This is a genomic window from Micromonospora sp. ATCC 39149, from assembly GCF_000158815.1.
Taxonomy (GTDB): domain Bacteria; phylum Actinomycetota; class Actinomycetes; order Mycobacteriales; family Micromonosporaceae; genus Micromonospora.
Genome location: NZ_GG657738.1, coordinates 5,872,478 through 5,930,148 on the forward strand (window position 1 = coordinate 5,872,478; position 57,671 = coordinate 5,930,148).

Below are 57,671 nucleotides of genomic sequence, written 5' to 3' on the forward strand. Positions count from 1 at the left end.
CTGCCCCGCGCCGACCAGGTGCTCGCGGTGAGCTTGGACAACTCCGCCGGCATGCTGCTGCTCGGCGTCCTGCTGGTCGTCGCGGCGCGCCGTGCGGCCGGGCCCCCCGCGCTGGCAGGGACGGCCCGCGCGGGGGCGGCGGGGCTGCTCGGCGGGGTGCTCGGCGCGCTCGCCGGCGCGGCCACCGCGCGTGCCCTGGCCGGGCCCGGGGCCGGCACCCCGACGACATTCGCGGCCCTCGTGCAGGGCATGCTGTCCTCAGCCGTGGTCGGCGTCGTGTTCCTCGCCGTCGCGTACCTGACCGACCGGCGGGACGTGCGGCCGCTGCTCGCCGCCGTGCGCCGCCGGCTGGCCGGGGCGGGTCGGCGGCGCGGGCGGGCCGGGAAGCCTCGGCAGCAGGACGTGGTCGGTCCGGAACGGGGCGACGGGAAGGAGACGGTGTCCGGGTGAGCGCGACGACGGGCGGCCGGCCGGGGGTGGCAGTGGACCGGAGGTGGCCGTGGTGACGGGCGCGACACCGGCCGCCGGACGGCACGGCACCGTGGTGCTCCTGCTCGCCTCCAGCACCGGCGGCGTCGGTCAGCACGTCCGTTCCGTCGCCCGGGGCCTCGCCGCGGCGGGCGCGACCGTGCTGGTTTGCGGGCCCGCCGCCACCGAGGAGCAGTTCGACTTCACCGGGGCGGGTGCCCGTTTCCAGCCGGTCGAGATCCCGGCCAGCCCCACCCCCGCCGACGCCCGGGCGGTCGCCGCGCTGCGCCGCGCGCTGGCCGCCGAACCGGTCGCCGTCGTGCACGCGCACGGGCTGCGCGCCGGGCTCGTCGCCGTCCTCGCCCGGCCGGCCGCCCCACTTGTGGTCACCTGGCACAACGCGGTGCTCGCCCGGGGGTTGCGCGGCGCGCTGTCCCGGGTGGCCGAACGGGTCGTCGCCCGGGGTGTCCGGGTCGCCCTCGGCGCCAGCGCCGACCTCGTCGAGCGGGCCGCCGCGCTCGGTGCCGCCGAGGCCCGGCTCGCCCCGGTCGCCGCGCCGGCGCTGCCCGCGCCTCGCCGCCGCCGGGCCGCCGTCCGCGCCGAGTTCGGGGTCGCCGCCGGCCAGCCGCTGATCCTCTCCGTCGGCCGGCTGCACCCCCAGAAGCGGTACGACGTGCTGGTCGACGCCGCCGCCCGGTGGCGTGGCCGTACCCCTCCGCCGGTCGTGGTGATCGCCGGCAGCGGGCCGGCGTACCTTCCCCTCGCCGCGCGGATCTCCGCCGCCCGTGCCCCGGTCACTCTGCTCGGGCACCGCACCGATGTGGCCGACCTGCTCGCCGGGGCGGACCTGGCCGTGGTGACCAGCGACTGGGAGGCCCGCCAGCTGTTCGCGCAGGAGGCGCTGCGGGCCGGCGTACCGCTGGTGGCGACCGCCGTCGGCGGCCTGCCGGAGCTGGTCGGCGACGCCGCCGTGCTGGTGCCCGCAGGCGACGTGGACGCGGTCGACGCGGCCGTGCGCGAGCTGCTCGACGACCCCAACCGGCGGGCCGCGCTGGGCCGCTCCGGCGCCGCGCGGGCGGCGACCTGGCCCACCGAGGCGGACACCGTCGCCGAGCTGGCCGCCCTCTACGCGGCGCTGGCCGGCGATGCCCCCGGCCCGGCGGCCCCGGGCGCCGACGCCCCGTCGACGGGACGCCGGTGATGCTGCGCGGACTGAAGCCGGTGCTGCTGCCAGACTGCCGCCGGTTGTGCGGACCCTGCTGGTCGTGGGGCTCGGGGTGACCGCTCTCGCCGCCCCGGGCCCGCCACCGACGCGCCCCCGGCGCAACCGCCGACTTCGTGGTGGCTTCGCCCGGGGGTGGCCGGCCTGCGCTGGGACGACGTCGACCCGCAGACCACCCCGACGCTGTGGCGGATGGCCCAGCAGGGCTCGATCGGCTCCCTGTCGGTGCGCTCCGCGCACCGGCCCACCTGCCCCGTCGACGGCTGGCTGACCCTGCCTTGCCGGCAACTTCGCCGCCTGGAACGGCAGCCGGGTCGGCGGCGGGTGCCCGCCGGCGGGGGTGACCGTCGAGCAGCCCGACGGCATCGGCGCGAACCTTCCCGACCAGGAGGGCGTCGTGCTGCACAACCAGCAGCGCTTGCCCTGGGGCGCGGTGCCCGGCTCGTTGGCGGAGTCGGTGCGCTGCTCGGTCGCCGTCGGTCCCGGCGCGGCGGTGGCCGCCGCCCGCCCGTTCGGCCGGGTCGACCGGTACGCCTCGGCGCTGCCCGACGACCCGGCTCCGCTGCTCGGCTCCTGCGTGCTGAGCATCGTCGACCTCGGCACCGTTCACCGGTGCCGACCGGGCGGCACGGGCCGAGCAGGCCCGTCGGGCCGACGCCGACCTGGCCCGGGTCCTCGCCGCCCGGCCGCCGCGCTCCCTGGTGCTGGTGGCCGGGATCGCCGACACCGGCCTGCCGTCCCGGCTGCACGTCGCCGTCGCCGACGGCCCGGGCTGGGAACGGGGCTGGCTCACCTCGCCGACCACCGGCCGGGAGGGCTACCTGCAACTGTTTATAAAATCGCGCCGACCGCGCTCGCCGCGCTCGGCCGGCCGATGCCCGAACGGCTGTTCCTCGGCCGGCCCGCCGTCTCCGTCGGCGGTCGCCCGGCGGATCTGCCCACCGCGATCGCCGCGCCGGCCGACGCCGACCGGGAGGCCGCCGCCCAGCGCCGGGTCGCCGGCTGGTTCTTCGCCCTGCTCGCCGGCGCGCAGGTGCTGCTCGCCGTGGCGGTGCTGCCGCTGCTGCGCCGTGCCCGCCGACACGCCGGGCCGGTCGGCCCGGCCCCGGTGCCCCGGCGGGTGGTGGCGATGGTCGAGTTGCTGCTGGTCGCCGCCGCCCTCGCGATCCCGGCGGCCCTGCTCGCCGACGTGGTGCCCTGGTGGCGCGGCGACCACGCCGGCTGGTGGTTCGCGGCGGTGACCGTCCTGCTGGTGGTAGGCGCGACCGCCGCCGTCCGATTCGCTCCCGGGCACGACTCGACGCTCGGGCCGCTCGGCGCGGTCGCCGGCCTGGCCACCCTCGTGGTTGCCGCGGACGTGCTCACCGGGGCCCGGTTGCAGCTCAACGGCGTGGCCGGCTACTCGGCCCTGGAGGGCGGCCGGTTCTCCGGGTTGGGCACCGTCGGGCTCGGCGTGTTCGTCGCCGGGTCGCTGCTGTGCGCCGGCTGGCTGGCCCAGCGGGCGCCACGCCGGTGGCGGCCCATGGTGGTGGTCGCCGCCGGAGGGGCCGCCGTGGTGGTGGTCGGCAGCCCGTACCTCGGCGCGGACTCGATCGGCGCGATCGCGCTGACCGCCGGGGTGAGCGTGGCCGCCGCGATCAGCACCGGCGGCTGGCTGACGGTCAGCCGGCTGCTCTGGGCGGCAATGGCGGGGCTGGCGGTCACGATCGGCTTCGCGGTGGTCGACCTGCGCCGGCCGGCCACCGAGCGGGGCAGCCTCGGCCGGTTCCTGGCCGCCCTCGGCGACGGCACCGGCGGGCTGACCGTGCACCGGTCCAGCACGGCCAACTTCGAAACCCTGATCAACAGCCCGCTCACGGTGCTGGCCCTGGCCGGTGCCCTGCTGGTCTGGTTCGCGCTGCTCCAGCCGTGGGGCGGGCTGATGCGGCTGTTCGGCATCTACCCGGCGATGCGGGCCGCGATGGCCGGCACGGCGGTGGCCGCCGGCATCGGCGGGGTGCTCGGCGGCTCCGCGCTCGACGTCGCCGGTGCCGCCGGTGCGCTGGTGGTGCCGATGGCGGCGCTCGCCGCGCTGCGGGTGCTCGACCACTCCGCCGACCGGACCCAGCCGGGCGACGGCGGTCCCGCCAACGGCCGGCTCGGTCTCGGCGGTGTCGGCCCGGCGGGCGGCCCGGCCGCGCCGGAGGGGGCACCCGACCGGGCCGCCCGCACATCGACCGGGGTCGCGACGGCCTGACCCGGTACCCCGCCCCGGCCCGGCGACCTCGGGTGCGGCCTGCGGACCCGGCCCGGAGAGGTGTTACCGTGGAGTCCCGTGGATCGCGTGATCACTTTGCTGATCGGCACGGCGGTCTGCACGACCGCGACGGACAACACGGGAGCAAGCGTTGGCCCCTTCAGCACGGACGACCAGGCACATTTTCGTCACCGGGGGCGTCGCCTCCTCGTTGGGTAAGGGCCTCACCGCCTCCAGCCTCGGCAACCTGCTCTCGGCCCGGGGGCTGCGCGTGGTGATGCAGAAGCTGGACCCGTACCTCAACGTCGACCCGGGGACGATGAACCCGTTCCAGCACGGTGAGGTCTTCATTACCGAGGACGGCGCCGAGACAGACCTCGACGTCGGGCACTACGAGCGTTTCCTCGACCGGGACCTGTCCGGCAAGGCGAACGTCACCACCGGCCAGATCTACTCGGACGTGATCGCCAAGGAGCGGCGCGGCGAGTACCTGGGCGACACGGTCCAGGTGATCCCGCACATCACCAACGAGATCAAGGCCCGCATCCTCGGCATGGCCGACCCGGACGTCGAGGGCCAGGTCCCGGACGTGGTGATCACCGAGGTCGGCGGCACCGTCGGCGACATCGAGTCGCTGCCGTTCCTGGAGGCGATCCGCCAGGTCCGCCACGACCTCGGCCGGGACAACTGCTTCTACCTGCACGTCTCGCTGGTGCCGTACCTGGCCCCGTCGGGCGAGCTGAAGACCAAGCCCACCCAGCACTCCGTGGCGCAGCTACGCAGCATCGGCATCCAGCCCGACGCGTTGGTGCTGCGCTGCGACCGGGAGATCCCGGAGAAGGTCAAAATCAAGCTCTCGCTCTACTGCGACGTGGACACCGAGGCGGTCGTCGCCGCCCCGGACGCGCCGAGCATCTACGACATCCCGAAGGTGCTGCACCGCGAGGGACTCGACGCGTACGTGGTGCGCCGCCTCGGCCTGTCCTTCCGCGACGTGGACTGGGCGAGCTGGGATGACCTGCTCGACCGGGTGCACCAGCCCCGGCACACCGTCACCGTGGCGGTGGTTGGCAAGTACGTCGAGGCTGCCCGACGCGTACCTGTCGGTCAGCGAGGCGATCCGGGCCGCCGGGTTCGGCCACCGGTCCCGGGTGCAGCTGCGCTGGTTGCCCAGCGACGACTGCGTCACCCCGGCCGGCGCGGCGGCGGCCCTGGCCGGCGTGGACGGCATCGTCATCCCCGGCGGCTTCGGCGTACGCGGCATCGAGGGCAAGATCGGCACCGCCCGGTACGCCCGGGAGAACGGCGTCCCGCTGCTCGGCCTCTGCCTCGGCCTGCAGTGCATGACCATCGAGGTGGCCCGGCACCTGGCCGGCCTGGACGGGGCGAACTCCCTGGAGTTCGACGAGGAGGCCACGCACCCGGTCATCGCCACCATGGCCGACCAGGAGGACATCGTCGCCGGCAAGGGTGACCTGGGCGGCACCATGCGGCTGGGCGCGTACCCGGCGCGGCTGGCCGAGGGGTCGATCGTGGCCGAGGCGTACGGCGTCACCGAGGTCAGCGAGCGGCACCGGCACCGGTACGAGGTGAACAACGCCTACCGCGAGCAGCTCACCAAGGCGGGGCTGCACATCTCGGGCACCTCCCCGGACGGCCGGCTGGTCGAGTTTGTCGAGCTGGACCGCGGCCTGCACCCGTTCTTCGTGGCCACCCAGGCGCACCCCGAGCTGAAGAGCCGCCCGACCCGGCCGCATCCGCTGTTCGCGGCGTTCGTGAAGGCCGCCGTGGCGTACTCCGAGGCCGACCAGCTCCCGGTCGACCTGGACTCCGTCGGCGTGCCGGCGGAGGCGTCGCGCCGGGCCGACCGCAACGGTGGCGCTGCCGCCGGGCGCAAGACGGCGGCGGCGTCGTGAGGGCGGTCGCGCACCGCTACGAGGTGACCGAGCGGCGGGAACTCTACGCCGGGTCGATCTTCTCCGTGGTCACCGACGAGGTCACCATGCCCGGCGGTGCCACCGCCACCCGCGACTACGTCCGGCACGTCGGCGCGGTCGCCGTCGTGGCCCTCGACGACGCCGGCCAGGTGGTGCTCATCCGGCAGTACCGGCACCCGGTGGGCCGGCACCTGTGGGAACTGCCCGCCGGCCTGATGGACGTCTCCGGTGAGGACCTGGTCGCCGCAGCGGCCAGGGAACTGGCCGAGGAGGCCGACCTCACCGCCGGCACCATCGACGTGCTGGTCGACCTGCACAGCTCGCCCGGCTTCTCCGACGAGATCGTCCGGGTGTTCCTGGCCCGGGACCTCGCCGACGTGCCCGCCGGTCAGCGCCACGAGCGCAGCGAGGAGGAGGCCGACCTCCAGGTCGTGCGGCTCGACCTCGACACGGCGGTGCGGATGGTGCTGTCCGGTGAGATCACCAACGCCTCCGCCGTCGCCGGGCTGCTCGCCGCCGCCCGGGCCCGGGACGTCGGCTGGTCGGCGCTGCGCCGCCAGGACGCGCCGCTGTCCCGCTGAGCTGCTACGGCTGGTGCCCCGGCGCGGGCCCGCGTGCACCGGCAGGCTAGGCGACGACGAGGGGCCGTGCGGCGAACCGCACGGCCCCTGACGGATAAGGCCGGAAATTAGTCGCGCAGCGGGCGGCCCTGCCCGTCGACGCCGCCGTTGACCAGGATCAGGATGCCGTCGATGACGCCCCAGATGCCGCCGAGGCCGCAGGTCACCACGGTCACCACGAGTTGGAGCACGCCGGTCTTGGTATCGCCCATGTAGAACCGCCCGACGCCGAAGCCGCCGAGGAGGATGCCGAGAACACCCGCGACGACCTTGCTCTTGTCGGAGACGCCCTGCGGGTACTGCTGGTGAGGAGTGGTCATGGGGCGACACCATAGTGATCGACTCGCGCCTTGTCCGCAGCGGCACCCCACCGGTGGGACGATGGGAGGCGAATACTGTCGGAACGGCTGATCCACTCTCCGCCGCTGGCCCGGTCCACGCCTGACACATCGTCAGCGCCGCCGGGCACCGGATGGCACTGTGTCGGCGCCGCGAAACGGGCGGCCCGCCTAGACTGCCGCCGGCGGGACCGGTGGACGGCGGCGGCAATGGGGCCTTCGCGCACCGGGCGGTCGGGGCGCGACGGCCCCGGAGAGAGGTGTCTGCATCGTGAAGGTCGGAATCCCTCGCGAGGTCAAGAACCACGAGTACCGCGTGGCGATCACGCCCGCAGGCGTCAACGAGTTCACCCGCAGCGGCCACCACGTCTTCGTCGAGTCCGGCGCGGGCGTCGGGTCGAGCATCACCGACGAGGAGTTCGCCGCGGCCGGCGCGAAGATCCTGGCCACCGCCGACGAGGTGTGGGACACCGCCGAGCTGGTGCTCAAGGTCAAGGAGCCGGTCGCCGAGGAGTACCACCGCATGCGCACCGGGCAGGTGCTCTTCACCTACCTGCACCTGGCCGCGTCCAAGGCGTGCACCGACGCGCTGGTCGAACGGGGCGTCACCGGCATCGCGTACGAGACGGTGGAGCTGCCCGACCGGTCGCTGCCGCTGCTCGCCCCGATGTCCGAGGTGGCCGGCCGGCTCGCCCCGCAGGTCGGCGCGTACCACCTGCAGCGCTCCGGCGGCGGGCGCGGCGTCCTGATGGGCGGCGTCTCCGGCGTGTACGCGGCGAAGACCGTGGTCATCGGCGCGGGCGTGTCCGGCATGAACGCCGCCGCGATCGCGCTCGGCCTGCAGGCCGAGGTGCTGCTGCTGGACAAGAACGTGGCCCGGCTGCGCCAGGCCGACGCCATCTACCGGGGCCACCTGCAGACGGTCGCCTCCAACGCGTACGAGATCGAGCGGGCCGTGCTCGACGCGGACCTGGTCATCGGCGCGGTCCTCGTCCCCGGCGCGAAGGCCCCGACCCTGATCTCCAACGAGCTGGTGTCCCGGATGAAGCCGGGCAGCGTACTCGTCGACATCTCCATCGACCAGGGTGGCTGCTTCGAGGACTCCCGGCCCACCACCCACGCCGAGCCGACGTACCGGGTGCACGACTCGATCTTCTACTGCGTGGCGAACATGCCCGGCGCGGTGCCGCACACCAGCACGTACGCCCTGACCAACGTGACCCTGCCGTACGCCCTGGAGCTGGCCAACCAGGGCTGGCGCGAGGCGCTGCGCCGCGACCCGGCCCTGGCGCTGGGCCTGAACACCCACGACGGGCAGGTCGTCTACGGGCCGGTCGCCGAGGCGCACGGCATGCCGACCCTGCCGCTGGCCGAGGTGCTGGCCTGACCGAGCAGCGGCGCACCGGGGCACCGGACGGGGCCGGCGCGCAACCCGCGCCGGCCCTGCGCCGCGCCGTGCGCGGCTACCTCGACCACCTCACCGTCGAGCGTGGCCTGTCCGCGAACACCCTCGCCTCGTACCGCCGGGACTTGGAGCGCTACCTCGCCACCCTCACCGACGCCGGCATCGGCGACCTGGCCTCGGTCGCAGCCGGCGTCGTCGAGGCGCACCTGGCCCGGCTGCGCGCCGGCGACGACGGCCACCCGCCCCTGGCGGTCTCCTCCGCCGCCCGGGCGGCGTCGGCCGTGCGCGGGCTGCACCGCTTCGCCCTGCGCGAGGGGCTGGCAGGGGCCGACCCGAGCCGCGACGTCCGCCCGCCCGCCCCGCCGCGCCGGCTGCCCCGGGCGCTCGCCGTCGACCAGGTGGTGCGGCTGCTGGAGACCGCCGGCCCGGTGACTGCCGCCGGCGACGGCGCGCCGCTCGCGCTGCGTGACCGGGCGCTGCTGGAGTTCCTGTACGGCACCGGCGCGCGGATCTCCGAGGCCGTCGGCGCGGCGATCGACGACCTCGACGGCCTCGACACCGGCGAGGCGACGGTGCTGCTGCGCGGCAAGGGCGGCCGGTCGCGCCTCGTGCCCGTCGGCGGGTACGCCGCCGAGGCCCTGCGGGCCTGGCTGGTGCGCGGCCGGCCCGCCCTGGTGGCCGCCGGCCGGGGCACCCCGGCGGTGTTCGTCAACGTGCGCGGGGGCACGCTGACCAGGCAGGGGGCCTGGACCATCCTGCGGCGGGCCGCCGAGCGGGCCGGGCTGCCGGTGGACGGTGCGAACGCGGTCTCCCCACACACCCTGCGCCACTCGTTCGCCACCCACCTGCTCGACGGCGGCGCCGACGTGCGGGTGGTGCAGGAGCTGCTCGGCCACGCCTCGGTGACCACGACCCAGGTGTACACGTTGGTCACCGTGGAGCGGCTGCGCGAGGTGTACGCCACCGCCCACCCCCGCGCCCGCGGCTGACCGTGCGTGACGAGCTGCCCCGTCGTCCCGCCGGTGCCGGCCGGTCCGGGCCGACACGCCGTACCGGTGCCGAACGCCCTGCTGGCCGGTGGCGTACAGTCGGCATGGCGCGGACCTTGCGGGGCGACAGGACCGGGGTGCGCAGCGGCGCCGCGAGGGACGTCGGACGGCTCCGACGCCGGGTGGTCGTCGGGAGGGGGCAACGAGGACATGGCTGGCAACGGTGACCGTGCCGAGACCTGGACGTCGGAGCTCCGCGAGCAGCAGGCCACGCTCGGCGCGGACCTCGGGCCGGCGGACCCGGCGGCCTACACGATGCGCAAGCCGATTCCCGAGCCGATGCCCACCGACCGGCACGGGCCGGCCCGGATCATCGCGATGGCCAACCAGAAGGGCGGCGTCGGCAAGACCACCACCACGATCAACCTGGGCGCGGCGCTCGCCGAGTACGGGCGCAAGGTGCTGCTGGTCGACTTCGACCCGCAGGGCGCCCTCTCCGTGGGCCTCGGCGTCAACCCGCACAACCTCGACCTGTCGGTCTACAACCTGCTCATGCAGGACGATGTCACCGCCGAGGACGTCCTGATCAAGACGGACGTGGCGGGGCTGCACCTGCTGCCGGCCAACATCGACCTCTCCGCCGCCGAGATACAGCTCGTCAACGAGGTTGCCCGCGAGATGGCCCTGGCCCGGGTGCTCAGGTCGATCCGCAAGGAGTACGACTACATCCTCATCGACTGCCAGCCCTCCCTCGGCCTGCTGGCGATCAACGCGCTGACCGTCGCGCACGGCGTGCTCATTCCCCTGGAGTGCGAGTTCTTCAGCCTGCGGGGCGTGGCCCTGCTGCTGGACACGATCGACAAGGTGCGCGAGCGGCTCAACTTCGACCTGGAGCTCGAGGGCATCCTCGCCACCATGTACGACAGCCGCACCACCCACTGCCGTCAGGTGCTCCAGCGGGTGGTCGAGGCGTTCGGCGACAAGGTCTACCAGACGGTGATCACCAAGACGGTGAAGTTTCCCGAGTCCACCGTCGCCGGCGCGCCCATCACCACCCTCGACCCGGCCTCGTCCGGCGCCCGCAACTACCGGCAGCTCGCCCGCGAGGTGATCGCCGCGCAGGCGGAGCGGTAGGCCGAGTGCCCCGTCGCCAGCGCGTACGTCCCTGCCCGGGGCCGTACCTTGCCGTCGCGGTGCCCGGGGCGTGGACTACGGTCGTGCGGTGACCGCGCCGCCCCTCGACCCGCCCGCCGCGCCCGCGCCCGGCGTGGCCGGTGACGGTCGGGGTGGGGCGGCCGGCGACGGCGCGGGCGGGGAGTCCACCGGATTCACCGTCCGGCTGGACAACTTCACCGGCCCGTTCGACCTGCTGTTGCAGCTCATCAGCAAGCACAAGCTGGACGTCACCGAGGTGGCCCTGCACCGGGTCACCGACGAGTTCATCGCCTACCTGCGGGCCATGGGCGACCAGTGGGACCTGGACGAGACCAGCGAGTTTCTGCTGGTCGCCGCCACCCTGCTCGACCTGAAGGCGGCCCGGCTGCTGCCTGCCGCCGAGGTCGAGGACGAGGAGGACCTGGCGCTGCTGGAGGCGCGGGACCTGCTGTTCGCCCGGCTGTTGCAGTACAAGGCGTTCAAGGAGGCCGCAGCGCACATCGCCGAGTTGGAGGCGGTCGGCGGCCGGCGTTACCCCCGGGCGGTCACCCTGGAGGCCCGGTACGCCGAGGCGCTGCCCGACCTGGTGCTCGGCATCGGCCCCGAGCGGCTGCTCAAGCTGGCGATCAGGGCGATGACGCCGAAGCCGGTGCCCGAGGTCTCCATCGCGCACGTGCACCTGGTCCGGGTCAGCGTCCGCGAGCACGCCGCGATCATCGCCGAGCGGCTGCGCCGGGCCGGCATCGCCACGTTCTCCCTGCTCTGCGCCGACTGCGAGGCCACCCTGGAGGTGGTGGCCCGGTTCCTCGCGCTGCTGGAGCTGTACCGGGAGGGTCTCGTGTCCTTCCTGCAGGAGCAGGCCCTGGAGGAGCTGACCGTCCGCTGGACCGGCCCCGCCGACGGCGGCACCGACCTGCACGTCGATGAGTACGCCGGCTCCGCGCCCGAGCCGGGCACCGCGGGACCAGGCTCGGGCCCTGGCGCGTCGGGCGAGGCGGGCCGGGGCGAGCCGGGCGGCGGTGGTGAGCTCGACCGGAGTGAGCCGGGGGCCGGTGGTGAGGCGGGCCGGGACGGGGTGGGCGGCATGGGTGAGCGGCGCAGGGACGGCGTGGACGCGGACGGTGCCGGTGGCACCGGCGAGACGGCCGGCACCGGCGTGGACGGCGAGGAGCAACGCGATGAGTGACGAGGAGCGCCGGGACTCCCTGGCCGACCAGGCTGCCGCCTGGGTGCCGCCCTGGGACCGCCCCCGCCCCCCGACCCGACCGGCATCCCCGGACTCTCCCGACTCTCCGGAGAATCTTGGAAGCGAGGGGCCCCCGGCGGGGCCGGATCCTTCCAAGATTTCTTCGCCGGGGGCGGCGGCGAAGCCGGGGGAGAGGGCTGAGGGGGCGGAGTCGGATACGGCGGGTGACTCGGGTAGGGCGGACGTACCGAAAAGGTCGACGGGAGGCCGGCGGCGGCCCGCGCCCGCGCCCGAGCCGGCGCCCGTGCTCGACGACGCGGAACTGCGCGGGGCCCTGGAGGCCATCCTGCTGGTGGTGGACGAACCCGTCAGCGAGCTGACCCTCGCCCAGGTCCTCGAACAGTCCCCCGAGCGGATCGGCCCGCTGCTCGACGACATCGCGGCCGGATACACTGCTGGCGGGCACGGCTTCGAACTGCGCCGGGCCGCCGGCGGCTGGCGGCTCTACACCCGCCCCGAGTACGCCACGTACGTCGAGCGCTTCGTCCTGGACGGCCAGTCGGTCCGGCTGACCCAGGCGGCGTTGGAGACCCTCGCCGTGGTGGCGTACCGGCAGCCGGTGACCCGGTCGCGCATCTCGGCCATCCGGGGTGTCAACTGCGACGGGGTGCTCCGTACGCTGGTCTCCCGCGGGCTGGTCGAAGAGTGCGGCGCAGAACCGGACAGCGGCGCCTTCCTCTACCGGACCACCACGATGTTCCTGGAGAAGTTGGGGCTGAACTCGGTCGACGAGTTGCCCCCGCTCGCCCCGTTCCTCCCCGACGACGTAGAAGAGCTTGCCGATGCGACGCGATGACCGTGCCCCCAAGACCGACGCGCCCGTCTTCGAGGGGGCCGAACGCCTCCAGAAGGTGTTGGCCGCCGCCGGCGTGGGATCCCGACGCGCCTGCGAGGACCTGATCTTCCGCCGCCGGGTGACCGTGAACGGAAAGGTGGCCCAGCTCGGCGACAAGGCCGACCCGACCCGCGACGTCATCCTCGTCGACGGCGAGCGGCTCCAGGCCGACACCCGACTGGTGTACCTGGCCCTGAACAAGCCGCGCGGGGTCGTCTCCACCATGGCGGACGAGAAGGGACGCGCCGCCCTGTCGGACTTCATCGGCAACCGGGTGGAACAGCGGGTCTACCACGTCGGGCGGCTCGACGCCGACAGTGAGGGCCTGCTGCTGCTCACCAACGACGGCGACCTCGCCCACCGGCTCACCCACCCGTCGTACGGGGTGCCGAAGACGTACCTGTGCGAGGTGGCCGGGCCGATCCCGCGCAACCTCGGCAAGCGGCTGGCCGCCGGCATCGAGCTGGAGGACGGCCCGGTCACGGTCGACTCCTTCAAGGTGGTGGACACCCTGGGCAAGACCGCCCAGGTGGAGCTGACCCTGCACGAGGGGCGCAAGCACATCGTCCGACGCCTGCTGGGCGAGGTGGGGCACCCGGTGTTCCGCCTGGTGCGGACCTCGATCGGGCCGATCCGCCTCGGTGACCTGCGCGCCGGACGGACCCGGCGGCTCACCAACGCCGAGGTCGCCGCCCTGTTCAAGGCGGTCGGTGACTGACCCCGTGGGGCGGGGTACCACAACGGGTAGGCTTTCGTGACGCCCCGGATGGGGCGTGCGGTGGCGTAGGTCGCCACCGACGGCGTCGCGCGCGGCCCTAGACGGGCCGCGGGGCATGATCGACGACGACGACAACCGCTCGCGACGGGCCGCCGGGCCCCGCGAGGCACGGGCTGAGGAGGAACACGGTGGAGGAAAACGTACGGGCCGGGCACTGCGTGGTCGCTGTGGACGGGCCGTCCGGTTCGGGCAAGTCCACCGTCTCCCGGCGGCTCGCCGTGGGCCTCGGCGCCCGCTATCTGGACACCGGGGCGATGTATCGGGCGATCACCTGGGCGGTGCTGCGCTCCGGGGTCGACCTCACCGACGCCGAGTCGGTGGGCAAGGTCGCCGCCGAGGTCGACCTGCGCATCGGCACCGACCCCCAGGGGTACGGCGTGACCGCCGACGGCGTGAGCGTCGACTCCGAGATCAGGGGCCCCGAGGTCACCGGCGCGGTTTCCGCCGTGGCCGCCGTACCGTCGGTGCGGGCGCTGCTGGTGGCCCGGCAGCGTGAGTTGATCGCGAAGGCCGGCCGGATCGTGGTCGAGGGCCGGGACATCGGTTCGGTCGTCGCCCCCGACGCGGACCTGAAGGTCTACCTGACCGCCTCCGAGGCCGCACGCGCCCAGCGGCGCAGCGCGGAGGACGCCACGGACGTGGCCGCCACCGCCGCCGACCTGGCCCGCCGCGACCGGCTCGACTCGACGCGCAAGGCCGACCCGTTGCAGCAGGCCACCGACGCGGTGGTGCTGGACACCACGGAACTGGGCATCGACGAGGTCGTCGACCGGCTGCGCGCACTGCTGACCGATAGGGGAGTGGCGTGACCGACGAGGGCTGGGTGGAGCTGCGCGAGCCGGCCGTCGACACCGAGGAGCCGACCGGGCCGATGCCCGTGGTGGCCGTCGTCGGCCGTCCCAACGTCGGCAAGTCCACCCTGGTGAACCGCATCATCGGCCGCCGGCAGGCGGTCGTCGAGGACATCCCCGGGGTGACCCGGGACCGGGTCCCGTACGACGCGCAGTGGTCCGGCCGGGCGTTCACGGTCGTCGACACGGGCGGCTGGGAGCCGGACGCGAAGGACCGGGCGGCGGCGATCGCCGCACAGGCCGAGATCGCCGTCGCCACCGCCGACGTGGTGCTTTTCGTGGTCGACGCCATGGTCGGCTCCACGGACGTGGACGAGGCCGCCGTGAAGATGCTGCGGCGCAGCGCCAAACCGGTCATTTTGGTGGCGAACAAGGCCGACAACGCCACGATCGAGATGGAGTCGACCTCACTGTGGTCGCTCGGCCTCGGCGAGCCGTACCCGGTGTCGGCGCTGCACGGCCGGGGCTCCGGCGACCTGCTCGACAAGATCCTCCAGGCGCTGCCGGAGGCACCGGCGATCGTGGAGAACCGCCCCCGCGGCCCGCGCCGGGTAGCCCTCGTCGGCCGGCCCAACGTCGGCAAGTCCAGCCTGCTCAACCGGTTCTCCGGCGAGGAACGGGCGGTCGTCGACTCGGTCGCCGGCACCACCGTCGACCCGGTGGACAGCCTCGTGGAGATCGGCGGGGAAACCTGGCAGCTGGTGGACACCGCCGGGCTGCGCAAGCGGGTCGGCAAGGCCAGCGGCACCGAGTACTACGCCAGCCTGCGCACGGCCTCGGCGATCGAGGCCGCCGAGGTGGCCGTGGTGCTGCTCGACTCCAGCGAACCGATCAGCGAGCAGGACCAACGGATCCTGTCCATGGTCACCGAGGCCGGCCGGGCCCTGGTCATCGCCTTCAACAAGTGGGACCTGGTCGACGGCGACCGCCGGTACTACCTGGACAAGGAGATCGAGCGGGAGCTGCGCCGCATTCCGTGGGCGCTGCGGATCAACCTGTCGGCCAAGACCGGCCGAGCGGTCGACAAGCTCGCCCCGTCGCTGCGCAAGGCCCTGGCGAGCTGGGAGACCCGGGTGCCGACGGCGCAGCTCAACTCCTGGCTGACCGCCCTGGTGCAGGCCACCCCGCACCCGGTGCGGGGCGGCCGGGCGCCGAAGATCCTCTTTGCCACCCAGGCGGGGGTGGCCCCGCCGCGGTTCGTGCTCTTCACCACCGCGCCGCTGGACGCCGGCTACCAGCGCTTCGTGGAGCGCAAGCTCCGCGAGGAGTTCGGCTTCGAGGGCAGCCCGGTGGAGATTTCGGTACGCCCGCGCAAGAAGCTCGGCCCGGGCGGCCGGGGCAAGGCGCACGGCTGATTCCGCTTCCACCCCTGCCCCCGCACGCCTCGCCCGCCCTCGTGTCCTGACCCGCTCGAGTGTCCGGTTCTGTTCCGAGTGCCCGTCCTGTTGCCGCAGGGCGGGCACTCGGTCCTGCCTAGCCGCCCCGGCGGCGAGGCCGCGCCGGCCGCGGCGGCTTCGAGAGTCGCCATCATGCCCTGGAACCCGAGACTCCCGACTGACTGGCCTGACGGCGGGTTCGGCGGGCGGCGCCCATCAGCTCACGCTTTCACCTATCCTCCTAGGACGGCCTGGCGGGTGTGGGGGAGGCGGCTGGGCGGGCCCGGGCCGATGCGTGCACGAGGAAGATCGTGCGCTAAGCTGTAGCGGCTGTCGCAGGCGGAGAACGCCTCGCGGGAGCATCGGGACGTGGCGCAGCTTGGTAGCGCACTTGACTGGGGGTCAAGGGGTCGTCGGTTCGAATCCGGCCGTCCCGACGCAGGTCAGAGGGCTGATTCGTATATCGGGTCGGCCCTTTCCGGCGTTCTGGGGACCACGCTGGTCAAGTGGGCCACCCGTTGGCGCTCCTTGACCGCTGGTCAAGCTGTGGCGTGCGGCAGGCTCTACGGCCAGCCCTGTTGCCTGCGGAATTGTTCTCTTCGCTCATCAAGGCGGCCCAAAAGCGTGCCGCGCCGGCCCGGCCCCGGCCTGCTGGCGACCTCCGGCCGGCATTGGCCGGGCCGGCCGGCCACGCTTGGGTGTCACAGGATCGGAAGACCTCGGGGCTCCGCCCCGAACCCCGGCCCCTCCTCAAAGATGCCGCCGCATCACCTCATCGGGCACCACAAGGGCTACCAGCCTCCCCGTCCTGGGAGGCTGGACGGTCTGCGGCTGCCCGACGAGGAGATCCGCTAGCGGTCCACGTCACGTATCAACGGTTAGCGTTCCGTCGAGAAGCCTGGTATGCGCGGGAGCTATCCGCTGCCCCGAGGGGAAGGGATCGAGGCCTCGACCCAGCGATTCCTTCCCGTTACCTCCGCAACTACGCGCCCCACCTCTGCGTCCGTCCTGGCCACTAGGCCCGCGACCAGGTTAAAGAACTCCCGGACATGGCGTTTCGCAACAATGTCGCCCGGCACGTATCTATGCGCGATCATGTTTCGCTGGTCAATAAAGCGGTCCAATTCACTACGCGCCCAGTCGGCACCCTGTGGGAGCGACCACGAATCTGATATGCGAACGATGCCGATGGATTCGAGAAACAGGGTGTCAACGTTCTTCGACTTCGGCGTGGCAAAGGAGTAGTTTCGCTTTTGACCCAACAGGGCTAACCGATCCGTCAGGTACTGTCGCCATCCCTCGCCGGCCAGGCTCCACGGCGCGAACTCCTCGTCTAGTCGCCGAAGCTCCTTTGCAACAGACTTTAACAAGGGCCTCGGCAATGACTCCCACGAAGGCGCGTGCTGCACGAGAAGGTGCAGTCCCTCTTCTGCGACGTCTTCACAGTAGGCTTCCCACAGTGCGGCGACGAGCACAAGCACCGCCTTGTTGGCGACGTGCAGTTTCTTGTAAATCGCCTTAACGTTTACCTTTTTGGCCTCTTGATGTAGCGAGTAGAAGTCGCGAATGTCATTGGCGTTTGATACAAAATTCAGGCATGCCTTGCTTGTCGGAGTGCGAATGATCTTCGTAGTCGGCACCGCTGCAAGTTCGGGTAACTGGCTGTCCACCGTGGCCATCGCTCCAGCCTGGTCTTCCTGTCTCGACAGCGCAAGCTTATTGTGCGCCAAGCGGTGTGGCGGCTGCCGGAGATGTCGAGAGGCGTTTCCGCTGCTAGACCCCCGCTTGCCCAGGTCGACGGGGCGGGCGACTTGATCTCGTAATGCGTAGGTCGCGGTGCCATCGACGCGCCAGGAGCCGGCACCTCGGGCAGTCACGAGGAGGCACGAACGGTCACACGCGTGCTGGCTTGACGTGGGCCACCAGGCCGTTGACGGCCGTGATCTTCGTCCTTCCGAATTGAAGGTGTCCGTACGCTGCTTGGTGTGGCAGAGGACGAGGTGGTCTTGCGGCTCAACCGCGACGAGGCGCTGGTTCTGTTCGAGTGGCTGTATCGCACCGACGAGACCACCAACGACTTCGCTGACCTGGTCGAGGATCAGGCAGAGCAACGGGCGCTGTGGAATCTCACCTGCCTACTGGAACGGGAGCTGGTCGAGCCGTTCTCGCCGCAGTACGCCGAGTTGGTTGAGCAGGCGCGAGCCCGGTTGCGGGATGAGGGCTCATGACCGTGCCGCGTGCCCGTCGGGACGGGAGCCGAGAGTCAAGTCAGCCCGTGGACGTGGCCGCCAGCGTGGTGACGCAAGTCAAGCCAGGTCACTGCCGAGCGACCTCCGCCCGTGTCGACACTTCCTAAACCGTGGGCTGGCGGCCACCATCCGTGTCAGCGTCCCGGGGACCACGTGGGGACCACACGGCCTGCGCGATGGTGCGCGGCACGACGTTGAGCGAACAGTCTGATCTTGGGGATAGCGTGCGTGACGTGCGTGGACGTGTGACGAAGCGTCCTGGGGGTCAAGGGGTCGTCGGTTCGAATCCGGCCGTCCCGACAGCGAAATGGTTTCCGCAGGTCAACGACTTGCGGAAGCCCTATTTTCATTGCTTGGCATGGATGCCTGGTCTAGCACGCCGCTGTTGGACCTCTTGACTCGGGCAGGTTGTCATGCCACTACTGGATCTTCAGAAGCTCACCGCCGGACTGTCCCGGACCTGGGCCGGGTTCCTTCGAGACTGGGACCGGTCGCTGCGGACCGGGAACTACCCGGCGACCACTCGCTACAACTACCTGCTCGCCGCCGCGCAACTTGGCCGCTATCTGGGGGAGCACTCGCCGGACCCGGATGCCGAGGACGCGGCCGACGACCCGTGCGTGGTGACTCGGGCGCACGTGGAGGCGTTCCAGGCCTGGATGATCGACACCCGGTCCGCGTCGACCGCCTTGAACAAGCACAAGGGGCTGCAGCAGTTCTTCAAGTGGCTGCTGGTCGACGAGCAGGCCATCGACCGCTCGCCGATGGAGCGGGTGCGGCAGCCGAAGACACTCCGAAAGCTGATCCCGGTTATGCGCGACGAGGACACCGGCAAGCTCCTCGACGCGTGTAGGGGCAAGGGCTTCGCCAATATGCGCGACGAGGCGCTGATTCGGCTGTACTGCAACACCGGCGCCCGGTTGTCCGAGGTGGGCAACCTCCTTGTGGCCGATGTCGACCTGAACACCGAGTCGGTGCACTTTCACGGCAAGGGTGCCAAGGACCGGCGGGTACGTTTCGGGCCGAAGACCGCCCGGGCGCTGAGCCGCTATCTCCGGGCCCGGGACAAGCACAAGGGCGCCGCACTGCCTCAGCTGTGGTTGGCCGAGCGCGGCGGGGCCCCGTTGACTCCGAATGGCATCAAGATCCTCCTCAAGCGGCTGGGTAAGGCGGCCGGTGTGCCGGATGTGCACGCGCACCGGTGGCGCCACAACTTTGCCCATGAGTGGAAGCGCGCCGGGGGAGACACTGGCGATCTCATGCTGCTGCTCGGCTGGGCCTCCGATGACATGCCCCGAACATGGTGGGCGGCTGTGGAGCCCTACCCGCAGTAACCTGCGCCAGCCCGCCGAGGTCGACCTGCGACTCGCACAGCACCATCATCGCGGCATGAGCGAGCACGTGATCAAGCGGTGTTGTGGCACGCCCTGGTCAGGTCCACGTACGGGTCGACCGGGCGCAGCAACGGAGTGAGTGCGTCGGCGCAGTCGTCCGGGTCCTCGCGCGGCACACCGGCTGAAGCGACGCGCGACCATCGCTGACCGTACGGGTTGGTGGTGCTGCTCGGACCGTCACGCGTGTGGCTGTGCCAGAAACCGGCCAGGAACCAGGGCGGCGTTATACCCGTCCGGGCTGGCTACGCGGCCCGCGACTCCAGATGGCCGCTGCTCGGGCCGGCTGAGCGTGGGCGGCACTGCTCGCCAGTAATGCTCCCGCGTTCCGGCTCGGTCGCCCACCATCCACCGAATGTAGCGATCAAGAGCGCTGGCCCCGCCGCCCATGGCCTCGGCAGCGGGTCTCAGCCGGCGGAAGGCTTCAGGCCATGGTGGGCTTCGCCGCGGCAAGCGCCTCGCGTACGACCTGGGCGCTGGCCGGCGTACCAGGAAGCACCCCGTAAGCGCCGTAGGGAATCACATAGACCGGGGTGTCCCGCTGAGTGCGCCAATTCTCGGCAAGCGGGCCGGCGTCCACGGTGTCGAAGCCGAGGCTGTCGAAAAGCTCGGTGACTGCCTGCTTGGCGGCCGCGTCGTCACCGGCGATCGGCAGCGCAGACCGGTCCGCGCTGCCAGCCGGTCGCGCCAGGGACCGCAGGTGTTCGAACCAAATGTTGTTGAAACCCTTCACCACGCGGGCTTCCGGGAGATGCTTCTGCAGCAGCTCACCCGTGGTGGTGGAGCCGTCCTCGATCGCGTCGAAGACGCCGTCGCGCTCCGGGTAGTAGTTGTTGGTGTCGATGACCACCTTGCCCGCGAGGGGCTGCGCAGGGACGTCCTGGTACGCCCGCAGCGGCACGGTCACTACCACGATGTCGCCGGCCACGGCCGCCTCCGCGGGGGTCGCGGCGCGCGCCTTCGGCCCCAGCTCGGACACCAGGTCCTGGAGGGTCTGCGGGCCACGCGAGTTGCTCAGCACCACGTCGTGACCAGCGGCGACCGCCAGCCGCGCTACCGTGCTTCCGATGTTGCCACTGCCGATGAGTCCGATCGTCGTCATGACAGCGCGAACCTCGATGACCCTCAACCGATTCCGGCCGGCGGCACACCGTGACGGGCGGCACACCTCGACCGACATCCACCGACCGTGCCTGCCGCGCCGGGGTCAGCACGCGATCACAGCGGCAGATCCGGATGGGTTCGAGGGCGGGTGCGTAAAGGTCAGCGTAGTGGCCTCAGCGGGTGGCCGTGATGGATCGAGACTGTCAGTCGTCGCTCTTATGATCATGGCCATGTCGACTGCGTTCACCACCTTGTGGACCCATGACGTCTGCCGGGAGCTACGCCGGCACCGAGTCGGCGAGCGGCCCTCGGTGGCGTTCAGCGGGGTGCACCAGTCTCTTCCCAGTTGGACCAGCGTCGGTGTCGGCGACGATGTCTTCGCGCTGCATGTCAACCGATGCGTGGTCTACCTGGTGAGCCGCCTGCGCGTCGTCGACAAGCAGCGGCGCGACTGTTGCGGCGCCGCTGCAACAACATGGCGTGACCCGTCCTATCCGGGTCACGACGCCTGGGCGATGCTCGGCGCCAATGGATGTGGGGCGAGCCCGGTACACGTCGAAGCGACACCGATCCGCTTCGGTTGATCCTTGGCAAGCCGGCGTCGGTCGTCGACGCGGATGCTGTCGCATACGATTCCGTCCTGGGGATCTCGATGAGTGAGCTGAGATCACACAAGCCCGACTACTTCTGGTACTGCCATGAACACGACCATTTTTCGCAAGTGGTCGTGGTTGAAGCGAAAGGTACGACGTCTGGCGTCCGTCGGACGGTCGCGCAGTTGGCGCGAGGGGTGGAGCAGGTGCTCGTCCCGAGTCAGATTCCGGGCGTACCGATGCGCAGAATCGTGGTGGGCGCGGGCTTCAGGGGGCGCCGTATCTGGGCCTACGCGGTGGAGGTCGGCGAGCCGGACATCAGCACACGTCAGGATGCCGTGGCTGTCATTCGGGAGAGGGAGAAGGCGGTGCCCGCACGGGGGCGTCGCCAGTTCGACAAGGACGACGCGGCCTACTTCGCTACGGTGGATGCGGCAGTTGCCGCCCGCGAGGTTTTGATCGAGGATCAGGTGCGGCTCCACAACTTTGCCGGGCAGCCGGTAACGAGGAATACCACCCGCGCCGACTCCCAGGCGGCCAGGGCGAGAATCAGGACTCTGGAACCGGTGTACGCGCAGGGCGCGACGTTCAGGTGCGAGAGCACCCGGATCCCATTGAGCCAGCAGATGCTCCATGTGCGTACGGGCGTCGCCGACGAACTGATAATACCGCTCGAGGAACTCGCTGGCCGTGACCTGACTGCGCGCCGTTCGTCCTACCGCCGTGGACGTGACGGACATGGCTACTGGCTCGTACCCGCCGAGACCGCCGATGGCCGGGAGCTTGAGGCGGTTACCTCACCCGATGGATGCATGCTGTCTGTGTCGGTTGAATGACTCCGCCCGCACCGCGGTCACCGGCAGTTCATGGCTGGACTCGGCGGCGACGGTGACCCGGATCACTGCCGTGGTGACCCCGAAAAGGGGGCTTGGCTGGCGTCCGGGTGCGGCCGGCGACGCAGTGGCCAGGGGGCGGACGACGGGAGCCGGCAGGGCATCGCCCCCGTTCACCCCCCGAAAACCCTCGCTGAAGGTTGACAATCAGTGAGAAGAAGCGCCTAGTGCTTGGCTGTGTCTGTGCAGCTCAACGCCTACGTCGGCAACCGACGACAAGTTGGATTCGGCTACGTTCCGTAACAATGCGTTTTGGCAAGCGATGACAAGTGTGGGGGAGGCTCGACAAGAGGTTCTCGTGGGTTCGAGTCGTCTCGGTCCGCTGAGGTGTCCGGTCAGATGCCTGCGAGGGTGAGGAGTCGATCCATTTCGGGCACTGGCAGCGTTGGTGCTGCGGCGGTGGCGTGCGCTACCCATTCGTTTGGATCTGCGAGCAGGGTGCGACGTACGTGGACTGGTAGGTTCGGGTGCCCGGCGACTGCATGGCGAACTACGATCTCGGGGTCGGTGGCCAGACGTTCGGCCAGTTCGACGGGCAGGTCCTCATCTCGGGGTGCCAGGCACCGCATCCGTGGGTCCGGGTCGGTGGCCAGCCGGCGCAGGGTTTGCGGCGGGAACGTGAAGTCGTCGGCGGGGCGCCAGTTCGTCTTCTTGTCCGGCTGGAACTCACGGTCGATGCGCTCGGCTGTGGCCGGGTCGACCAGGTGCGGGGCGTGGGTGGCCATGGTCGTGCGTACGCCGCTGTCGTCGTCGTTGAGTAGCCGGATGACCGCGTCGGCGGGCAGCGTCCGGCTGCGTGCCGCGGAGCGGCGGAAGCAGATGTATGGCGAGGACAGGTGTGGCAGCGGGTCTGCGGTGACCCAGTCGAGCCGCAGGCACCGCAACTCGGCGAGGGCCATGTGGTCTTCGACCTGCTGCAGAAGGGCATCGTCGTCGAGTTCGTCGTCGAGCAGGTCGGTCAGTGGGCGCTCGCCCTGCTGAATGTCCTCGAAGATCCGGTGGCGTGCCGGTTCGGGTGTGTCCCGGCGGCCGAAGATGCCGACGCGTACGTTCGCGCTGGGATCGTCGGTGAGCTGGTCGCGTACTGGTGGGGGTAGCTGTGGGTGTTCGGCGAGTTGGCGGCGGACCTGGTGGTCGGGGTCGCCGGCCAGCCGTGCGGCCAGTTCCGGGGTCAGGATCGCGTGGCGTACCGCTCCGGCGCGGGTGACCGGGTCGGCAAGCAGTCCCGTCACGAGGTCGGGGGGCGGCACCGGATGCGGCGACCTCGCGTAGTAGGTCGTGCATGCGGCGGCGCGTACCTCGCCGACGGGGTCGGTGAGCAGGATCCGCCGGACCGTCTCGGGTGCTTGCGTCCACCACCGTGCGAGCGTGGTCCGGACCTGCGGGTCAGGGTCGCCGGCGAGCTGGGCCAGCAGATCGGCCGGTACGTCGTCGCGTTCGGCAAGGTAACTGCGCACCCGTGTATCCGGATCGTCGATGAGTCGCTCGTAGAGATCGCGGGGTGCGTCACGGGCGCGGGCGGCCAGGGCAGCCCGGATGGCGGGGTCGTTGTGCGCGGCCAATCGCATCCGGACGGTGTTCGGCAACCGAGGGTTGAGTGCGAGCGAGTGCAGCAGCCAGTGATGACCCGAGGTGAGGATCTCCTCGATCAGGTCCAGGGTCAGGTCGGCGCGCGTGGCGACGTAACCGGAGCCACGCCGGTATCCCACCAAGCGGCAGACCATGCTGGCGGGCAGCGCGGGGTTCTCGGCAAGGCCGTCCAGCACCTTCGACAGGTGGACCGGAGTCGGCGCGTCATCAGCCACCGGCCGCCCCTCCCCGAATCCGTTGCGCCTCAGCAGTCTTGCATCTTCATCGCACGCGGTACTGCCCCGGATCGGTGGGCCTCCCCGGGAGCGGAGTAGACCCCGCTTCATCAAAGCGGGAACTCAACGTCGAGTGCAGGTGCAGGCTGCCGCATGGCCTGGCCTTGCAGGTGACCGGGCGTCTGGTGGTGCCCGTCCGGAGGTCGGCCCAGCCGCGCCGCTGCGTCTGTCGCTGGTCTGTGACCGCCGACGGGATGCCGTCCTCGCCGGGCGCCAGCCTCCTGCTCGACTGCGTTGAGTGCAAAGAGTTGCGTTCATCTTAAACAAGTGCGCAGAATGTAAGGCATGACTCAATGGGACATCTTCACGGACGTGGCCGCGATCCTGTACCCGATCCCGCGACCCGAACCTGGCGAGGAAGACTTCGATGGCTTCCTCGCCGCGCGCGACCAAGCTGCCGAAGACCAGCAGCACGCCGTCGAGAACCTGCGGGCCGCGTGGGAGGAAGGCGACCAGGATCCGTTGATCGGGGCGCTGGCCACCGCTCGACGCGCGAAGGAGGAGGCGGAGCAGCGGATCCGCGGTTTGCTCGCCTATGGCCGCGAGTTCGTCCAACCCCGCCCCTACACGTTGGGCGACCTGGCCGCAGCCGCCGGCATGTCCATCTCCGGCGTGCGCACCGCCTACGGCCATCGCGACGTCGCCCAGGTGGCCGATGCCACCGGCGCCAAGCCCCGCGAGTGGCGAGCCCCCCACCCCGACGACCGAAGTGCAACGGCATGAGCGCAGCGGCCTGGACCTGCCCGATCCGCTGGCGGTGCCTCTACGCCATCATCGAAGGCGTTCGCTACGAGGTGGACCCGAGCCCCGACGACACCGCGATCAGCCTGCTGTTTCGAGCCTGGTGCGCCGGCTGCGGTGTCGAGTTCACCCACCCGTTTCGCATCAGTGCCGCGCGTGAGCGGGCGGCCTGATCAAGTCGCTTCTTGGCGTCGACCCTTCGCTGGCCAGACGGGCAAGCCGATCTCGCGCGCAGCCGGCGACGCCCCGAAGCCGCGAGGTCAGCTGACCTGCTGGCCATCGTCGTCGAGAACCTTCCCCGCATCCGAAGTGCGCGGGGCTCGAGCCGCCCCCGATCGATTTCGGCGGGACGCACGTCCTTGTCCTCGACCTGGCCTCCGATTCGCGGAAGCTGCCACCGGTGCCCGTGGTGCTGCACGCGAGTTCCGCATCGGCACCTGGACCACCTCGTCGCCTGGCACGAGTTGGTCCGGCAGGTGCCACGGTAATCTGCTACTGGTGCCTCCTCGGGGGTCACCCGCCTGCACCACCTGATCGTCGCCGGAGAGATGGCCACCAAGTCATGGTCCGATCAATGGGTCTCTCCTGCTATGACCATGTTCCAGGCGTCTGACATCAGCCATGACAGCGACCGGGGCACGCAGCCGTGCCCACCAGCGCATTGCGGAGTGACACCATACAACTGGTAGTGGTGCCACTCCGCCCGTACTACCCTCCTTGATTGCAGCCGTTATGCGCCATCGCTATGCCGTCCGACGCGCCCCCTCGGCCCCGATCAAAGGCTTTCCCAGCTCTGAATTGAGAAGCCACGAGCCGACAGCGGTCCCGCCTATTCCGGGGTGCCAACCAGGGGAGGAACATGTCTACGAATCGCCATCTCTTGAATGTACGACCTTCGACAATTGCCCCATGAAGGAACCCAACCTCTCCGACATGTCGCTCGGCATGGTCTCAACCTTCACGCCTGCAGCGACGTGCTCACCAAGCGCATAGAGAGCTTCCCACAGCCACTCGGCGGTCACTAGATCAAGGCGGACGACTACCACCCCATCGCCCAGCTCGACAGATGTCCCGAAACGATCTTCTTCCATCACTTATCCTTGGGTATTCCGTGTCACGATAATCGAGATCTTCGCAAATTCATCTTCGTGTCTAACGCCGGGAATCCCAGCAAGCCATCTAGCCTCCCCCGGGGGCGAGTTGCGCGGAGACAACGGCTGGACCGGCGTGTAGAACTCGACACCCCGCCTACCCTGCGGCAGGGCACCCCGATATGCCTGGACCATAGGACGGTCCTGGTAAGAGATGCGCGCAACCCTCCCCCACAACTCACCGCTCTCTGTCATTTGAGCAGCCACCTCGGCAGTCTGGGTAGGAGACTCCAGCCGATGGAACGGCCCGTAGAGACGATCACCGGCGGCACTCTCGATAAAATCTTCGCCGCAGTTGTGGACCAAGACCGGCGTGGTGCCGGCCATCACATAGTACGTGTGGACGTCGGCGACTGTAAGGTCGCGCATGATCTCTGCGCCGAGGAAGTTGTGGACCTTTGCCACCGTCGCCGGGGCGCCCGACGGCGCCTTCAACTCTTCGGTTGCCTGGAGGTCGGCCGCATTTACCCACGCGTTGCGGCTTGCGCTCCAAAACGGATGATGCTGTGTCGTCTTTAGTGGGGCGATCGAACCATCGTCGGTCTGGATGGAGAGATCGGTAAGTGACTCGTCCTGATTAATGTGAAGCGCTTCTACGGTCTGGGAACTCGTGACGCCGGTCATGGGGTCATGCGCTAGAACTTCGTCGCCCACGGCAACTTCAGCGATAGGGCGGGTGGTGCCGTCGGCCATGAGTACGGGTGTGGCAGGGGCGAAGCTGTGCTTGGCGCAGCCGGACTTCGCTGCAGGTGCACCACCGCCACCATTGTTGGAAGGCTTCCCCTTGGTCGTTGGCCCTGGTTCCTTCGTCGGCGGCTTTGGCGGTTTCGGGGCGGGGGATTGATTGGCTGCGGACCGGGCATCTGCCTTGATGGCTGCCATCTCGCGGGCGTCGGCCGCATGATCGATCTTGGGTGCAGCTCCAGTCGGCGCCTTTCCGACAGCCGACTTTGCTCTGTCGGCGATCCAGCCGACGGTGGCCTTGCACCAGGCTTTGATCTTGCATGCCCAGTCCAGGACGGGAACAGTGGAGACTCCTGCCACTACCGCTTCGGTGTAGTTGCCTTCCTTGACGTAGATGGCCGCATTGACCCCGTCGCAGACCATTCCGACAGGCAAGAACAGTCCGCACGCCTCCAGGCTTTCATGCGTTTTTTGGCGACCGGTCTTCCTCGCAGGCCCTACCCCGTCGTTGCCGGAACCACCGCCTTCGACATCTTCTTGACATGCATATCCACCCAACCCATGGTCGCATAGGCCCGTGGGCGTATCGATCCCACCGTACTCGGGGATGATTTCGCCGCTGGGGTCGCTGTAGGTGATGGGGTTGTTGGCGGCGTAGGTGTAGGCGGGGAGTTGGCGGGGGTTGCCGGGGTCGTTGATGGGGTCGACGGAGATGAACCGGCCGATGGTCGGGTCGTACTCGCGTGCGCCCAGGTGTGTCAGGCCCGTGGGGTCCTTGAAGCCGCCGAGGAATCCCTGTTGGTTGGGCCAGGTTGGCTGTGGTCCACGGGGTGTGCCGTAAGGGGTTTGTCTGCGTTGGGTGATGGTCTGGTTGGTGTCGGTGGCGACGCTGAGCTGGGCGGTTCCTTGGTAGTCGCTGGCGAGCCAGGTGAGGCCGGTGACGGTGCGTTGGGCGATGGTCTCGCCGTTGAAGGTGTAGTAGCGGGTGGCGTCGACCTGTCCGGTGCTGTTGTTTCGCCGGACCTCTTGGCCGTCGAGGAACAGGGTGCTGCTGGTGGGGTCGGTGGCGATGAGTCGGTTGCCGGAGGCGTCGTAGATGTAGGAGTTGGTGCCTGCGCTGTCGGTCAGTGTGGCCAGATGGCCTTCGGCATCCCAGGTCATCGTTTGTTGACCGGAGGGGCCGGGGCGGCTGGTCATGTTGCCGGCGTTGTCGTAGGAGTACGAGCCGGTGGTGGTGCCGGTGTTGTCCGTTCGGCTCCAGCCCAGCAGGGCGTGGGGCTGAGCGGTTTGCGGGCTCGGGTAGTTGTAGGTGGTGGTGATGGTTCCGGTCGGGGTGGCCCGCTCGGTCTGGGTCAGCCTGTTCCCGATGCGGCCCTTCGGGTCGGTGGGCGCGCCGAACGACCACTGCTGCCAGTAGGGTGCCGGCCCTCCGAGTTCCTGGTCGTTCTGGGGTGGTGTGGCGCAGTCATGGGACTCGGGTGTCCACGCTTGGGTGAGTCGGCGTTGGTGGTCGTAGGTGAAGCACTGGGTGTCGCGGGTGGCGCTGCCGGGGTTGTCGTCGATCTTCTTGAGATTGCCGCTGGGGTCGTAGGAGTACTCGACGTTGGCGATCAGACCCGGGGAGGTTGAGCGTGAGACCGAGCTGCTCTTGGCCCGGCCGGTGGCTTCGTCGTAGTAGGTGGCGGACTGGAGGAACTTGGCGCCTGTTAGGGCGGTGGCGCGGGTGATGGTGTTGAGTTCGAACAGGCTGGTGTAGCCGGATTGGATGGCGTAGTAGCTGGCGTCGCCGTAGTCGGTGGCCAGCTGGTTGGGCATGCCGTAGGTCGTGTCGTACTTGTGGGTGAGGATCTCTTGGCTTAGCCCGCCGGCTGCGGGGAGCGTGAGGTTGTTGAGCGCGCCGCTGGCCTTGAACGTGGCCTTGTTGGTGAAGCTGCAGGTCGTGGCTCCTATGCCGCAGAAGCTTGCCTGCGAGGCTGGGAGGGTGAGTTTGGTCTGCGTCGGCCGGTAGAGCTTGTCGACGGTGACGGTCTCGTCGCGGTACTCGTCGGTGCCGATGAACCGGGAGGCCGACTTGACGACGCCCTTGACCGGCGAGTCGTAGGTGTATCCGATGCGTTTCTGGCCGGTGAGGCTGCCCTCGCGGAGGGTTTCGAGCCGGCCGACCTGGTCGTAGGTGTAGTAGAGGTCCGGCGTGTCGGGCCGGGAGTCGGTGGTCTTTTCCAGGTCACCGTACGTGTTGTACGTCATGGTGGAGGTGCCCTGGTCGGGGTCGTTGACCGAGACCGGGCGGCCCTGAATGTCGTAGGTGTAGGACCAGGTGTTGCCCGAGGCGTCCGCGACGGTGCTCAGCTGGCCGGTGGGGTGGTAGGTGTAGCTGGTTTCGTCGTAGGTGCCGGTCGCCGTGTGGCTGTGGTACTGCCAGAGCTTCTCGACGCGGCCCTGGACGTCGGTCCAGGTGGTGATGGCCGCCTCGCCCTGCGCGGGTTCGGTGGTGGTGTGGTCTCCGTGGTAGGTAATCGAGGTGCGGGACTTCTCAACCTGGAGCCCGTTCTGGCCGGCGAGCAGGAGAGAGTGCAGCGGTCGTCCCGCGACGTCGAAGAGGGTCTGGGTCTGACTGGGGATCTCGTAGTCGTTGCCGAGGCGGATCTCGGTGAGGTCGACCGGACTGCTGTTCCAGTAGGCCGAGTTCGCCTTGTAGATGCGGCCAGCGGCGTCGTAGAAGGTGTCGGTGAGGATCCTTCCGGCGCCGTACGCCGGTTCCTGGGTCTGCCTGCCGCGTCCGAGGCCATCGAGCAGGACGTGGGAAGTGTCGTATCCGCCGTTGGCGTTGAGGGACTCGGTCGTGATCGTGGATGGCTGGGTCTTATGTAGTTGGTAGCTGTAGCGGGTCGATGGCGCGGAGGGGTTCGCGGTGCGATCGCGGTCCGGCAGCCAGACGGCGGTGTTGCGACCCATCGCGTCGTAGGTGTATTCGGTGATCCGCAGGTTGGGGTCGGTCGCCTTGAGGGGGAGCCCGAGGACCGGGTCGAGGTCGACGATGTCGCTCCACAACAGCGGGTTCTTTGTCTCCACCTTGGTGACCGGACCGTCGACGAGCGGGGTGTAGGTGGTGGTGGTCGTCTGCCCCGCGACGTCGGTGGACTCTGTCACGCGACCGCGGGCGTCGTAGGCGGCCGTGGATTTCTGCTGGTAGGTGCGGGTGCCGCCGCTGAAGCCGGTGATGGCTTCGATCTTGGTCAGCAGTCCCTTCGTCGGGGTGGTGTTGTAGGTGAGCGAGTCGAAGCTGAACTTCGTGTCGGCGGTGATCTGGCTTGCGGTGGTCGGCGTGGTGGCGCAGGTGCCGATCCAGCCGTGGGTGCGCTTGACCGGGGTCAGGAGCCAGTTCGCGCCGGTGGTGTTGCGGGCGTACTCGGTCTGTACGCAGGCCTCGTCGCCGGTCTTGTCGTCGTCGCCGTTGTCCTGAACGGTCGTTGGCATGCCGTAGTCGCCGTAGGTGGTCGTCGTGCTGGCCCGGCGGACACCAGTGTCGGTGGTGGCCCGGCTGCGGACGGTGGTGACCCGGCTGTAGCGGGCCTCGGCGATCGGGGTGCCCGCGCGGGTCGCGGTGGCGGCCGATCGCCACATGTCGTTGACGGTGGCGGCCAGCACGCTGCTACCGAGCCAGCTGATCTGTTCCCGTGGGGTGCCGGCGTAGTGGTCGTAGTCGTTGACGGCTCCGCCTTCGAGGCCTTCGACGGTGCTGGTGCGGGTGCCGCCGCCGGCGAGTTTGTCGCCGTACATGCCCCGGTAGTAGAGGGTTTCGGTCTTGACGCGGTTGGTGCCCTCACCGACGTAGGTGGTGACCTTCGGGTAGCCGCGCCACTGGGACCAGCTCTTGCGGTTGTCCGGGGCGAGGCCGTTGTCCTCGTCGTAGTGCCACAGCGGCTGGTTGCCCGGGTTGCCGTACTCGTAGCTGGTGCGCAGCGGTCGGGCCCCGCCGGTGGGGTCGATCTGCTGGACCTCGCGGACGACGTACTTGTGGAAGTAGTCGGTGATGGGGTCGGTGTAGGCCGGTGGGGTCCATCGGACCGGGTAGCAGAGCAGGGTGTTGCTGTCCAGGGCGCTGGCTGACGGCATGGTGCCGCCCTTGGCGCACTGGCGGTCGCTGTAGGTGACAAAGAGCTGGCCACCGGTCTCGAGCGTGATCAGGTTGACCCGGCGCCAGTTCATGGCCAGCGCCCAGTCCGAGCCGGTGGCGTCGACCCGGTTCTGCATCTGGATGCCCTCGAAGGTCACCTCGGGGGCGACGACCGCCTTGGTGTCATCGTTCGGCGTGGTGATCAGCGCGGGGTCGTTCAGGCCGCGGTGGGTGATGCCTTCCAGCCACAGGCCGGCGCGGGTGCCGTCACCGGGGTCGGGGAACGACTGGCGCAGCGTCCAGGAGTCGGCGGGCTGTACTCGACAGGGCGGTCTTGCACACGGAGATGGTGATCACTGTCGTCCGCTTGACCGACCAGAAGGTGGGTGAGCCGTTCTGGCAGGGGTTCGTGGTGGCGGTGCACTCCTGGTCCCAGGGGGTGTCCGGCCAGGTGGTGTCGTTCTTGGTCGTGCAGTTGGCCAGGCAGCGGTCGGCGTAGGTGAAGGCCACCCGCATCGGGGCGTTCTGGACGTACGGGGATGCCGCGGCGTACTCGGTGTTGTCGCGGTTGTCCGTGCCGTAGTCGATGCGGGTGAGGTAGCCCGCCCGGTCGTATGCGACGGGCGCCGAGGATGCCTTGTTCTTGGCGTAGTGGTTGGTCTCCTTGCTCCACCACAGGGACATGGTGTTGCCGTGGACGTCCTGGATGTAGTCCAGGTTCCAGCGCCACGCCTGCCGTTTGCCGCCGCACTCGGACGCGGCGAAGGTGCTCTGGTGGCACGGCTCGCCGGGGTTGTTGCCGTACACCGGGACGGTCAGCACGGAGTTGGTCGTCGGGCGCGAGGTGCTCCAGCCCGGCAGTTGGTGGCGACCGAACCAGTACTGGGTGCCGTTGGCGGTGGTGACCTTCCAGTACTCGTTGTCATTGTCGCCGTTGTTGTAGACCGGGGAGGTCAGCAGCTCGATCTTGGAGCCGTCCTCGCGGCGGGGATGCCACTTGCCGTCGCTGCCCTTGAGTAGTTCGACCGACGACCCACCGAGGGACATGACGGCGTTGTCGGGCCCCCAGCACAGGTCTCCGGTCTTGACGGTGTTGTTCGCGCCAGAGCTGTCCATGTCGTCGGCGCATGCCTTGTACTGCCGCTCGATGAATCCCGGCGAGTAGTCGAAGCCCTCACCGATCATTCCCGGCTGGTTGTTCGTCGCCGCCTGCCTGCCGTCGACCGCCTGCGAGGAGTACGACAGGGCGAGGCTCGGGGCGGGGCCGCCCGGGCCGGGCGGGGTCCTCATCGGGTAGGACCAGTTGAAGCCACCAGTGGAGCCACCATGGCTCCACGAGGACGACGGCGCGAGGCTCGACGCGGTGAAGCTGCCAGCACCACCGGACGGGCCCGCCGCCAACGCGATCAGCGTCCCGCTCGTCGCGGTGGACGGGACCATCCCGTAGCGCTTCGCATCCGCTCTCGACATCGCGGGGCGGATCGGCCCTGCCGGCACCGACGCCGACACGGTGCGGTCGCGCACCGCGTTGCGGGACTCAAGCGGCGTCACGAGGCAGTCCTTGGCTTCCGGTGAGGTCAGCGCGCACTCGGGCACCCGCACGAGCCGCACCCGCGATGACCAGTCGGCGCCGAACGCGCTGGCAAACGTCGAGTAGTCGACCGTCACCTCGACCTGGCCGTCCGACTGCCCGCCGTCGGTACGTCCCACCCGGATGAGCAGGCCGCCACGCAAGCCGGCTCTCTCCGCAGTGGCCTGTGGTAGCACCTGGACCCGTACCTTGCCCGGAACTGCCGTCGCCGGACGGCGTGCCGAGTCGGAGCCTGGGGGTGCGATCGCCACCGGAAGCGATCCGGCGCGGACCGGCTTCGAGGTGGCCGCCCGCGCGTCCTTCGTAGGCAGGGTCACTTCGGCGGTTCCCGCCACCGGCCACACCGGCGAGGGGCGTTGGATCTTGTTGGCGGCGGCCTCAGCATCCGGCGCCGGCTTCGCGGTCTTGACCGGGTGAACGGGCACCGACTCGTAGCGCTGCGGCTTGAGCAGCTCGGCGGTGGCCTCTGGTCGCGCCTGCGCCGGGACCTGTCCACCGAGGGTCGCCAACGCCATGGCGAGCACGATCACCGCAGCGGTCAGCGGACGTCGGGGCAACAGTGGGGGAATGTGTGGTCGGTGCCGGGCCGGGTGTATCGGGCGGCGGGGTCTGACGGTGGCCATGGTGTCCTTTCGCCTGAGGGCTGCGCGCCGTGCTGGCATCCACGGCGGTGGGTGGGGGCCGGCAGCCGGGGCGCGCCTCGTCTGCTCCTGCCGGCCGAAGCCGCATGGGCAGTCGTTGTTCGCTGGGCTTCGCCGGAGAGGTGGGGACAGTGCGACTGGCCTTCCACTGATGAGGCCGGGGCCAGCCGGGTAGGACGTGTCGTGGCGACCCTGCCGCCCGGCCGTAGCGGTGCACATGGCAGCGATACGGCCGGGCAGCAGGTGGCCACATGTTCAGGCCAGGCGGCTCAGCCTTCGTTCATGTCGGTGAGGATGTCGCCCTCGGACAGCAGCCCCTGCCAGGCACGGACCCGGTCGACAGTGCCGCCGTTGACAAAGTAGGAGCTCTTCGCCTTGCCGACGTGGAACACCGACGAGCTGTTCCAGGTGACGGTGTTGGCGCGGCTGCCCTGCAGAACGCCGTTGACGTACAACCTGAGTTCCCGGGCAGAAGCGTCGTACCGGGCCGCGACATGCGTCCACGTGTCCAGCTGCGCTGGGTTGACGGAGACGATGTACTGCCAGGTCGCGGTGCCGGTGTCCACTGACGGGATGGTGATGCACCACTTGTCGGTGGGATCGTCGTACATCAGGTAGAAGGCGGCGCGTGTGGCGCCGTCCTGCGCCAGGACCGCCTGGTGATCTGCCGTGGTGACCTTGACCCACGCGGCGACGGTGAACGACTGGTCGGTGCGCAGGACGGACGCTGCGGTGTCTGCGGAGCCGGGGCTGCCGTTGACCAGCAGGCCGGTCGAGCCGTTGTGTCCGCCTTCCATGGCCCAGTCAGCGGCGGGGGCATCGGCCAGGGTCAGCGGGCGCTGGTATCCCGATGCGTCGCCCTCCTGACGGGGCGCTTCGGTGTCGACGTCCTCCATGTCCCAGGCTCCGACCTTGACAGCCGCGACCAGCGGCGCCAGGTCGAGTTCCGGGTCGATGACACGGTCCCACACCGACACCTCGCTGATCGCGCCGTTCCAGTGCGCCACATCGGTGCCGCTCCAGCGTTCACGGCCGATGGTGATCGTGCCGCCGGCGTTGAAGGTCCGGGGAACCGTACCGGTGCTGACCTTCGTGCCGTTGACGTAGAGCAGCAGTTTGCCGCCGGCTGCGTCATACACGCCGGCCACGTGGGTCCACACGCCCGTGACCGCCACCGGCCCGAAGATGTTCGTGAAGGCGGTGCCCCCGAGGTTCTCCTCCATGACCCCGAACGTCCAGCGGTTGTCGCCCCACTTGCGGAGCATGAACGAGTCGGTCGCGCTCGCGGGAGACCCCGCGATCTCCATCAGCCCATCGGCGTCGGGGCGCACCCAGGCGGCGACCGAGTAGCTTCGGGACGTGTCCAGGCCGACGTTGGCGCTCGCGTAGTCGTTCACGCCGTCGAACTTGACCGCCCAGTCCTTGCCGCGGGACTTGTGCGTGCCAGCGATCCGTGAGTCGGTCCAGGTGGGCCCGTTGGTCAGGGTCGCGGTGGCCCCGCCGACCTCGGCCGGTGGGGCCAGAGAGGTCCCTGCTCCCTCGTCCATCGCCCAATGCGCCTTCGGCAGGGAAGCGATGTTGACGAGGAAGTTGTAGTCCAGTGCGCCACTGGGGTTCCCGGCCTGGTCGCGACTCACGACGGTCAGCACGTTGTTGCCGATGAGCTCCGGGGTGATCCACACAGTCGCTGAGCCGCCAAGGGTAGGTGCCTTGACGATGGACTCGGCGCCACCATTGAGTCGGTACACGTAGTCGTAGACGCCCATGGCCCCGTTGGGCGAGAACGTGAACCGCCCCGAGTATCCGATCCCGCCCTGGGCGTCCACGTTCGTGCCCAAGGGCGGGGACGCCGGGTACAGGCCGTCGGCGGTCGTTACGGCCGGGACAGCCTCCGGTGACGATGTATCGATATCGAGCTCACACCACGGTGACGCGTTCGAAGTGCCGCCGAGGGTGTCCTTGGTCTGCACCTGCCACCGGTAGCGGTCCCCGTTCGCGGTGCTCACGGTGAACTGCACCTCGGCCTTGGCCCCGGGCGCGACGCCGGAATCGGTCTTCGGCCAGCCCGTCGCCGCCGCCCACGTACTGGTCGTCGCGTTCCACTTCTGCACGGTGAAGACGCCCGAGAGGCTACCGCCGTTGCTGCCGTCGGGATCGGTAAGCGTGGCCTTCAACCAGGGCGCAGAGGAGTTGATCACGGGACGTGAGGCACCCGTGACGCAGGCCTTCGCAGGGGCGGTGTATCCAGTGTGAGTGCTCATCTGCCCGGCGGTCGGTGTGGTGGGGCTGGTGTTGTACTCCACCGTCAGCTTCGTCATCGCCGGGTCGAACTTCTTCCACCAGTTACTGGTGGTCTCCAAAGTGCCATCGGACTTGCGGGTGGACAACGCCAGGGTGTAGTTGTCCTGGCCGATCGCCGCGGCCACGTCGTTCTTCAGGTTGGTGCTGGTGAACTCCATGGGCAGGTCCGGCTGCGGGTCATTGGGGCAGCTCGGCGCGGCGGGGGCCTTGTGCGCGTGTCCCGACCGTTCCTCCAACCACAACGCCAGGTTCGGCCCGTCCCACATCTGCTTACCAGAGGTGGCGAGATCGGCCGACCGCCACAGGTTGACCGGGGTGTTGGCGCAATCCCACGAATGAGTCATCTCGGTCAGGAACTTCACCGACCGGATCGCCTTGCCGGACAGGCTCGTCAGGTTGAACCGGAAGAAGGACCGGAAGGTCCCCGCGCCGGTCGGCTCCTTGCCCACCCGGGCGACGCCGTCGTCCCGCGTCAGGTTCTCCGATCCCGTGTAGCCCCACTTCGCCTTGTTGATGGTCGTCCAAGGATCGATGACGACCGGGTACACGGTGTCTGGCCCCCGAAGCAGGTCCAGGTCCGGCCGGATCACCAAATCCGTACCCTCGATGCTGGTGGGCAACTCGGCCTGTTCAGCCAGATCCGGGGCAGCGCGAACGACATCGCGCTGCTGTTGCGCCGCAGCGGCCTTCGCGGCCTGCGTCGTCGCCCCACCGTTCGTGGACGAGTCCCACATCAATGCGTTGCCGCTCGACAGGACTGCTACGCCAGCGCCGTCGACCACCTCGAACCCGCCGCCGCTGCGGTCGCGTGGGGTCAACCCGGGCGTGTTCAACGGCATGCGAAGCTCCTGGAGCTGAGAATTGGCCGCTGCCTCAGCCGACTTCACCACCACGGCCCAGGTGAACCCGTCCGCCAGTGCCCGCACCCGAAGGTCAACCTCTGGCCATACCGATTCGTATACGGCCGTGTCGCCCTCCAGCCGAGGAGCGGGCAACTGGCCAGGCCAGCCGAGGCTCACCTCGCTGCTGTCGCCAATCGGTAGCCGCACTGCCGGAGTGGCACCACCAGTCGAGAAGGCAACTCTCGCCAGCGTCGCCACGGGGGCGACCCCACGGTCAGTCGTCATCCGCAGGGTCGTGTCGATCTGCCGCCACGCACCGTCAGTCCCGCGGGTCCAGCGAGGAGTCGCGTAGGACTCCAGCAGCAGCGAACCTTCCGGAGTCGCCAAGACCCGCGACAACTCTGACCTCAAGTCCGTTACCTCCACGGGCGAGCCAGAACGCTCGGCCGCCGCCAACGCCACCGCCTCGGCTGATGGGGCCTCCGCTGCCTCCGCCGATGCCGGCGTCGCCGGGGCCTGAACACTCACCGCCGCACTGCCAGCGACAACGGCGGCTGTCAGCCCCCACGCCGTTCTGCGGACACGCGTCATCGACCAACGACGTCGCACGTCGCCTCCCCCGAGATTGAAGTCGACTGAAGCTAAGGCCCGGCACTCTTCGCGTCAATACCCCTACAGGGTGTGACGGTGCGTAACGCGAGCCACGTTCATATGTGGCATGTGGTCTGGATTCTGCTGCCCCTGAGTGATCGTCTGGCAAGGGGTCCCGGTGCTGCGAAGGACGAGGAGGGCGAGAGCGACTCGTGGGCTGCCCGGCCAAGATCGGCGGGCCCTGGCTGTCTCGGCCGGCCAGGGCATCACGCGGCCAAGTCCCGTTCACCGGCGTAGTTCTCTAGTGGATCGACCCGGTGCCGCACCAACGTGAGGCGGAGGGCTTGCGATACTCTGCGCCGACAACTGCTTCGGAAAGCGGCGCACATGATGGGAAGACCGTCGATCGACGGCGCACGTCACACTACGGCGCTCGGCATCCTCGTCATGGTGGCCTTGCTGGGCACGGTTGGATGTTCGCGCTCTGCGGACACCGTCGAGTCGCGGACCTCCACCCCGCCCTCGCCCAGCCTCAGTCCTGCGGCGATGCGACTCGACAAGCCGGAGAAGCTGCTCGGACGGTGGAACGAATCAGTCGATCGACGACTGATCGGGCTGGCCGAGAAGAACATGGGCTACTTCAAGGGTTTCGTCCAGGGAGAGCCGACCAGCGCAGTAGGCACCGCCTATGTGGCGGTGAAAGAGCACTACTCACCCGAACTCGGGGTCTATCGCGATGACAATCGGTTCATCCTCCTCAGTGGGGTGTCCGGAACCGCCACCGCTCCAGACGCGGTGTTGGATGCGGTGTTCGCCGGACTGACGGCTGTCGACGATGTAGAGCCCGTCCCGTCCGGTCCACTCGGAGGGAAGGCCCGGTGCGGTACGGGTCAGAGCAAGGATCTCCGCGTCGATGTCTGCGTCTGGGCTTCCGCGCAGACTCTCGGCATGATCCACTTTGGTGGCCTCACCCAAGCCGACGACCCGGGCGAGAAGTTCAGGCAGATCCGTTCGCAGACTGAGCACCCAGCAAGATAAAGCGGACCGGAGGCTTCCGAACGACGAGGACGTTGATACGTGACGCCGATTGCTAATTAGTCGGCAACGTCAAGTGGCTCTTCACGGTTGGCGGTGTAGTTGCGGCCTGAAGCCGCCGGTTTCGAGCAGGGATCTGGCGATGTAGTTGGTCAGGTTGCGAAACCCGAGGGCGGAGCCGCGCAGGTGCTCGAGCCGTCCGTTAATCGCTTCGGTCGGGCCGTTGGACGTGCCGGGCCGGTCGAAGTACGCCAAGACGTCGGTCGCACGCTTCTTCAGCGTCCGGCCGAGCGTGACGATCACACAAACCATGATCAATATGAACTAGACGCCCTCTTACTGGGCGTTTTGATCTTGTCTGTGTACGATTGGCGGCATTCGGCCCGCCGAATGACAGGCCAGCAGAGCAGCCGACTCATGGCTATCGGCACTATTTGCCCTGACTGATACCGCATCGATATGCCAGCTTCGTTCCGCAGATCGTGTCTGGTTCAGAAAAGCCCTCGTATCGTCGGACTCCAGGTGCGATCCACCACGTCCGTTCCACAGTAGACCTTCGACATGGTTGAGCAACCCGCCTACCCTTCCGACCTGTCCGACGCCCGCTGGGCGCTGATCGCACCACGCCTTGCCGCCTGGCGCCAGGCCCGCACCGACGCCGGCGTCGGCGGACGCACCGCCAGCCACGACCTGCGGGAGATCTTCAACGCGATCCTCTACGTCAACCGCACCGGCATCGCCTGGCGCTACCTGCCCCACGACTTGCCACCCTGGCAGACCGTCTACGGCTACTTCACCGCCTGGACCGCCGACGGCATCTTCACCCAGCTCAACTACCAGCTCACCGGCCTGGCCCGCACCAAAGCCGGACGCGCCGCACAGCCATCGGCCGCCGTGATCGACACCCAGAGCGTGAAGACCTCCACCAACGCACCACTGCCCACCCAGGGTATCGACGCCGGCAAGAAGATCGTCGGACGCAAACGCGGCATCGTCACCGACACCCTCGGCCTGCTCCTCGCCGTCGTCGTCACCGCCGCCAGTACCAGTGACAACACCATCGGCATCGACCTGCTCAACCAGGCCAAGACCACCCACCCGGCCCTGGCCAAGACCTGGGTCGACGCCGGCTTCAAGAACAAGGTCATCGAACACGGCGCCACCCTCGGCATCGACGTCGAAGTCGTCACCAAAGACCCACAGATCAGAGGATTCTCCGTGGTCAAACGCCGATGGGTCATCGAACGCACCCTCGGCTGGATCATGCTCCACCGCCGCCTGGCCCGCGATTACGAAGCCCTACCCGACAACTCCGCCAGCATGATCCGCATCGCGATGATCGACAACCTCACCAGACGCGTCGCCGACGAAACCACCCCAACCTGGCGAGACATCTGAAGGCAACATCACTCGCAAAATACGTGAATCAGACGCCCTCTTAGAGTTCCTAACAAAGTCGTACGACGTGTCGGTACGTGATGATGCAGGTGGTGAGGCTGAGGAAGGCTTCGTGCATGTCGTCACGGCGTTCCCAGCGGATGCGTAGCCGTCGCATGCCGTGGTACCAGGCAATCGTCCGCTCGACCATCCACCGGACTACTCCGAGGCCGGAGCCGTGGGGGTGGCCGCGGCGGGCGATGCGTGGGCGGATGCCCTTGCCGCGTACCGCCCGACGGTACTTGTCGTGGTCGTAGGCGCGGTCGCCGAAGAGCTGATCCGGGCGGCGTCGTGGCCGGCCGCGCCGTCCGCGTACCGGTGGGATCTTGTCGATCAGTGGGAGCAGTTCGGTGACGTCGTGGCGGTTGCCGCCGGTCAGCGACACGGCCAGGGGGATGCCGGCGCCCTCGGTCAGGACGTGGTGCTTCGAGCCCGGGCGGGCGCGGTCGACCGGGCTCGGCCCGCTTTTGGGCCACGTCGGGCGGCCCGCACATGCGAGGAGTCGATCACGGCACGGGACCAGTCCAGCTTGCCGGCTGCCCGGAGTTCGGCCAGCAGCAACTCGTGCAGTCGCTGCCACACCCCGGCCCGGTTCCACTCCTCCAGGCGCCGCCAGCAGGTCATCCCCGAGCCGAACCCCAACTGCTGGGGCAGGAACTCCCACTGGATGCCGGTGTGCAGCACGAACAGGATCCCGCACAGCACCTGCCGGTCCGGGATCCGCTTGCGTCCCGGGTGCCGTGGGTTGCGCTCAGGTGTGGGCAGCAGCGGCTCGATGCGCTGCCACAGCCCGTCCGGCACGATCCACGGCGGCTGCTCGCCACGCCTCACGGCCCGACATCGTAGATCACCCTCTACAAGGGACGAAAAACCAGGTGGTCATTTTGTTAGGAACTCTTATTGCGGCTGCCCACGCTGGTCGTGTGGCTCTCATCTGGCCTGCGCGGCCCGGGCGTCGCCCCAGGGCGGGGAGAGGCTCAAGAGCGCCTCTGTGTGTCAATCCGTGCCGGTGGCGGGTTTGAGTTGGTCTTTGGTGAGGTGTCGGTAGAGGACGTTGGTGAGGCGTCGTTTGAGGGCGCGGCGCGCTTCGGCAGGTGTCTTGCCTTCGTTGAGTTTGCGCTGGTAGTAGACGCGGCCGGGGCCGGGATCGCGGGCTTGGACGAGTGCGATGGTGTGCAGGGCGGTGTTGAGTTGCCGGTTGCCGGTGGGGTTGAGCCGGTGGCGGCGGCGTTCGCCGCTGGAGGCTTCGAGTGGTGAGGTGCCGGCGTAGCTGGCGAAGTGGTCGGCGGTGGGGAAGCGGGTGATGTCGCCGACGTGGCCGAGGGTCTTGGCGGCGATGATGTGTCCGACGCCGCGGATGTCGGTGATCGTGGAGCGCGTTTCGGTGAGGACCTGGCGGATTTGGGTCTGGTTGGTGTGCAGGCGTCGGTCCAGGTGGCGTAGGTCCGTGATCAGGTCGCGGGTCAGGTCGCGGCGGCAGCTGTCGGTGGCGGTGAGCGGCCGGGTGTTGCGCAGCAGCGCGGCGGCCTTGTCCGCGGTGAGGTCCAGCGCCGCGCCGCCGGGGATCAGATCGCGCAGGAGGACGTGGAGGCGGTTGAGTAGCCGGACGCGTTCGCGTGCCAGGTCGTCGCGGCGTTCGGAGAGTAGCCGAAGCCGGGTGTGATGGTCCTCGGCGACGACGTGGCGCAGCCGCTGGTGCCGCATGGCGGCGTGAGCGACGCTGGCGGCGTCCGCGGCGTCGGTTTTGCGGGTGCCGGGTCATTGTCCTGGCCATTGTTTGCGACGATCTCCTTGCGACGATCTTCTGAGGCTGCGCTGATCCATCGGCACAGAACCCGATGGGTGTGTAGCGATGAGTTCCTGGCCGCGCCCAAGTCTCAGTGTCTGGGTGGGGGCGGGCCGAGGACCGGGCCGACCCGACATTCGACTTGAATCGGACCAGCAGGGGGCGTTGTGAGCGGTACCAGGGTGTTGGTGGCGGGAGCGAGCATCGCGGGGCCGGCGCTGGCCCACTGGCTGGGCCGGCGCGGGGCCGAGGTGACCGTGGTGGAGCGGGCTCCCGAGTTGCGTCCAGGTGGGCAGGCGGTAGACGCCCGCGGCGTGGCCAAGGAGGTGATCCGGCGCATGGGGCTGGACGCGGCGGTGCGCGCGGCCCGCACCGAGACCGCCGGCGCGCACACGGTCGACGTCAACGGGAACGTGCTGGAGACTTTCCGCGCGGAGGATGACAGCGGCGACGGGTACATCTCGGAGATCGAGATCCTGCGTGGGGATCTTTCCCGGGTGCTCTACGACGACACTCGGGACGGTGTCGAGTACGTATTCGGCGACCGGATCGCCGAGCTCGCCCAGGACGCGGACGGGGTCGACGTCACCTTCGCGAGCGGCGACCGACGGCGCTTCGACCTGGTGGTCGGGGCCGACGGGCTGCACTCGGCGCTACGGGCGATGGTCTTCGGGCCGCACGAACGGTTCGTCCGTCACCTTGGGCTCGTGCTGGCCTTCTACAGCGTGCCCAACGAGTTCGGGCTGGACCGCTGGCTGATCGACTACCAGGACCAGGGGTCCGGGCGCTCCGCCGGCCTGCGACCTGTCCCGGACGTCACCCGGGCGATGGCCATGCTCTCGTTCCCCGCGCCCGACTTCGACATCGACTACCGCGACGTCGCGGCCCAGAAGGACCTGCTGCGCGAGCGGATGGCCGGCCTGGGCTGGTTGACCCCGCGCATCCTCGCGCACCTCGACGACGCCCAAGACTTCTACCTCGATCAGGTCGCCCAGGTAGTGATGGACCGCTGGTCCAGCGGACGGGTAGCGCTGCTCGGGGACGCGGCGTTCAGCTCGTCGCCGTTTTCCGGCGGGGGCACGGGGATGGCTTTGGTCGGGGCCTACCTGCTGGCCGGAGAGCTGGCCGCCGCCGGGTGGGATCCCGGGGCCGGGTTCGCCGGCTACGAGCAGCGAATGCGCCCGTTCGTCGAGGCCAACCAGGAAATCGGCCGGCTGCACGTGCAGAGCCGCGCGGTCCCCGCGCCGGACGCCGAACCCGCCCCGGAGCCCGACATGGACGCGCTCATGGTGGTCGTCGAACGCGCGATCAACGGCGTCCAGCTGCCCGACTACACAGCAGTGCCGGACTCCAAGGCCCACGTCGAACCGTAGGACCCGCAGCCCCGGCCGCACCGCCTGTCCCGCAGGAAATCACGGGACAGGCGGCTTCCGAAGTTCATAGACGCGCCAGCGATCAACGCAGCTTCGTCACCCGTAATTGCGACCGGATCGCGGCTACCTAGGCGGATTCAACCGGTGGTTGCAACACCGGGTTGCTGGAGCGATCGTAGGTGATCGTCGAGGACTTCGTCGGAAAGTACTGCCGCAGTAGGCCGTTGGTGTTTTCGTTGGTGCCGCGTTGCCAGGGGCTGTGGGGGTCGGCGAAGAATCCGGGACGCCGGTTCGACCGTGAAGCGTGCGTGCGCCGACAACTCCTTGCCGCGGTCCCACGTCAGCGACCTGCGCAGTTGCTCGGGCAGTTGGGTGATCGTCTCGGCGAGGGCTCTGCTCATCGTGATCGCCCCGTAGCCGGCGAGATCGGGGCCGTTCTTCGTCCGCGGGCTCACTCCCCAGCCGGCTTCACGCGGCAGGTGGATCAGCATCATGAACCTCGTCGTCCGCTCAACCAGTGTCCCGATCGCGGAGCGCTGCAAACCGATGATCAGATCCCCTTCCCAGTGCCCGGGAACAGCACGGTCGGCAACTTCGGCGGGCCGTTCGCTGATCAGGGTGTCGCTGGTAACATGCGCCCACGCGCGTTGCTTCGCCCGTGCTCGGGGAACGCGAAGCGCGCGACCGGTTCGCAAGCAGGTGACGAGTTCGCGCTTGAGGGCGCCACGGCTCTGGACGTAGAGCGCCTGGTAGATCGCCTCGTGGCTGATGCGCATGGACTCATCCTCCGGGAACTCGGCCCTGAGCCTGCGGGAGATCTGCTCCGGGCTCCACCCGGTCGTCCATGCCCGATCGGCCCGGTGGGGCTTGTTGCGGCCCTCCACTGCGGGCCCTGGGGGCCGGTGACCGGCCGGCCGTCCGCTGTCCGGATCACGCCCGCCAACCGTTGCTGGATGTACTCTCGCAGCCGCTCATTGGTCAGCAGCTTCGCGATCTTCGGCCGGCGGGCTCGACGCTCCGCATGCCACTGCGCGGTCGAGGCCTTGTAGTCCAACCGGTACGTTCTGGTCGAGGCGTTACGCCGCAACTCCCGCGAGATGGTCGACGGGTCCCGACCGACCTGGCGGGCGATCGCACGAACACCCAAGCCCTGCGCCCGCAACAGAGCGATGTCCTCTCGCTCACAGAACGACAGATAGCGGCCCGACACCGTCGGCGGCAACCCAGGATTCACGCCGCCAGCGTGCCGGAACCACCGGAACGCCACCGGCGACGACACACCCGCCGCCGCGGCCGCGTCCTCGGTCATCACACCGGACCGGATCGCAGCCCAGAAACTTGACCCGGTCCTCACGCCACGCCACCGTCGGTCGTCCCGGCGAAGGCATCTGACCCCGACACTCCCGAACCCGCCTCTGCCCCGGCCCATAAGCCATCGCTCCACCTTTCCGACAAGGTGTTGCGACGACCGGTTGAATCCGCCCAATTTCGATCACGAAAGTTCGTCCGGGCACTCGACCGGTACCGGATGGCCGGATCGATGGGTCGCGTGGGCGCCGCCGGCGACAACGCCGCCATGGAATCCTTCTTCGGCCTCCTGCAGCACAACGTCCTCAACCGGCGAACGTGGGCCACCCGCCAGCAACTACGGATCGCGATCGTGACCTGGATCGAACGGACCTACCACCGCCGCCGACGCCAGCGGTCGCTGTCCCGGTCGACCCCCGTGGAATTCGAGACCATCATGCACCCACCGGCCAGTCAGGCCGCGTGACTACACCTGTCACCTGCCGGTGCAGCAGACCCGATCGACCAAGGGTTCGCTCAGCTCGCCGAGTGGATTCGGCAGGGCAAGGCGGCGCTCGATTCCGGCATGGCAAGTTCCTGCTATCCAAGCTGGAGACTGCGGCTGTAGGGGTATGGGCCAGAGCGGGTGATCAGGTCGTTGCGGTGGTGAGGTCGTTGAGGTGAGCGAATCGGTTCGCATTTCGGATGGCTATGCCGGCGTGGACGCAGAGGGTGTGTAGTAGTTGGCGGGTGGGTGGGGTGAACAGGTCGCTGGTGTGGCGGTGTTCCAGGTAGAGCACCGCGACGAGCTCGTCACGGTGGAGAATCGGCGCGCATAGCAGCGACGCCGGTTGGTGCTGGGCCAGGTAGGGGTCGGCGGCGAGTGCGAAGGCTTCCTGGTAACTTCCAACCGCCGTTGAGCGGCTGTTGCCAATGTGGAGCATCAGCGCCTTCGGTGTTTTTTCGGCCGCCGTTGTCGGGCCTGTGGCTGTTTGCCGCAGAACGGTTACCGATGTTGATGGGTCGAGGCTGGGCAATGTCAGAGCGCCGTATTGCGCGCCGACGTGATGGATAGCTGCGTCGAGTATGGTGGTAAGCAGAGAGTCGATTTCGAGTTCGGAGTGAATGGCCTGGATCGCATCCAGGATGGTGAACAGGTCGAGCGTGTCGTGTAGGTGGATCGTCGCGGGCGTGGCGAGTGTGCTGAGCAGTTCGTCGATGTGGTTGACCTTGGCGTCGGCTCCCCATTGTTGGTAGCAGATGCGGGCCCGCCGCAGGTAGGCTGCGGCGACGTCGGCCTGACCGCGGGCGAGCGCGTACCGTCCGCCGAGTTCGGCGGCGATGGCTTCACCGTGGACGGTGCCGTGCTCGCGGGCGGTGCCGATGGCCCGGGTGTAGCGGCCGACGGCTTGGTCGACGTGGCCGGCCAGTCGGGCGCGTTCAGCGGCTACCAGTAGGGCTTGCCAGCCGAAGACGCGTGGCCCGGCCGTGGCCCAGTCGCCGAGCGCGGCCTGTAGCTCGTCAAGGGTGATCGACCAGGCGCGCTGCTGCGCGGGACTGGCGGTGTGGTACAGGGCGGTCAGCGTCAGCGCGTGGAAGAAGGTTCGGTCAGCGACGTTGAACCGGCCGGGTCCCGCTGGTTCGATGCGCTGGGCGGTCTCGACGAGTTCGAGCGCTTCGGCGTGGTCGCCGAGGATGTATGCCGCGGCGAGCATGCGGGTGAGGAACACACTGGAGGCGTAGCCGAGTTCGCCCTTTCGGCACAGCGCCGCCAGTTGGGCTTCCGTAGCTGTCTCGGGCACGGGCTCGGGTTTCGTGTTGCGTAGCCGGCTGACGAGCCTGTCCATGATCCGGTTGCCCATCGCCGCTTTGAGGTCGTCGCCGCCGTGCTCGGCTAGGAGCCGCCATGCCGCGCCGACCTGTTCCGCCACGATGTCCAGGGCAGTGCCGGCGGCGAACAGGTACATGTGGTGCAGGATGAGGTTCACTCTCACCTGTTTGAGTTCGCCGTGCTCGATTGCGTCCTGGTACGCCTGATGCAGCAGTCCCGTGGCGAATTCACTTGATCGGTACCAGGCGGGTAGGGCGTGCGCCAGGGCCGCTTTGGCGTGGACGCCGTAAGGCGACGCCGGCACACGGTCCATGAGTCGCAGCGTGGTATCCATACACAGCGCTGCCTGGTCGAGATGATCGTGATCGGCCAGGACCAGGGTGGCGAAGGCGAACGTCACCGTCGAGGCGGGCGCGCAGCCGTTCTCCAGCGTGAGTGCCACTCCTTTCGCCGCCAGCAGGGTGAACCAGGCAGGGTCGCGGGCCTGGGCTGACGGGAGCAGGGTGGCGATGAGGTTGGCGGCAGCCAGTGCTCGCCGGTCGGTCATGGCGGGGATTGTGGTAAGCGCGTGGAGGTCGGTTTCAGCCAGGTGGTCACGCAGTGCGCGCAACGCCGCTGCGGCTGCCGGTCGCCACTCGGCGGGATCATCTGGCGCGTTGACGCCGAGCAGCCGCAGTGCCCGTAAGGCCGGCTCGGCGTCGGCATCCCAGTCGCCGCTCAACTTGGGCAGGTTGGCGTGCAGCGCGAGCACGTCGACCTGGCTGAGGTCGACCTCGGCGTGGGTCATCGCGGTGTCCAACAGGCGACGCGCGTTGTCCTGTTCGCCCGCGAGGTGTTCAGCTTCGGCAGCCGCGACGTGCAATGCGACAGCGAGGTCGTTGCACCGCGACCACCCATCCGTAGGCAGCGCGGCCAGCCCGGCATGGAAGTAACGCCGGGCGGGCACGGCGGCGCCGCGACGCTTGGCGATGCGCCCCGCGGTGAGATTCAGCGAGGCCAACTGCACCCGTTCCGCCCGCTCCACGATGAGGTGGCGGCCCGCGTTGAGATGCTCCACCACGTCGAAGGGGTACGCTCGCTCCTGCGGATTCGCCAGCATCGCCCGGCCGACCGCGAGCCGCAACACCGGCACCTGCTCCTTGCGAAGGAGCCTCAGCGCGGCCTGACGTACCTGTTCGTGAATCCAGCGGTAGGTGGTGGCCCCGCCCTCCCGCCGCAGTAACTGCCGTCCCAACGTTCGCCGCAGCGACCGCTGCACCCGCTCAACCGGCTTGCCCACGGCGGCGGCCAGCACCTGCGCGTCGAACTGTTCCCCCAGCAGAGCGGCGACACCAAGCAGCCTGCTCAACGGTGCGGGGAGAGCGGCTATCCGCAAGGAGATCAACCTGCGAAGGTCGCCTGGCCTCGCGCTGCCGAAGACCGCTTCGAAGTCACACGTCCAAGCGGCGATGTGCGGCTCGAACAGCAACGCTCGCCTATCGTGCAGTTCCTGCATCAGCTGAATGATCGCCAACGGATTCGACCTGGTGGCCGCACCGATAACCTGCGTCAGCGGCGTCACCGATGGGGCGGTGGTCTGCAGCATCTCGGCGAGCAGACCCCGCACGGCGGTGTCGGGCAACGGCCGCAGCACCACCGTGGTGCCCCGCCCGCCCAACGCCGACAGCGTCGTCGTCAGCCCAAGGTTTTTCGCCGCCCGCGGCTGGTAGGCGGCTACCAGCAACACGGGCCCGCTGTCCATACCCGTCAACATCCCCGCGAGCAGCTTCAGGCTCATCTCGTGGGCCTGGTGTAGATCGTCCAGAACGATGACCAGTGGGCCATCCGCGGAAACCTCCGTGATCAGCCGCCGTACCGCTGAGCACAAACGCCGGTGAGCCTGGGTGGCGGACAAGTGCTCCGCGGTGCAGGGATCACCAAGCACCGGCGCCAACGCCGGCGCCAGCTCGACGAGCAGATCCGCGCCCGGGCCGACCCGGGCGGCCAGCCGGGTTCGCCACGCGGCCAACCGCTCAGCCGACTCTTCTTGCAGCTGCGAGGCCAGCTGGGTCAACGCGGAAGCCAGCCGGGCGTACGGCACATGCCGTGCGCTCGCGTCGAAGCGCGCAACCAGTACCCGCCCGCCGGAGCGTGCGACCCGCGCGCTGAACTCGGCTAGCAGCGCCGACTTGCCCACGCCCGGCTCACCCGCGAGGCACGCCAGCCCGGGCCGAGCCTCGTTCACCACTCGCCGGAAAATAGCGTGGAGCCTGGCCAGCGTCTGCTCCCGCCCGTGGAGCGCCACGCTGAAGCGCAGCCGGCGCGAGTCATCGCGACGGCCCAGGGCGAAATGCGTGAGACGGCCGCTGCGTCTCCACTGCGCCCGGCACCGCTGCAGATCAGCGGCGGCGCCACGCGCCGTCTGGTAACGACGGGCGGGATCGGCCTCCAGCAACCGTCCAAGGACAGCCACGACCGGCCCCGGCACTCCCGGCAACGACTCATCGGACAGGATTGGCGACCACCCCGCAGGAGGCCCCGCGGCGCTGCCACGCTGCGGCAACGCACCGCCGAACAACTCGTACAGCACCAGCCCGAGGCAGTAAAGATCACAGCGCTCATCAACGCCGCCCAAGCCCCACGGCGCCTGTTCCGGCGCCGCCCACCCACGCGCCGCCCCAGCCTCTACGGGCCGTAGCAGCAACCTACCTGGACGGTGATCTTCCACAAATGCCGCCGGACAAACGCGCCCGTGCGGCAGACCCTCCCGCTCATGCCACCCGGCCAACTCCCCAGCCATGCCAACGGCAACAGTCAGCAGCCTCCCGATGTCCACAACCTCTCAACGACCCCGCCATCCGAAAGATCTTCGACATTCACTAATCGCCCATTCCCTCAAAACAGGACAAAGAATCTCGAAAGACGACTGAACGTGCAAACCGAGAGGCCCGGCGTCCGCTTTGGCGAGCGCAAACACACGCCGTGGTGAGCACCGCGAACACCACCACGCACTCGGCCGCTTCGAGACCGGGCACGTCGGCAGGGCCGGTCAGGTGCGGGGCGATCGGGCCCGCACCTGACGGAAGTGGTGCAGCTCAGACACCGAAGGCCGCCGCGTAGCGGATGGTTCCGCGCGGGACAGGGCGAGCGGGGTCGAATACCAGCGCCATCATGTTCTCGTCCGGCACGTCGAACGGCGGCCGGATCCCGTACCCGGAGGCGGGCGTGAAGCCGAACCGGGGGTAGTAGGGCGCGTGGCCGAGGACGAGGACGAGGTTCTCATCCGCCGCCCGGGCGGCGTCGAGAGCGGCGCGAATCGCCGCCGATCCGGCGCCCGTGCGCTGCTGTTCGGGTAGCACCGAGCACGGACCGAGGGCCAGGGCCGGTACGCCGTCCACGTGGCATCGGGTCAGCAGGGCGAAGCCGGCGGGGGCGCCGTTGGGGTCCTCGGCGATCCACGAGGACCACGGCAGCCACGCCTGCCGGTCCTCCCGCAGCGCGTCTACCAGGTCGGCCTCGAGCGGGCCGGGAAACGCGGACAGGTTGATCCGGCGGATCGCGGCGCGGTCGTCAGGCCCGGCTTCCAGGCGGGTGCGCCAGATGCGGGTGGTCATGGCGGGGTACGGCTCCTCGTGGGTGTGCGTTCTCGGCGATTGGGTGACAGGGCGCAGGACGTACCCGGTGTAGCGGTAGTCGGTACCGTGACGGCGACGTAGGGGGATCTCTTCGCGCGTGGCGGTCACGGCCTCGGCCATTCCCGGCCGGGCGGGCGCAGTCTCGACGCGCTCGGTCAGCAGGGTGTAGTAGTCGTCGAACCAATCGTTGTCCGGTAGCTCATAGACGCCCTCTACGGTGTATCCGGCGGCTTCCGCCGCGGCGATGTTGGCGGCCCTGGTCCGCAGCGGGTAGTGACGGCCCCAGTACGTGCGGGCCGCGATGGAGGGGGTGTCGGTGCCCCATTCGCATTCGGTGACGACGAGCGCGCCGCTGGGAGCGAGCAGACGTCGCCCACTGGCCAGCGCGGTGTCGAATCCGATGTTGTAGACCGAACCCTCCGCCCAGACCAGGTCGAAGCTGCGGTCGGGAAAGGGCAGATCGGCCATTGACAGCCGCGCGGTCGTGATGGAGGTGATTCGCCGCGCGGCGGCGACGGCCGCGAGTTCGTCAAGGAACGGCTGGTGCAGATCCACGGCGGCCACCTGTGCGCCGGCCTCCGCCGCCAGCAGCAGGGCGGCGGGTCCAGTGCCGCAGCCGAGGTCGAGCACGCGGGGATGTTCGGGTAGCGGACCTGCCAGCGCCAGCAGGCGGCGGGTGGTCGTCTCCGAGCCCGGGCCCTGTCGGGGCAGACCGTTGTGCAGCGCGAAGATCTAGGCGATCGCTTCGCCCCGCACGGTGCCGGCCACGGTATGGCCGGGCGGCCACAACAAACCGAGAAGTAACATCGCTTACACCGATCCTAATGGGAACGTCCTTTCCGAACTGTCTCCGGCGCAACTGTTCTACTGCGGAGGATCCAATGGGTGCCTCAATGGTTGGTACCCCTCTGCGGCGTTCCAATATGCGGAGCGTGCTGGTGTCGTGCCCGAGTCGTGCTTCCCCTACACTCCAGGTGATCAGTTCTGTAATCTCTGTAATTACTGGCAGGACAGCTCACCATTATCAGCGGCTACTCCTGGGCTGGAGATCCTTCAATGATGAAGGCTTGGCTGACAACCGCCCCTCTCACCACATGCTTCACCATCTACGAAGACTTTCGTCACTACACTGGTGGTGTCTACAAGCACAGGTGGGGCGGTCTGGACGGTGGTCACTGTGTCTGCGTCGTCGGCTACAGCGACCACGAACAAGCCTGGCTATGCAAGAACCAATGGGCCACAGGGTGGGGTCAGGTACCCAGGTTCGGCAATGAGGACGTTCAGCCATATCTTGAGCGAGGCTACTTCAAGATCGGTTATGGCGAATGCGGCATCGACGCGACGATGTGGAAGGTCGATGGGTTCAGCCGCATCTATACTCAATAGTAGAGCATGTTCCTGGACCGGGCCGTCGAGATCCCTGCACCACTACAGGTCGCGTAGAGCGGTGGCCCAGTTGGCGAGGGATTCCTCGCAGAAGGCGAGGTGCTCGGGGCCGTAGCCGCGTGGTCCGCATTCGATGACCAGGATCAAGCCGAGGACCGCCCGCAAGTACGCCCGAGCCGCCACCACTGAGGCGTTGATCGGCCCGAACGCCACCAGCCGTCCCAGCGTCCTGGCCCCGTTCCACACCCACCTACGGGAGCGCCTCATCGGCGGCGTCCACGACACGGCCGACCTGCACGCCGAGATCCTCGCCCGCGGCTACCAGGGCAACCTGCGCGCGCTGCGCGACTGGCTCACCATCAACCGCACCCGCCCCACCCCTGTGACCGTCCGGGTGCCGTCCGCGCGGCGGATCACCGCCTGGATCATGCGCCCCGGCCACAAACTCACCGACGACGACCGCACCCATCTCGCCGACGCCCGCAGCCGCTGCCCGGACCTCGACACCGTCGCTGACCTCGCCCGCGGGTTCGCCGCGCTGGTCCGCCACCAAGGCACCGGACAACACCTCGACGTCTGGATCGACCGGGCCCGGCACGCCGGATACCCCGAACTGCGCGGCTTCGCCACCGGCCTGGCCAGCGACCGCGACGCGGTCCTCGCCGGCCTCACCCAGCCCTGGAGCTCAGGCCCGGTCGAAGGCCACGTCAACCGCATCAAGACCATCAAACGACAGATGTACGGCCGCGCGGACCTCGACCTCCTCCGCAAACGCGTCCTCGCCCTGCCCTGAGCTACCCCCAAGATCAATCACAGATGCCTGAGCCCGCCATGGTCGACGCCACCGACAGCCGACCCGGCCTCGACCCGGACCGCGCCAGCTTCGCCACCGCCCTCCACACCGCCCGTGAGCAGGTCGTCCACGCCGCCGGCGTCATCGCCGACACCGTCATCGACCTGGTCGGCGTCATCGGGGAACACGTCTTGGTCAATCTGCTGCCCAAGCGCCGCATCCGCAGGAAAACTCGCATGATCAAACGCTCGAACTCCAAGTACCAAGCCCGCGGACCGAACATCGACCGCCGCACCTACAAAGCCACCACCAGCATCAACGTCATTACCAACGACCCTTGACCAACCAGCCACCGCCCTAACTGAACGGCGTTGGATCTAGATTGCCTAGATTGGTATCGGATCGGTGGGCGTCGACAGCATCTGGCTGACACGGGCCTCTGGACGACCTGGCGGCGGCGGTTCACCGCCGCACCCGGGCCCGGCCCCGGCCCCGGCCGTGCCGCCCGATTCGCCCCCTCCGCTGCCGACGAGCCGGCCGCGACACAAACGGAACCGGTACGGGTGCTCGACCTCCGGCGTCATGCCGCGTAGTTCCTGCACCTCATCCTGGCCCGGCGTCTCCGGCCAGGTCGCTGAGTGCGGCTGCACACGCGGTCAGGTCCGACCCTTCGGTCGGACCTTCACCTTCACCAATCCCTACGGGTACGCGTTCATCGCCCACGACGGGCATGACCCGCTCGCACCAGGACGGCATCGGGGCGCGTCGAGGAACTCGCCCAGTTCACGCGTGACAAAGCCGATATCGCGGTCTTCCGGGTCGTGGTCACGACGGCCCCGGCCGGCTCAGACCCGCGCGGTGGCGACGTATAGCTGGTTCTTCGAGTCGCGGACGAACAGGTGCAGCTCGCTGTCGTAGACATTGACGGCTGGGGCGTCCTGAGTCAGGCCGACGGGCGACAGTGGGGTCCAGCGGTAGAAGTAGCTGAGGCCCGGATTCGTAGCGATGGTGTAGACCCGGTTGTCGCCACCGCGCGCGAAGATCCGCACCTTGTCGTCGTAGCCGGCCACCCCGAGGGGGCTCCCGGTCCAGCCGTTGCCGTCCACCTGGACCCAGCCGAGCCAGCGGCCGTCCTTGTAGATGTTCCCGTAGATCCGGCCGTCGGTGGCGTGCACGACCAACTGCAGCGTGTCCCCGACCGTGGCGACGGCGGGCGCGTCGGGGGTCGATCCGTTGCCGGGCAGCACGCTCCAGCCGGACCAGCCGCTCGCGGTGTATACGTTCTCGGCCAGCTTGTCGTTGCCGGCCCGCACGATCAGATGCAGCGCGTCGCCGATGAGTGCTGCGGCCGGGGCGCTTGGGGTACTGCCGCCGCCGGGCACCTCGATCCAGCCGGACCACGCTGAACGGGTGGCCGTGTTGACGAAGAGTCGGCCGGAATTGTCGCGTACGAACAGGTAGAGGACGCCGTTGCGGACGGCGACGGCCGGGGCGCTCGGGGTGGTCCGGCCGCCAGGCACCACGGTCCAGGGCGACCAGTCGCTGCGGGCGCGGGTGGTGGTGACGATCTGGCCGTCGGCGCGACGGGCGAAGACCGACTCACCGCCGGCGAAGGTGGTCACTGCTGGGGTGGAGACGATCTGCTGTCCGCCGGGCAGCGGAGTCGCGCCCTGCCAATAGGTACGCAGGCTCAGGCCGAACTGCCGCAGGATCGGCCGGATCGGTTGGAAGTAGGAGCGGTCTTCCTCGTCGCCACAGTCGAAGTCCGTCAGGCTGCCGGAGAGCACGCCCTGTGCCTGGTCGCCGGAGACGAAGGGGCCGCCGGAGTCCCCGTTCTCGGCGCAGACGGAGGTTTCGGTCAGGCCGGTGACCGGCTTGTAGGAGCCGTCCGGGGCGGGATACGCCACGGTGACGTTCAGGGCCAGGATCTGCCCGCAATGCATGCCGGTTGTGAACCCGAAGCGGCAGACCGGGGCGTCCACGCCGGCCGGCTCGTCGCCATTGACCGGGCCGAGGGCGCGCACCTCGGCGGCCGGGCTCCAGGCGGGGTCCGTGAGCAGCCAGGCCATGTCCTGGTCCCCGCTAACGACGCCCGCCCAGGTGCCCAGCGGCTTACCCACCTGCGTGGTGAGCGGCTGACCTGGCAACGCTGTGGCGCAGTGCCCGGCTGTGACGAAGCCGGCCCGGCCGGTGGAGTTCTGCGTCACGGCGAAGCCGAGCGTGCAGGCAGCCGGGCCCATCTCGAGGGCGCTGCCGGCCAACAGCCGCTCCGCCTGCTTCTCCGGCCGCCCGGCGGCCTCGACCAGCCGCAGCACTCCCGGCGCCACCCCGTTGGCCCGAGCGAACGCCCGCGCCCGCTCGGCACCGCCGGGCCGAACCCGGATGACCAGCGTCCCGGTGGCCGGGTCGGTGCGCCAGCTGCTCACCTCGGCGGGGATGTCCGCCGCGTGGTCCAGCCCCACCTTCATCCGGTCCAGCGTCGCGATGTCCGGTACGGACCGCGCCGTCGCTGGCGCGGCCACCAGCAGGACCGCCGCCAGACTCGACACGCCGAGCACACCCGCCAGGATCCTTCTCACTTTCGCCTCCTCGTCGAAGACGCCAGGCTGGCGCCTGGCGTCTCGACAATGGAAGCCGTTCCGGCAGCAAGGCGTTACCGTCCTGTCGGGTTCTCGCCGAGTAGGGAATTTGTCGCCGTCTCCGTCGCCCACGGTCGGGCCGTCCACCCAACGGCCCTGATAGAAAGAGAGTGGTCGTGATTAATTTATGCGAGCAGGATCCGTTGTCGTAGATGTACGAATTCGGCTGGGCCGTACATCTGGCCTTTCAGGACCTGACTTGGTGTTGGGCCTGCCCAGGAGGGCGGGCCAGGGTTACTCAGCGGCGGAGGCGGTTTGCCGGCGGCGCAGGGTCCGGATCCAGCCCTGCGCGGTGTGCCGGGGGACCTGGTAGTGGCGCCCGCGAGCACGCCGACGAGCACGAGCAGGTAGAGCCTGTGGGTGTGGTCGCGGCGGGAGCCGGCGACCGTGGAGACAGACATGACGGCCTCCAGTTCGCCGACCATCGCGGTGACCACGGTCAGGTCGGCCAGGTCCTGGCCGACGGGCAGCTCGGCGCGCAGCACCCCCGTCAGCCAGGCCGATGTGCTCGGCGATCGCCTCGCCGCGCAGGGCTCCTCGCTGCGGGGGCCTGAGCAACCAAAGAATCGTGGTGGACTGGTGCCCCACCTCGTCCCATGCCCCGGTGCACACCTCGGATCCGCCGGACAGGCGGGACGCGGATCTGGAGCTGAGCCGGCTGCGGCTGCGGCTGCGGCTGCGGCTGCGCGAACCGTAGGGGCAGCGTGTGCAGTCGGCCGTGAAACCGGCCCACCGCGTCGGGCTGATCGGCCCAGGTGATCAGGGCGGCGACGTCGGCGCCGATGCCGTGCGCGGCGTCGGCCCACACTGACCGGACCGGTGCGGCGACGGCGACGGCGACGGCGACGGCGACGGCGAGCATGGCACACAGGGCGGTCTGCGGCATGGTCGTCACCCCTGCTCGGCTGGATCGGTGGGCCGGCGACGCCGTCCCGGGTTGGCGTCATCGCCGGGTGGCTGCCGGCTGTCGTCGCCGGTGGCCAGCGCGGTATGACCGCAGAAAGTGCCCAGCTCGGCCGACTGCCACAGTCGGGAGCGAATCCCTGGGAAAGCGCTGCCAGCAGGGGGTCCCCGCAGGGCTACCTCGCGCGGCGATCCCACCTCGACGCGAATGCACGCTCAAATCGCTGACCGCCCCTGCCCAACCCAGGGCAGGACTCGATGCAGCCTAGCGGTCGGTGTCACCGGGTGCCGGCGGCTCCGTGTATTGGCGATCGAGTCGGGGTCGAGGCATAAGGGTCGGGGTCGCTCAGTTCCGGGCGCCAGTCGCTGAGCGACACCAGGCCGGGAGGCATCAGCGTCATATCGTCGAACAGCGCCATGATCTGCTCGTCGGTTCGGGCGGTGACTTCGGTGGCGGCCTGCGTCCGGAAGACGCCCTTCGCCGCGGACACGCTCGACTCGCCGAAGAGGTCGGTCACGGCTGTGCTTGCATGAGAGATGACCATGGCGCTGCCCGGCACGAGCCGATCCCGTATCGGTGCGACGACATCGGCGATGCGGTCGTCGGGGATCATGTGGAGCACCGCGCAGTAGAGCAGCGCCGTGGGCTGGTCCAGGTCGATCGTCGTGGCCAGGTCGCTGTCGGTGAGCGCGTCGAGGATCAGCTGTGGGCGGGTGAGGTCCGCCTGGATGGCGTGGCAGTGTGGGTTGCCGATCAGGATCTCGTTGGAGGCGACGACCGCCACAGGGTTGATGTCGACGTACAGCACTCGACTGTCGGGGGCAATCGACTGAGCGGTCTCGTGCACGTTGCCCTGGGTGGGGATACCCGGAGCCCAGGTCGAGGAACTGCCGGATTCCCGATTCGGCGAGCACACGTACCACGCGCTGCAGGAACAGCCGGTTTGACACAGCCATGTCGGCGGCTTGCGGAAGGGCCAGCAGGAGCTGTCGAGCGGCCTCGCGGTCGGCGGGGAAGGGGTCTGCTGCACCGATAGGTGGCAGGTTCAGTCACGCGGCCTGACTGGCCGGTGGGGTCATGATTGTCTCGTACTCGATAGGGGTCAACCGGGACAGGGACCGTTGTCGTCGGCGGCGGTGATACGTCCGTTCGATCCAGGTCACGGTGGCGATCCGTAGGGCCTCGCGGGTGCGCCAGGTCCGTCGGTTCAGAACGTTGTGCTGCAGCAGCCCGAAGAAGGATTCCATGGCGGCGTTGTCGCCGGCGGCGCCCACGCGACCCATCGATCCGGCCATCCGGTACCGGTCGAGTGCCCGGACGAACTTTCGTGATCGAAATTGGGCGGATTCAACCGGTCGTCGCAACACCTTGTCGGAAAGGTGGAGCGATGGCTTATGGGCCGGGGCAGAGGCGGGTTCGGGAGTGTCGGGGTCAGATGCCTTCGCCGGGACGACCGACGGTGGCGTGGCGTGAGGACCGGGTCAAGTTTCTGGGCTGCGATCCGGTCCGGTGTGATGACCGAGGACGCGGCCGCGGCGGCGGGTGTGTCGTCGCCGGTGGCGTTCCGGTGGTTCCGGCACGCTGGCGGCGTGAATCCTGGGTTGCCGCCGACGGTGTCGGGCCGCTATCTGTCGTTCTGTGAGCGAGAGGACATCGCTCTGTTGCGGGCGCAGGGCTTGGGTGTTCGTGCGATCGCCCGCCAGGTCGGTCGGGACCCGTCGACCATCTCGCGGGAGTTGCGGCGTAACGCCTCGACCAGAACGTACCGGTTGGACTACAAGGCCTCGACCGCGCAGTGGCATGCGGAGCGTCGAGCCCGCCGGCCGAAGATCGCGAAGCTGCTGACCAATGAGCGGCTGCGAGAGTACATCCAGCAACGGTTGGCGGGCGTGATCCGGACAGCGGACGGCCGGCCGGTCACCGGCCCCCAGGGCCCGCAGTGGAGGGCCGCAACAAGCCCCACCGGGCCGATCGGGCATGGACGACCGGGTGGAGCCCGGAGCAGATCTCCCGCAGGCTCAGGGCCGAGTTCCCGGAGGATGAGTCCATGCGCATCAGCCACGAGGCGATCTACCAGGCGCTCTACGTCCAGAGCCGTGGCGCCCTCAAGCGCGAACTCGTCACCTGCTTGCGAACCGGTCGCGCGCTTCGCGTTCCCCGAGCACGGGCGAAGCAACGCGCGTGGGCGCATGTTACCAGCGACACCCTGATCAGCGAACGGCCCGCCGAAGTTGCCGACCGTGCTGTTCCCGGGCACTGGGAAGGGGATCTGATCATCGGTTTGCAGCGCTCCGCGATCGGGACACTGGTTGAGCGGACGACGAGGTTCATGATGCTGATCCACCTGCCGCGTGAAGCCGGCTGGGGAGTGAGCCCGCGGACGAAGAACGGCCCCGATCTCGCCGGCTACGGGGCGATCACGATGAGCAGAGCCCTCGCCGAGACGATCACCCAACTGCCCGAGCAACTGCGCAGGTCGCTGACGTGGGACCGCGGCAAGGAGTTGTCGGCGCACGCACGCTTCACGGTCGAACCGGCGTCCCGGATTCTTCGCCGACCCCCACAGCCCCTGGCAACGCGGCACCAACGAAAACACCAACGGCCTGCTGCGGCAGTACTTTCCGAAAGGCACCGACCTGTCCCGATGGAGCGCCGACGAGATCAACGCCGTCGCCCACGCCCTCAACAGCCGACCCCGCAAAACTCTCGACTGGAAGACTCCAGCCGAAGTCCTCGACGATCACCTACGATCGCTCCAGCAACCCGGTGTTGCAACCACCGGTTGAATCCGCCTGGGGATCCGCGGTCGGTGTGCAGGATGCAACCGGCCAGGCCGGCGCGTCTGGCGGCGGCGTTGTCCAGTGCGGCGACGGCCAGGCGGCTCTTCATCCGCGAGTCGATGGAGTAGCCGACAATCCGGTGCGACCAGACGTCCTTGATCGCGCACAGGTAGAGCTTGCCCTCTCCGGTGTGGTGCTCGGTGATGTCGGCCAGCCACAGCCGGTTCGGGCCGTCGGCGGTGAAGTCCCGTTTGACCAGGTCGCCGTGCACCGGTGGGCCTACCTTGCTGCCCTTGCCCCGACGCTTGCGCTTGCCGAACGCACTCCACCAGCCGTTACCCGAGCAGATCCGCCATGCGGTGCGATCGGCCATCGGCTGCCCGGCGTCGCGGGCCTCGTCGGCCAGGAACCGGTAGCCGAACTCCGGATCGTCACGGTGGGCGTCGAACAACGCGTTGGCCCGATACGCCGCCACCTGCTCGACGCCGGTGACGGGTCGGGCCAGCCACCGGTAGTAGGGCTGCAAGCGATGTTCAGTACCCGACACGTCACCGCCACGGGGATCCCGTCGGCGGCCAGCTCGCTCACGAGCGGGT

The 57,671-nt window shown here is 69.2% G+C and carries 37 protein-coding genes, 1 tRNA gene and 11 pseudogenes; 29 read left to right on the forward strand and 20 right to left on the reverse strand.

Going from position 1 to position 57,671, the window contains the following annotated elements; genetic code table 11:
• From MCAG_RS25810 to MCAG_RS25830, 5 genes and pseudogenes are all read left to right on the forward strand, one after another.
• Positions 1-450 (forward strand): annotated as a pseudogene (locus MCAG_RS25810) (virulence factor MviN); the annotation flags it as partial.
• A gap of 52 nt (positions 451-502) precedes the next feature.
• Positions 503-1,669 (forward strand): glycosyltransferase family 4 protein, encoded by a 1,167-nt coding sequence (locus tag MCAG_RS25815; RefSeq protein ID WP_007075894.1) that lies wholly within the window; start codon positions 503-505, stop codon positions 1,667-1,669.
• 34 nt (positions 1,670-1,703) lie between these two features.
• Positions 1,704-3,926 (forward strand): annotated as a pseudogene (locus tag MCAG_RS25820) (hypothetical protein).
• A 151-nt stretch (positions 3,927-4,077) separates the two neighbouring features.
• Positions 4,078-5,842 (forward strand): annotated as a pseudogene (locus tag MCAG_RS25825) (CTP synthase).
• On the forward strand, positions 5,839-6,444 hold the full coding sequence (locus tag MCAG_RS25830) for an NUDIX domain-containing protein (RefSeq protein ID WP_007075897.1): 606 nt from the start codon (positions 5,839-5,841) through the stop codon (positions 6,442-6,444). Before MCAG_RS25825 ends, MCAG_RS25830 begins: the two are co-directional and overlap by 4 nt.
• 107 nt (positions 6,445-6,551) lie before the next feature.
• Here MCAG_RS25830 and MCAG_RS25835 read toward each other — a convergent pair whose 3' ends face one another.
• Positions 6,552-6,803 carry a TM2 domain-containing protein gene (locus MCAG_RS25835; protein WP_036375267.1) on the reverse strand — a complete coding sequence of 84 codons (252 nt, stop codon included), beginning with the start codon at positions 6,801-6,803 and terminating at the stop codon, positions 6,552-6,554.
• A 289-nt stretch (positions 6,804-7,092) separates the two neighbouring features.
• Here MCAG_RS25835 and ald point away from each other — a divergent pair, with 289 nt between their 5' ends.
• From ald to MCAG_RS25880, 9 genes are all read left to right on the forward strand, one after another.
• Positions 7,093-8,208 (forward strand): alanine dehydrogenase, encoded by a 1,116-nt coding sequence (gene ald, locus MCAG_RS25840; protein ID WP_007075899.1) that lies wholly within the window; start codon positions 7,093-7,095, stop codon positions 8,206-8,208.
• Entirely contained in the window at positions 8,205-9,215 is a 1,011-nt protein-coding gene (locus MCAG_RS25845; RefSeq protein WP_007075900.1) for a site-specific tyrosine recombinase XerD, read from the forward strand. Before ald ends, MCAG_RS25845 begins: the two co-directional genes overlap by 4 nt.
• Positions 9,216-9,425: 210 nt before the next feature.
• Positions 9,426-10,349, forward strand: a complete 924-nt coding sequence (locus MCAG_RS25850; RefSeq protein ID WP_036375269.1) for a ParA family protein — start codon at positions 9,426-9,428, stop codon at positions 10,347-10,349.
• A 70-nt stretch (positions 10,350-10,419) separates the two neighbouring features.
• Complete coding sequence (locus MCAG_RS25855; protein ID WP_007075902.1) at positions 10,420-11,556, forward strand: ScpA family protein; 1,137 nt, start codon at positions 10,420-10,422, stop codon at positions 11,554-11,556.
• Positions 11,549-12,412 (forward strand): SMC-Scp complex subunit ScpB, encoded by an 864-nt coding sequence (scpB, locus tag MCAG_RS25860; RefSeq protein ID WP_007075903.1) that lies wholly within the window; start codon positions 11,549-11,551, stop codon positions 12,410-12,412. Before MCAG_RS25855 ends, scpB begins: the two co-directional genes overlap by 8 nt.
• Positions 12,399-13,169 (forward strand): pseudouridine synthase, encoded by a 771-nt coding sequence (locus MCAG_RS25865; RefSeq protein ID WP_007075904.1) that lies wholly within the window; start codon positions 12,399-12,401, stop codon positions 13,167-13,169. Before scpB ends, MCAG_RS25865 begins: the two co-directional genes overlap by 14 nt.
• A gap of 188 nt (positions 13,170-13,357) precedes the next feature.
• Positions 13,358-14,038 carry a (d)CMP kinase gene (cmk, locus tag MCAG_RS25870; protein ID WP_007075905.1) on the forward strand — a complete coding sequence of 227 codons (681 nt, stop codon included), beginning with the start codon at positions 13,358-13,360 and terminating at the stop codon, positions 14,036-14,038.
• The gene (gene der, locus MCAG_RS25875; RefSeq protein ID WP_007075906.1) at positions 14,035-15,435 is read left to right on the forward strand and encodes a ribosome biogenesis GTPase Der; all 1,401 of its coding nucleotides are present in this window, start codon (positions 14,035-14,037) and stop codon (positions 15,433-15,435) included. The genes cmk and der overlap by 4 nt, the downstream gene beginning before the upstream one ends.
• A 384-nt stretch (positions 15,436-15,819) precedes the next feature.
• Positions 15,820-15,893, forward strand: a tRNA-Pro gene (locus MCAG_RS25880).
• 477 nt (positions 15,894-16,370) lie between these two features.
• On the opposite strand, the gene MCAG_RS32870 is transcribed toward MCAG_RS25880, so the two are convergent.
• A complete protein-coding gene (locus MCAG_RS32870) occupies positions 16,371-17,135 on the reverse strand; it encodes a HEPN domain-containing protein (protein WP_007075907.1) in 765 nt (254 codons plus the stop codon).
• A gap of 306 nt (positions 17,136-17,441) precedes the next feature.
• On the opposite strand from MCAG_RS32870, the gene MCAG_RS25885 reads away from it, so the two are divergent.
• Both MCAG_RS25885 and MCAG_RS25890 read left to right on the forward strand, forming a co-directional pair.
• Positions 17,442-17,684: a hypothetical protein gene (locus MCAG_RS25885; RefSeq protein ID WP_007075908.1), complete on the forward strand. Its 243-nt coding sequence runs from the start codon at positions 17,442-17,444 to the stop codon at positions 17,682-17,684.
• A 434-nt stretch (positions 17,685-18,118) separates the two neighbouring features.
• A complete protein-coding gene (locus MCAG_RS25890) occupies positions 18,119-19,039 on the forward strand; it encodes a tyrosine-type recombinase/integrase (protein ID WP_007075909.1) in 921 nt (306 codons plus the stop codon).
• A 481-nt stretch (positions 19,040-19,520) separates the two neighbouring features.
• Here the strand turns inward: MCAG_RS25890 and MCAG_RS25895 are convergent, their stop codons facing one another.
• Positions 19,521-20,198 carry an NADPH-dependent F420 reductase gene (locus MCAG_RS25895; protein ID WP_007075911.1) on the reverse strand — a complete coding sequence of 226 codons (678 nt, stop codon included), beginning with the start codon at positions 20,196-20,198 and terminating at the stop codon, positions 19,521-19,523.
• A gap of 232 nt (positions 20,199-20,430) precedes the next feature.
• On the opposite strand from MCAG_RS25895, the gene MCAG_RS25900 reads away from it, so the two are divergent.
• Together MCAG_RS25900 and MCAG_RS25905 are read left to right on the forward strand one after the other, a co-directional pair.
• Positions 20,431-20,784 (forward strand): hypothetical protein, encoded by a 354-nt coding sequence (locus tag MCAG_RS25900; protein WP_232290276.1) that lies wholly within the window; start codon positions 20,431-20,433, stop codon positions 20,782-20,784.
• The gene (locus MCAG_RS25905) at positions 20,781-21,629 is read left to right on the forward strand and encodes a hypothetical protein (protein WP_007075912.1); all 849 of its coding nucleotides are present in this window, start codon (positions 20,781-20,783) and stop codon (positions 21,627-21,629) included. Before MCAG_RS25900 ends, MCAG_RS25905 begins: the two co-directional genes overlap by 4 nt.
• A gap of 392 nt (positions 21,630-22,021) precedes the next feature.
• Here MCAG_RS25905 and MCAG_RS25910 read toward each other — a convergent pair whose 3' ends face one another.
• On the reverse strand, positions 22,022-23,491 hold the full coding sequence (locus MCAG_RS25910; protein ID WP_007075914.1) for a hypothetical protein: 1,470 nt from the start codon (positions 23,489-23,491) through the stop codon (positions 22,022-22,024).
• A gap of 345 nt (positions 23,492-23,836) precedes the next feature.
• Here MCAG_RS25910 and MCAG_RS25915 point away from each other — a divergent pair, with 345 nt between their 5' ends.
• Together MCAG_RS25915 and MCAG_RS25920 are read left to right on the forward strand one after the other, a co-directional pair.
• Positions 23,837-24,274: a hypothetical protein gene (locus tag MCAG_RS25915; RefSeq protein WP_007075915.1), complete on the forward strand. Its 438-nt coding sequence runs from the start codon at positions 23,837-23,839 to the stop codon at positions 24,272-24,274.
• Positions 24,271-24,465, forward strand: coding sequence for a hypothetical protein (locus tag MCAG_RS25920; RefSeq protein WP_007075916.1), 195 nt, complete (start codon positions 24,271-24,273; stop codon positions 24,463-24,465). The genes MCAG_RS25915 and MCAG_RS25920 overlap by 4 nt, the downstream gene beginning before the upstream one ends.
• A gap of 690 nt (positions 24,466-25,155) precedes the next feature.
• Here MCAG_RS25920 and MCAG_RS25925 read toward each other — a convergent pair.
• From MCAG_RS25925 to MCAG_RS25935, 4 genes are all read right to left on the reverse strand, one after another.
• Positions 25,156-25,383 carry a hypothetical protein gene (locus tag MCAG_RS25925; protein ID WP_007075917.1) on the reverse strand — a complete coding sequence of 76 codons (228 nt, stop codon included), beginning with the start codon at positions 25,381-25,383 and terminating at the stop codon, positions 25,156-25,158.
• Between the two features lie 3 nt (positions 25,384-25,386).
• Positions 25,387-30,402, reverse strand: a complete 5,016-nt coding sequence (locus tag MCAG_RS25930; RefSeq protein WP_050778061.1) for an RHS repeat-associated core domain-containing protein — start codon at positions 30,400-30,402, stop codon at positions 25,387-25,389.
• A gap of 109 nt (positions 30,403-30,511) precedes the next feature.
• Complete coding sequence (locus MCAG_RS29885) at positions 30,512-32,392, reverse strand: hypothetical protein (protein ID WP_157548217.1); 1,881 nt, start codon at positions 32,390-32,392, stop codon at positions 30,512-30,514.
• 353 nt (positions 32,393-32,745) lie between these two features.
• Positions 32,746-36,075 carry a LamG domain-containing protein gene (locus MCAG_RS25935; protein WP_198141625.1) on the reverse strand — a complete coding sequence of 1,110 codons (3,330 nt, stop codon included), beginning with the start codon at positions 36,073-36,075 and terminating at the stop codon, positions 32,746-32,748.
• Positions 36,076-36,756: 681 nt separating this feature from the next.
• On the opposite strand from MCAG_RS25935, the gene MCAG_RS25940 reads away from it, so the two are divergent.
• On the forward strand, positions 36,757-37,248 hold the full coding sequence (locus MCAG_RS25940; RefSeq protein WP_157548219.1) for a hypothetical protein: 492 nt from the start codon (positions 36,757-36,759) through the stop codon (positions 37,246-37,248).
• Between the two features lie 81 nt (positions 37,249-37,329).
• Here MCAG_RS25940 and MCAG_RS25945 read toward each other — a convergent pair.
• Positions 37,330-37,545, reverse strand: a pseudogene (locus MCAG_RS25945) (transposase); the annotation flags it as partial.
• A gap of 261 nt (positions 37,546-37,806) precedes the next feature.
• Between MCAG_RS25945 and MCAG_RS25950 the strand changes: the two are divergent.
• Complete coding sequence (locus tag MCAG_RS25950; protein WP_007075922.1) at positions 37,807-38,643, forward strand: IS5 family transposase; 837 nt, start codon at positions 37,807-37,809, stop codon at positions 38,641-38,643.
• A gap of 49 nt (positions 38,644-38,692) precedes the next feature.
• Here the strand turns inward: MCAG_RS25950 and MCAG_RS31330 are convergent.
• A pseudogene (locus MCAG_RS31330) lies at positions 38,693-39,513 on the reverse strand (IS5 family transposase).
• Between the two features lie 165 nt (positions 39,514-39,678).
• A pseudogene (locus tag MCAG_RS25965) lies at positions 39,679-40,425 on the reverse strand (transposase); the annotation flags it as partial.
• 231 nt (positions 40,426-40,656) lie between these two features.
• Between MCAG_RS25965 and MCAG_RS25970 the strand changes: the two are divergent.
• Positions 40,657-41,841 (forward strand): FAD-dependent monooxygenase, encoded by a 1,185-nt coding sequence (locus MCAG_RS25970; protein WP_232290277.1) that lies wholly within the window; start codon positions 40,657-40,659, stop codon positions 41,839-41,841.
• Between the two features lie 137 nt (positions 41,842-41,978).
• Here MCAG_RS25970 and MCAG_RS25975 read toward each other — a convergent pair.
• Positions 41,979-43,063: pseudogene (locus tag MCAG_RS25975) on the reverse strand (IS30 family transposase).
• A 258-nt stretch (positions 43,064-43,321) separates the two neighbouring features.
• Between MCAG_RS25975 and MCAG_RS25980 the strand changes: the two are divergent.
• A pseudogene (locus MCAG_RS25980) lies at positions 43,322-43,615 on the forward strand (integrase core domain-containing protein); the annotation flags it as partial.
• Between the two features lie 163 nt (positions 43,616-43,778).
• On the opposite strand, the gene MCAG_RS25985 reads toward MCAG_RS25980, so the two are convergent.
• Positions 43,779-47,528 carry an AAA family ATPase gene (locus MCAG_RS25985; RefSeq protein WP_198141626.1) on the reverse strand — a complete coding sequence of 1,250 codons (3,750 nt, stop codon included), beginning with the start codon at positions 47,526-47,528 and terminating at the stop codon, positions 43,779-43,781.
• A 505-nt stretch (positions 47,529-48,033) separates the two neighbouring features.
• Positions 48,034-49,305, reverse strand: a complete 1,272-nt coding sequence (locus MCAG_RS35235; protein WP_007075930.1) for a bifunctional class I SAM-dependent methyltransferase/N-acetyltransferase — start codon at positions 49,303-49,305, stop codon at positions 48,034-48,036.
• 25 nt (positions 49,306-49,330) lie between these two features.
• Here MCAG_RS35235 and MCAG_RS35805 point away from each other — a divergent pair, with 25 nt between their 5' ends.
• The 4 genes from MCAG_RS35805 (at position 49,331) to MCAG_RS26000 (ending at position 51,093) form a co-directional block, all read left to right on the forward strand.
• The gene (locus MCAG_RS35805; RefSeq protein WP_255349002.1) at positions 49,331-49,633 is read left to right on the forward strand and encodes a C1 family peptidase; all 303 of its coding nucleotides are present in this window, start codon (positions 49,331-49,333) and stop codon (positions 49,631-49,633) included.
• Positions 49,633-49,959, forward strand: a complete 327-nt coding sequence (locus MCAG_RS35810; RefSeq protein WP_255349003.1) for a C1 family peptidase — start codon at positions 49,633-49,635, stop codon at positions 49,957-49,959. The genes MCAG_RS35805 and MCAG_RS35810 overlap by 1 nt, the downstream gene beginning before the upstream one ends.
• A gap of 133 nt (positions 49,960-50,092) precedes the next feature.
• Positions 50,093-50,752: a transposase gene (locus tag MCAG_RS25995; RefSeq protein ID WP_007075931.1), complete on the forward strand. Its 660-nt coding sequence runs from the start codon at positions 50,093-50,095 to the stop codon at positions 50,750-50,752.
• A 23-nt stretch (positions 50,753-50,775) separates the two neighbouring features.
• Positions 50,776-51,093, forward strand: a complete 318-nt coding sequence (locus MCAG_RS26000) for a hypothetical protein (protein ID WP_007075932.1) — start codon at positions 50,776-50,778, stop codon at positions 51,091-51,093.
• 504 nt (positions 51,094-51,597) lie between these two features.
• Here MCAG_RS26000 and MCAG_RS29890 read toward each other — a convergent pair.
• The 5 genes and pseudogenes from MCAG_RS29890 to MCAG_RS26015 form a co-directional block, all read right to left on the reverse strand.
• Positions 51,598-53,331: a trypsin-like serine protease gene (locus tag MCAG_RS29890; protein ID WP_157548221.1), complete on the reverse strand. Its 1,734-nt coding sequence runs from the start codon at positions 53,329-53,331 to the stop codon at positions 51,598-51,600.
• A gap of 185 nt (positions 53,332-53,516) precedes the next feature.
• Complete coding sequence (locus MCAG_RS32875) at positions 53,517-53,876, reverse strand: hypothetical protein (RefSeq protein WP_007075934.1); 360 nt, start codon at positions 53,874-53,876, stop codon at positions 53,517-53,519.
• Positions 53,877-54,572: 696 nt separating this feature from the next.
• Complete coding sequence (locus MCAG_RS26010; RefSeq protein WP_232290279.1) at positions 54,573-55,142, reverse strand: SAM-dependent methyltransferase; 570 nt, start codon at positions 55,140-55,142, stop codon at positions 54,573-54,575.
• A 73-nt stretch (positions 55,143-55,215) separates the two neighbouring features.
• Positions 55,216-55,344: pseudogene (locus MCAG_RS36375) on the reverse strand (hypothetical protein); the annotation flags it as partial.
• Positions 55,345-55,638: pseudogene (locus MCAG_RS26015) on the reverse strand (integrase core domain-containing protein); the annotation flags it as partial.
• 44 nt (positions 55,639-55,682) lie between these two features.
• On the opposite strand from MCAG_RS26015, the pseudogene MCAG_RS31340 reads away from it, so the two are divergent.
• A pseudogene (locus tag MCAG_RS31340) lies at positions 55,683-57,081 on the forward strand (IS30 family transposase).
• Here the strand turns inward: MCAG_RS31340 and MCAG_RS26020 are convergent.
• Positions 56,978-57,601, reverse strand: a complete 624-nt coding sequence (locus MCAG_RS26020) for a DDE-type integrase/transposase/recombinase (protein WP_083802347.1) — start codon at positions 57,599-57,601, stop codon at positions 56,978-56,980. The pseudogene MCAG_RS31340 and the gene MCAG_RS26020 overlap by 104 nt on opposite strands.
• Positions 57,602-57,671: the final 70 nt, after the last annotated feature.

Coding starts and splice junctions, on each gene's coding strand:
- MCAG_RS25895 (WP_007075911.1), bottom strand. CDS start 20,198: ATGACGACGATCGGACTCATCGGCAGTGGCAACATCGGAAGCACGGTA.
- MCAG_RS25940 (WP_157548219.1), top strand. CDS start 36,757: ATGCGACTCGACAAGCCGGAGAAGCTGCTCGGACGGTGGAACGAATCA.
- MCAG_RS26000 (WP_007075932.1), top strand. CDS start 50,776: ATGCCTGAGCCCGCCATGGTCGACGCCACCGACAGCCGACCCGGCCTC.
- MCAG_RS32870 (WP_007075907.1), bottom strand. CDS start 17,135: ATGGCCACGGTGGACAGCCAGTTACCCGAACTTGCAGCGGTGCCGACT.
- MCAG_RS25865 (WP_007075904.1), top strand. CDS start 12,399: ATGCGACGCGATGACCGTGCCCCCAAGACCGACGCGCCCGTCTTCGAG.
- MCAG_RS25900 (WP_232290276.1), top strand. CDS start 20,431: ATGTCGACTGCGTTCACCACCTTGTGGACCCATGACGTCTGCCGGGAG.
- MCAG_RS25995 (WP_007075931.1), top strand. CDS start 50,093: ATGACCAGGATCAAGCCGAGGACCGCCCGCAAGTACGCCCGAGCCGCC.
- MCAG_RS25920 (WP_007075916.1), top strand. CDS start 24,271: ATGAGCGCAGCGGCCTGGACCTGCCCGATCCGCTGGCGGTGCCTCTAC.
- MCAG_RS25915 (WP_007075915.1), top strand. CDS start 23,837: ATGACTCAATGGGACATCTTCACGGACGTGGCCGCGATCCTGTACCCG.
- MCAG_RS25850 (WP_036375269.1), top strand. CDS start 9,426: ATGGCTGGCAACGGTGACCGTGCCGAGACCTGGACGTCGGAGCTCCGC.
- MCAG_RS25925 (WP_007075917.1), bottom strand. CDS start 25,383: ATGGAAGAAGATCGTTTCGGGACATCTGTCGAGCTGGGCGATGGGGTG.
- MCAG_RS25950 (WP_007075922.1), top strand. CDS start 37,807: ATGGTTGAGCAACCCGCCTACCCTTCCGACCTGTCCGACGCCCGCTGG.
- scpB (WP_007075903.1), top strand. CDS start 11,549: ATGAGTGACGAGGAGCGCCGGGACTCCCTGGCCGACCAGGCTGCCGCC.
- MCAG_RS25835 (WP_036375267.1), bottom strand. CDS start 6,803: ATGACCACTCCTCACCAGCAGTACCCGCAGGGCGTCTCCGACAAGAGC.
- MCAG_RS35810 (WP_255349003.1), top strand. CDS start 49,633: ATGAAGGCTTGGCTGACAACCGCCCCTCTCACCACATGCTTCACCATC.
- MCAG_RS25890 (WP_007075909.1), top strand. CDS start 18,119: ATGCCACTACTGGATCTTCAGAAGCTCACCGCCGGACTGTCCCGGACC.